At 60.0% G+C, this 56,812-nt stretch carries 54 protein-coding genes, 4 tRNA genes and 1 pseudogene; 36 read left to right on the top strand and 23 right to left on the bottom strand.

The annotated features are described in order from the left end of the window. Positions 1-355 precede the first annotated feature (355 nt). The 4 genes and pseudogenes from DCC25_RS10115 to DCC25_RS10100 form a co-directional block, all read left to right on the top strand. Positions 356-853: pseudogene (locus DCC25_RS10115) on the top strand (transposase); the annotation flags it as partial. 1 nt (position 854) lies between these two features. Further along, on the top strand, positions 855-2,207 hold the full coding sequence (locus DCC25_RS10110) for an IS256 family transposase (RefSeq protein WP_110101587.1): 1,353 nt from the start codon (positions 855-857) through the stop codon (positions 2,205-2,207). 194 nt (positions 2,208-2,401) lie between these two features. Further along, positions 2,402-2,656 carry a hypothetical protein gene (locus DCC25_RS10105; protein WP_146206454.1) on the top strand — a complete coding sequence of 85 codons (255 nt, stop codon included), beginning with the start codon at positions 2,402-2,404 and terminating at the stop codon, positions 2,654-2,656. Continuing rightward, complete coding sequence (locus DCC25_RS10100) at positions 2,653-3,117, top strand: hypothetical protein (RefSeq protein WP_110101579.1); 465 nt, start codon at positions 2,653-2,655, stop codon at positions 3,115-3,117. Before DCC25_RS10105 ends, DCC25_RS10100 begins: the two co-directional genes overlap by 4 nt. A 169-nt stretch (positions 3,118-3,286) precedes the next feature. Here DCC25_RS10100 and DCC25_RS10095 read toward each other — a convergent pair whose 3' ends face one another. After that, positions 3,287-4,735: a zinc-ribbon domain-containing protein gene (locus DCC25_RS10095; RefSeq protein ID WP_110101578.1), complete on the bottom strand. Its 1,449-nt coding sequence runs from the start codon at positions 4,733-4,735 to the stop codon at positions 3,287-3,289. 99 nt (positions 4,736-4,834) lie between these two features. Next, positions 4,835-5,398, bottom strand: coding sequence for a hypothetical protein (locus DCC25_RS10090; RefSeq protein WP_110099950.1), 564 nt, complete (start codon positions 5,396-5,398; stop codon positions 4,835-4,837). Positions 5,399-5,515: 117 nt separating this feature from the next. Here DCC25_RS10090 and DCC25_RS10085 point away from each other — a divergent pair, with 117 nt between their 5' ends. Continuing rightward, entirely contained in the window at positions 5,516-6,415 is a 900-nt protein-coding gene (locus DCC25_RS10085) for an IS982 family transposase (RefSeq protein ID WP_110101577.1), read from the top strand. Between the two features lie 20 nt (positions 6,416-6,435). Here the strand turns inward: DCC25_RS10085 and gabT are convergent, their stop codons facing one another. Continuing rightward, the gene (gabT, locus tag DCC25_RS10080) at positions 6,436-7,737 is read right to left on the bottom strand and encodes a 4-aminobutyrate--2-oxoglutarate transaminase (RefSeq protein WP_110101576.1); all 1,302 of its coding nucleotides are present in this window, start codon (positions 7,735-7,737) and stop codon (positions 6,436-6,438) included. A 104-nt stretch (positions 7,738-7,841) separates the two neighbouring features. On the opposite strand from gabT, the gene DCC25_RS10075 reads away from it, so the two are divergent. The 5 genes from DCC25_RS10075 to DCC25_RS10055 all read left to right on the top strand — a co-directional run bounded on the left by DCC25_RS10075 (position 7,842) and on the right by DCC25_RS10055 (position 13,499). After that, on the top strand, positions 7,842-8,732 hold the full coding sequence (locus DCC25_RS10075) for a LysR family transcriptional regulator (RefSeq protein ID WP_158278403.1): 891 nt from the start codon (positions 7,842-7,844) through the stop codon (positions 8,730-8,732). A 6-nt stretch (positions 8,733-8,738) separates the two neighbouring features. Continuing rightward, a complete protein-coding gene (gene lysS, locus DCC25_RS10070; protein ID WP_110101574.1) occupies positions 8,739-10,235 on the top strand; it encodes a lysine--tRNA ligase in 1,497 nt (498 codons plus the stop codon). 2 nt (positions 10,236-10,237) lie between these two features. Further along, positions 10,238-10,429, top strand: a complete 192-nt coding sequence (locus DCC25_RS10065; RefSeq protein WP_110099955.1) for a hypothetical protein — start codon at positions 10,238-10,240, stop codon at positions 10,427-10,429. 158 nt (positions 10,430-10,587) lie between these two features. Next, on the top strand, positions 10,588-10,890 hold the full coding sequence (locus DCC25_RS10060) for an Lsr2 family protein (protein ID WP_110099956.1): 303 nt from the start codon (positions 10,588-10,590) through the stop codon (positions 10,888-10,890). 83 nt (positions 10,891-10,973) lie between these two features. Continuing rightward, a complete protein-coding gene (locus DCC25_RS10055) occupies positions 10,974-13,499 on the top strand; it encodes an ATP-dependent Clp protease ATP-binding subunit (protein ID WP_110099957.1) in 2,526 nt (841 codons plus the stop codon). A 33-nt stretch (positions 13,500-13,532) separates the two neighbouring features. On the opposite strand, the gene DCC25_RS10050 is transcribed toward DCC25_RS10055, so the two are convergent. Then, complete coding sequence (locus tag DCC25_RS10050; RefSeq protein ID WP_110101573.1) at positions 13,533-15,293, bottom strand: HNH endonuclease signature motif containing protein; 1,761 nt, start codon at positions 15,291-15,293, stop codon at positions 13,533-13,535. Between the two features lie 205 nt (positions 15,294-15,498). Between DCC25_RS10050 and DCC25_RS10045 the strand changes: the two genes are divergently transcribed. Then, on the top strand, positions 15,499-15,990 hold the full coding sequence (locus DCC25_RS10045) for an SRPBCC family protein (RefSeq protein ID WP_110099959.1): 492 nt from the start codon (positions 15,499-15,501) through the stop codon (positions 15,988-15,990). A gap of 67 nt (positions 15,991-16,057) precedes the next feature. Here DCC25_RS10045 and DCC25_RS10040 read toward each other — a convergent pair whose 3' ends face one another. Continuing rightward, positions 16,058-17,242, bottom strand: coding sequence for a glycosyltransferase family 1 protein (locus tag DCC25_RS10040; RefSeq protein WP_110101572.1), 1,185 nt, complete (start codon positions 17,240-17,242; stop codon positions 16,058-16,060). Between the two features lie 229 nt (positions 17,243-17,471). On the opposite strand from DCC25_RS10040, the gene DCC25_RS10035 reads away from it, so the two are divergent. The 3 genes from DCC25_RS10035 to DCC25_RS11375 all read left to right on the top strand — a co-directional run bounded on the left by DCC25_RS10035 (position 17,472) and on the right by DCC25_RS11375 (position 19,980). Continuing rightward, entirely contained in the window at positions 17,472-18,797 is a 1,326-nt protein-coding gene (locus DCC25_RS10035) for a UDP-glucose/GDP-mannose dehydrogenase family protein (protein ID WP_110101571.1), read from the top strand. Beyond that, on the top strand, positions 18,794-19,744 hold the full coding sequence (locus DCC25_RS10030; protein WP_110101570.1) for a UTP--glucose-1-phosphate uridylyltransferase: 951 nt from the start codon (positions 18,794-18,796) through the stop codon (positions 19,742-19,744). The genes DCC25_RS10035 and DCC25_RS10030 overlap by 4 nt, the downstream gene beginning before the upstream one ends. A gap of 98 nt (positions 19,745-19,842) precedes the next feature. Then, positions 19,843-19,980: a hypothetical protein gene (locus DCC25_RS11375; protein ID WP_158278402.1), complete on the top strand. Its 138-nt coding sequence runs from the start codon at positions 19,843-19,845 to the stop codon at positions 19,978-19,980. A gap of 94 nt (positions 19,981-20,074) precedes the next feature. On the opposite strand, the gene DCC25_RS10025 is transcribed toward DCC25_RS11375, so the two are convergent. Then, positions 20,075-20,833 (bottom strand): fructosamine kinase family protein, encoded by a 759-nt coding sequence (locus DCC25_RS10025; RefSeq protein WP_110101569.1) that lies wholly within the window; start codon positions 20,831-20,833, stop codon positions 20,075-20,077. Then, positions 20,830-21,297 carry a low molecular weight protein-tyrosine-phosphatase gene (locus tag DCC25_RS10020; protein WP_233488066.1) on the bottom strand — a complete coding sequence of 156 codons (468 nt, stop codon included), beginning with the start codon at positions 21,295-21,297 and terminating at the stop codon, positions 20,830-20,832. Before DCC25_RS10020 ends, DCC25_RS10025 begins: the two co-directional genes overlap by 4 nt. Positions 21,298-21,365: 68 nt before the next feature. Here DCC25_RS10020 and DCC25_RS10015 point away from each other — a divergent pair, with 68 nt between their 5' ends. Both DCC25_RS10015 and DCC25_RS10010 read left to right on the top strand, forming a co-directional pair. Beyond that, the gene (locus tag DCC25_RS10015; RefSeq protein ID WP_110101567.1) at positions 21,366-21,902 is read left to right on the top strand and encodes an amino-acid N-acetyltransferase; all 537 of its coding nucleotides are present in this window, start codon (positions 21,366-21,368) and stop codon (positions 21,900-21,902) included. Between the two features lie 84 nt (positions 21,903-21,986). After that, complete coding sequence (locus tag DCC25_RS10010) at positions 21,987-22,202, top strand: CsbD family protein (RefSeq protein ID WP_110099966.1); 216 nt, start codon at positions 21,987-21,989, stop codon at positions 22,200-22,202. A 56-nt stretch (positions 22,203-22,258) separates the two neighbouring features. Here the strand turns inward: DCC25_RS10010 and DCC25_RS10005 are convergent, their stop codons facing one another. After that, a complete protein-coding gene (locus tag DCC25_RS10005; protein ID WP_110101566.1) occupies positions 22,259-23,155 on the bottom strand; it encodes an A/G-specific adenine glycosylase in 897 nt (298 codons plus the stop codon). Positions 23,156-23,187: 32 nt separating this feature from the next. On the opposite strand from DCC25_RS10005, the gene DCC25_RS10000 reads away from it, so the two are divergent. After that, positions 23,188-23,841, top strand: coding sequence for a hypothetical protein (locus DCC25_RS10000; RefSeq protein WP_146206453.1), 654 nt, complete (start codon positions 23,188-23,190; stop codon positions 23,839-23,841). Here the strand turns inward: DCC25_RS10000 and radA are convergent, their stop codons facing one another. Both radA and DCC25_RS09990 read right to left on the bottom strand, forming a co-directional pair. Beyond that, positions 23,842-25,323: a DNA repair protein RadA gene (radA, locus tag DCC25_RS09995; RefSeq protein ID WP_110101564.1), complete on the bottom strand. Its 1,482-nt coding sequence runs from the start codon at positions 25,321-25,323 to the stop codon at positions 23,842-23,844. It lies immediately after the preceding gene. 33 nt (positions 25,324-25,356) lie between these two features. Beyond that, positions 25,357-26,508, bottom strand: a complete 1,152-nt coding sequence (locus DCC25_RS09990; RefSeq protein ID WP_110101586.1) for an aromatic acid exporter family protein — start codon at positions 26,506-26,508, stop codon at positions 25,357-25,359. 275 nt (positions 26,509-26,783) lie between these two features. Between DCC25_RS09990 and DCC25_RS09985 the strand changes: the two genes are divergently transcribed. From DCC25_RS09985 to pstB, 4 genes are all read left to right on the top strand, one after another. Next, positions 26,784-27,896, top strand: coding sequence for a phosphate ABC transporter substrate-binding protein PstS (locus tag DCC25_RS09985; RefSeq protein WP_110101563.1), 1,113 nt, complete (start codon positions 26,784-26,786; stop codon positions 27,894-27,896). Positions 27,897-28,103: 207 nt separating this feature from the next. Then, positions 28,104-29,102 (top strand): phosphate ABC transporter permease subunit PstC, encoded by a 999-nt coding sequence (pstC, locus tag DCC25_RS09980; protein ID WP_110101562.1) that lies wholly within the window; start codon positions 28,104-28,106, stop codon positions 29,100-29,102. Continuing rightward, positions 29,102-30,265, top strand: a complete 1,164-nt coding sequence (gene pstA, locus DCC25_RS09975; RefSeq protein ID WP_110101561.1) for a phosphate ABC transporter permease PstA — start codon at positions 29,102-29,104, stop codon at positions 30,263-30,265. The genes pstC and pstA overlap by 1 nt, the downstream gene beginning before the upstream one ends. 44 nt (positions 30,266-30,309) lie before the next feature. Further along, positions 30,310-31,089: a phosphate ABC transporter ATP-binding protein PstB gene (gene pstB, locus DCC25_RS09970; protein ID WP_110101560.1), complete on the top strand. Its 780-nt coding sequence runs from the start codon at positions 30,310-30,312 to the stop codon at positions 31,087-31,089. A 28-nt stretch (positions 31,090-31,117) separates the two neighbouring features. On the opposite strand, the gene DCC25_RS09965 is transcribed toward pstB, so the two are convergent. The 4 genes from DCC25_RS09965 to DCC25_RS09950 form a co-directional block, all read right to left on the bottom strand. Continuing rightward, entirely contained in the window at positions 31,118-31,834 is a 717-nt protein-coding gene (locus tag DCC25_RS09965; protein ID WP_233488064.1) for a TVP38/TMEM64 family protein, read from the bottom strand. 198 nt (positions 31,835-32,032) lie between these two features. Further along, positions 32,033-33,055 (bottom strand): inorganic phosphate transporter, encoded by a 1,023-nt coding sequence (locus DCC25_RS09960; RefSeq protein WP_158524778.1) that lies wholly within the window; start codon positions 33,053-33,055, stop codon positions 32,033-32,035. Between the two features lie 4 nt (positions 33,056-33,059). After that, on the bottom strand, positions 33,060-33,686 hold the full coding sequence (locus tag DCC25_RS09955) for a hypothetical protein (RefSeq protein WP_110101558.1): 627 nt from the start codon (positions 33,684-33,686) through the stop codon (positions 33,060-33,062). A gap of 56 nt (positions 33,687-33,742) precedes the next feature. After that, the gene (locus DCC25_RS09950; protein ID WP_233242769.1) at positions 33,743-34,381 is read right to left on the bottom strand and encodes a hypothetical protein; all 639 of its coding nucleotides are present in this window, start codon (positions 34,379-34,381) and stop codon (positions 33,743-33,745) included. Between the two features lie 140 nt (positions 34,382-34,521). Here DCC25_RS09950 and DCC25_RS09945 point away from each other — a divergent pair. Continuing rightward, positions 34,522-34,597 (top strand) — tRNA-Lys (locus tag DCC25_RS09945). A gap of 126 nt (positions 34,598-34,723) precedes the next feature. Here DCC25_RS09945 and DCC25_RS09940 read toward each other — a convergent pair. Next, on the bottom strand, positions 34,724-35,059 hold the full coding sequence (locus DCC25_RS09940) for a CHY zinc finger protein (RefSeq protein ID WP_110099978.1): 336 nt from the start codon (positions 35,057-35,059) through the stop codon (positions 34,724-34,726). 62 nt (positions 35,060-35,121) lie between these two features. Between DCC25_RS09940 and DCC25_RS09935 the strand changes: the two genes are divergently transcribed. Then, positions 35,122-36,129, top strand: coding sequence for a siderophore-interacting protein (locus DCC25_RS09935; RefSeq protein ID WP_110101556.1), 1,008 nt, complete (start codon positions 35,122-35,124; stop codon positions 36,127-36,129). Between the two features lie 5 nt (positions 36,130-36,134). Here DCC25_RS09935 and DCC25_RS09930 read toward each other — a convergent pair whose 3' ends face one another. Both DCC25_RS09930 and DCC25_RS09925 read right to left on the bottom strand, forming a co-directional pair. Beyond that, positions 36,135-36,461 carry a branched-chain amino acid transporter permease gene (locus DCC25_RS09930; RefSeq protein WP_110101555.1) on the bottom strand — a complete coding sequence of 109 codons (327 nt, stop codon included), beginning with the start codon at positions 36,459-36,461 and terminating at the stop codon, positions 36,135-36,137. A 19-nt stretch (positions 36,462-36,480) separates the two neighbouring features. Further along, the gene (locus DCC25_RS09925) at positions 36,481-37,215 is read right to left on the bottom strand and encodes an AzlC family ABC transporter permease (protein ID WP_110101554.1); all 735 of its coding nucleotides are present in this window, start codon (positions 37,213-37,215) and stop codon (positions 36,481-36,483) included. Positions 37,216-37,380: 165 nt separating this feature from the next. Between DCC25_RS09925 and DCC25_RS09920 the strand changes: the two genes are divergently transcribed. From DCC25_RS09920 to DCC25_RS09900, 5 genes are all read left to right on the top strand, one after another. Continuing rightward, positions 37,381-38,310, top strand: a complete 930-nt coding sequence (locus DCC25_RS09920) for a DMT family transporter (RefSeq protein ID WP_233242767.1) — start codon at positions 37,381-37,383, stop codon at positions 38,308-38,310. Between the two features lie 45 nt (positions 38,311-38,355). Then, on the top strand, positions 38,356-40,248 hold the full coding sequence (locus DCC25_RS09915; protein ID WP_110101553.1) for a hypothetical protein: 1,893 nt from the start codon (positions 38,356-38,358) through the stop codon (positions 40,246-40,248). Then, positions 40,241-41,974, top strand: a complete 1,734-nt coding sequence (locus DCC25_RS09910) for an HAD-IC family P-type ATPase (protein WP_110101552.1) — start codon at positions 40,241-40,243, stop codon at positions 41,972-41,974. Before DCC25_RS09915 ends, DCC25_RS09910 begins: the two co-directional genes overlap by 8 nt. Positions 41,975-42,138: 164 nt before the next feature. Further along, entirely contained in the window at positions 42,139-43,455 is a 1,317-nt protein-coding gene (locus tag DCC25_RS09905; RefSeq protein ID WP_110101551.1) for an endonuclease/exonuclease/phosphatase family protein, read from the top strand. 35 nt (positions 43,456-43,490) lie between these two features. Then, positions 43,491-44,384: a hypothetical protein gene (locus DCC25_RS09900; protein ID WP_110101550.1), complete on the top strand. Its 894-nt coding sequence runs from the start codon at positions 43,491-43,493 to the stop codon at positions 44,382-44,384. Here DCC25_RS09900 and DCC25_RS09895 read toward each other — a convergent pair. Genes DCC25_RS09895 through pta form a run of 3 tightly spaced genes read right to left on the bottom strand, consistent with a single transcriptional unit; the run spans position 44,298 to position 48,826 of the window. Then, the gene (locus DCC25_RS09895; RefSeq protein WP_233242766.1) at positions 44,298-45,548 is read right to left on the bottom strand and encodes a DUF445 domain-containing protein; all 1,251 of its coding nucleotides are present in this window, start codon (positions 45,546-45,548) and stop codon (positions 44,298-44,300) included. The genes DCC25_RS09900 and DCC25_RS09895 overlap by 87 nt on opposite strands. After that, on the bottom strand, positions 45,548-46,729 hold the full coding sequence (locus DCC25_RS09890; protein WP_110101549.1) for an acetate/propionate family kinase: 1,182 nt from the start codon (positions 46,727-46,729) through the stop codon (positions 45,548-45,550). Before DCC25_RS09890 ends, DCC25_RS09895 begins: the two co-directional genes overlap by 1 nt. Before the next feature lie 33 nt (positions 46,730-46,762). After that, positions 46,763-48,826 carry a phosphate acetyltransferase gene (gene pta / locus DCC25_RS09885; protein WP_110101548.1) on the bottom strand — a complete coding sequence of 688 codons (2,064 nt, stop codon included), beginning with the start codon at positions 48,824-48,826 and terminating at the stop codon, positions 46,763-46,765. 156 nt (positions 48,827-48,982) lie between these two features. Here pta and DCC25_RS09880 point away from each other — a divergent pair, with 156 nt between their 5' ends. From DCC25_RS09880 to DCC25_RS09865, 4 genes are read left to right on the top strand one after another with little or no spacing between them, the layout of a single operon-like run. Then, positions 48,983-49,369, top strand: coding sequence for a thiamine-binding protein (locus DCC25_RS09880; RefSeq protein WP_110101582.1), 387 nt, complete (start codon positions 48,983-48,985; stop codon positions 49,367-49,369). Continuing rightward, on the top strand, positions 49,370-49,975 hold the full coding sequence (locus DCC25_RS09875) for a GNAT family N-acetyltransferase (protein WP_110101547.1): 606 nt from the start codon (positions 49,370-49,372) through the stop codon (positions 49,973-49,975). It begins immediately after the preceding gene. Then, positions 49,968-50,918 carry a spermidine synthase gene (locus tag DCC25_RS09870; RefSeq protein WP_199445916.1) on the top strand — a complete coding sequence of 317 codons (951 nt, stop codon included), beginning with the start codon at positions 49,968-49,970 and terminating at the stop codon, positions 50,916-50,918. The genes DCC25_RS09875 and DCC25_RS09870 overlap by 8 nt, the downstream gene beginning before the upstream one ends. Next, positions 50,911-51,891, top strand: coding sequence for a universal stress protein (locus DCC25_RS09865; protein WP_110101546.1), 981 nt, complete (start codon positions 50,911-50,913; stop codon positions 51,889-51,891). Before DCC25_RS09870 ends, DCC25_RS09865 begins: the two co-directional genes overlap by 8 nt. Positions 51,892-52,029: 138 nt before the next feature. Here the strand turns inward: DCC25_RS09865 and DCC25_RS09860 are convergent, their stop codons facing one another. Together DCC25_RS09860 and DCC25_RS09855 are read right to left on the bottom strand one after the other, a co-directional pair. Beyond that, positions 52,030-53,658 carry a C40 family peptidase gene (locus DCC25_RS09860; protein WP_122549497.1) on the bottom strand — a complete coding sequence of 543 codons (1,629 nt, stop codon included), beginning with the start codon at positions 53,656-53,658 and terminating at the stop codon, positions 52,030-52,032. Positions 53,659-53,956: 298 nt separating this feature from the next. Next, the gene (locus tag DCC25_RS09855) at positions 53,957-54,352 is read right to left on the bottom strand and encodes a metallopeptidase family protein (RefSeq protein WP_110101581.1); all 396 of its coding nucleotides are present in this window, start codon (positions 54,350-54,352) and stop codon (positions 53,957-53,959) included. 47 nt (positions 54,353-54,399) lie between these two features. Between DCC25_RS09855 and DCC25_RS09850 the strand changes: the two genes are divergently transcribed. The 4 genes from DCC25_RS09850 to DCC25_RS09835 all read left to right on the top strand — a co-directional run bounded on the left by DCC25_RS09850 (position 54,400) and on the right by DCC25_RS09835 (position 55,977). Then, positions 54,400-54,472, top strand: a tRNA-Glu gene (locus tag DCC25_RS09850). 72 nt (positions 54,473-54,544) lie between these two features. Further along, positions 54,545-54,618: transfer RNA gene (locus DCC25_RS09845), tRNA-Asp, on the top strand. 61 nt (positions 54,619-54,679) lie between these two features. After that, positions 54,680-54,755, top strand: a tRNA-Phe gene (locus tag DCC25_RS09840). Positions 54,756-54,984: 229 nt separating this feature from the next. Beyond that, the gene (locus tag DCC25_RS09835; protein ID WP_110099991.1) at positions 54,985-55,977 is read left to right on the top strand and encodes a M23 family metallopeptidase; all 993 of its coding nucleotides are present in this window, start codon (positions 54,985-54,987) and stop codon (positions 55,975-55,977) included. A 154-nt stretch (positions 55,978-56,131) separates the two neighbouring features. Here DCC25_RS09835 and DCC25_RS09830 read toward each other — a convergent pair whose 3' ends face one another. Further along, a complete protein-coding gene (locus DCC25_RS09830; protein WP_110099992.1) occupies positions 56,132-56,338 on the bottom strand; it encodes a hypothetical protein in 207 nt (68 codons plus the stop codon). Positions 56,339-56,812: the final 474 nt, after the last annotated feature.

Genomic DNA, 56,812 nt, shown 5'->3' with positions numbered 1-56,812 from the left:
AGCTAACCCAAGTTTTCGCGCTCAAACTAGCTGAGGCACGACACTGCAGCCACGCGACCTCTCGCGCTCACGATCTGTGAGGCACGACTTACCCTTCGCGCTCAGTTTGACATGAGGCACTACGCCCGCAACATATGCTTCCATCGGGCCGGACACCTGTACTCGGCTCGATTTTCCTATAACCACCATGATTGGCTCTCCTTGTCTCCAAAATGAATGGAGTACAAGTCCAACACGGTCCAATGATTATGCCGATAGTTTCTGCCCAACACCCGCATGAATCCGGCGATCTGTCACAGGTATCGGCATAACCCACACCTCGGCATAACACGAGATATGCGGATGTCGGCATATCACCTGGGACATCACGAAGTTGGCGGGCCCAGTCAAGGGCATCTACTACGACGCCTATGTGATGCTGGATATCTTCTCTCGGATGATTGTTGGCTGTGTCGTTCATGCCCGCGAATCTGCTGGTCTGGGGGAGGAATTTATGCAAACCGTGTTTGGCGTCTATGGGATTCCCAAGGTGGTGCACGCGGATCGGGGTTCGTCGATGACCTCAAAACCCGTGGCCGCGCTGTTATCGGATCTGCAGGTGGTCAAATCGCATTCTCGACCAAAGGTTTCCAACGATAATCCCTACTCAGAATCGGTTTTCAAGACACTGAAATACCTACCCGAGTTCCCGGAACGCTTCGGCTCACTGGAGCATGCCAGAGCGTTTATGGCCGACTTTGTCGAAGCCTATAACCATGAACACCGGCATTCCGGCCTCGGATTTCATACCCCAGCCGAGAGGGTGTCAGATTGTTTGTGTACAGAGTTATCGATGAGAGGACATGATGATGACCATGACAGATGATCGTGTTGATCAGCCTGGTGGGGCTGATGTTGTTGCGCAGTTGAAGGCCAGTGGCGCCTTGGACGAGCTTTTCGCTCGGATCGACGCCGGTGAGATCGAGCTGACCGGCAACGGTGGAGTGATTCCTGAACTGATCAAGGAAGCACTCGAACGGGGCCTGCAGGCTGAGATGACCTCGCATCTGGGTTACGGGCCTGGTGACCGGGAGGCTAAAGCCGTCACGGACCGGCCGGTCAATGCCCGTAATGGCTCGTATTCCAAGACGGTCGCCAGCGAGGTCGGCGATATCGAGCTGACGGTGCCTAGGGATCGTGACGGGTCGTTCACCCCGCGTCTGGTGCCTAAGGGCTCGCGCCGGCTGGGCGGGCTGGATGAGATGATCATCAGCTTGTATGCCGGTGGAATGACGATCCGCGATATCCAGCATCACCTGGCTGTCACGATCGGCACGGAGCTGTCTCACGAGACGATCGCCAATATCACCGACGCCGTGCTGGAAGCCGTTGTGGAATGGCAGAACCGGCCGTTAGAAGAGTTCTACCCCGTGATCTACCTCGATGCGATTCGGGTTAAGGTCCGCGATGGTGGGCATGTGCGGTCAAAAGCGGCACACATCGCTGTCGGCGTCGATATGGACGGCATCAAGCACGTCCTGGGTATCTGGGTCCAGGACACCGAAGGCGCCGCGTTTTGGGCCCATGTCTGTGCCGAGCTTGCCAACCGCGGGATCCGCGATGTGCTCATCGTCTGCTGTGACGGGCTGACCGGCTTGCCAGAGGCTATCGAAGCGACCTGGCCGGACTCGCTTGTCCAGACGTGCGTGGTGCACCTGATCCGGGCAGCGAACCGGTTCGTCACCTACGGCGATCGCAAGGCGGTTTCACAGGCTTTGAAGGCCATCTACACCGCAAGCAACGAGGATACTGCCAAGGCTGCCCTGGAGGATTTCGCAGCTTCTGAACTCGGTCAGAAATACCCGTCAGCGGTCGCGACCTGGACAAACGCCTGGGAGCGTTTCGTGCCGTTTTTGGCGTTCCCGCCAGCGCTGCGGCGGGTGATCTATACGACGAATGCGATCGAGTCATTGAACTATCAGCTGCGCAAGGTCACGAAGAACCGCACTCAGTTCCCCACCGACGACGCGGTGGTGAAACTCTTGTGGCTAGCGACCTGCACGATCGAGGACAAACGCGCACGCCAACGAGCCAAGGAACGCGGCAAACCCGCCAGCCAGCGCAAAGCCGCCGGCAGACTCGTCGAAGGACAAGTCACCACGAACTGGAAACAGGCACTAGCCCAACTCGCGGCAGCCTACCCCGACCGAATGAACCCATACCTGTAAACCCAACCCCCGTACACAACAGAATTGACAACCTCTGGCGAATCTTTATGGATCGCCACTGCCACCCCTCACGAGAAAGGCATATCAAGTTGAAAATGGAACTTACTCACGATACTCCGAATACCGGATCCGACACGAGATCCAAAACACTCTTCAAGATTCTCCTGATCGGCCTTCTCATAGCCGGTCTTGGCATGACATCCGCCCCCACAGCTTTAGCGCAATCTCAGACCAATACAGCACCTACTGCCACGGAGCAGCACTCGGATGATGCGCAAACCGACGAACTAGTAGCCGAACCCCAGATCGCGTGGGGTGCAGTCATTCGAATCTTTACTTCGAAACCAGCCTGTGAAGCAGCACGGGTGGCGTATAACGCCATGTTCCCTGATTTCCACACCTTGGAATGCCAACGAAGCGGTAGCGCTTGGTACTTGGTGCGCGCATGACTACCAACATCGGAGCCGACACCAGTTCTGTAAGAATCAAGGAATGGCAGACTCAGGCGCGCCAGTTTATCAACACCCAGAAGTACATCGAAGTGCTTCCTACGGCGCCGGAAGAGAACCCATGGGCACCAGCATCACTGAATCGAATGGAGGTTGCGTTTCTCGAAAGTTGGGGCAATCGTCCCAATGATCTGAGCAGCGAGATGCGCACTTACTATGAATGGTTTCTGGGTGAAGGTCTCGTCCGACTGTTTGGTGGCACCTGGGTATATCTGCCCGGGCATCTCATCAACGCGAAAGAGACAGAGGGTGGTTACGGCGTCCAATACGATGGCGCTGAGCACATCGACGTGGTAACCAGCTTGCTTCCTATGGCACTTGACGTGTCGCAGGGATCATGGTGGAGCGCGACCTTCCGCATCACCGCACAGCAACTCGAACGGGACTACCCGGACCCGTAGCATCTCCCGGTTCTGCAAAAAACGTGCCCCGCCGCCCGCCAGCAACTCGTGGACTTCTAATGCTAGGAGTCCACGAGTTACTGAGTGGTCGGTCCAGTAGCGCAGGACCAGCTATGCAGCCAAGGCGAATCGACCCTTCGCCCACTTCTCCACGATCTGTGCCATGTCATCAGCATGCGTGTCGTCGTAGCTCCAGGGTTGGTTGAACTGCAGCAAGTTGGGATGCTCCAACTCCAGGTGCGGAAGCTTCTCCTCCCGGATCCGGACGACAAGGTATCCCGCATCCAGCAACGCCTGGGTTTTTATCGGCGTCTCGCTCGAATGATCCCTTCTTGCTGTGCCAGTACTCGCCGTCATACTCGACCACAATTCGGGTGTCTGAGTTTCCTAGCTGGCCGAGGAAGTCGACCTCCATGTACGTTTTCTTACGCCAGAATAACCGCAGCTTTCGTTTGGCGTTGGGCAAGCCAAGCGGGCCGCTAGTGAGACGCTCGCGGAGATCAGCTTCGATGTTGGACGCGCGCCGGGAGGAACACTCTGGGCAGCCCTGCCCATAGTAGACGCCTGTTCGCTGGGCAGGTGTTGCCTTCCAGATGTGCTCCTTGTTGTCAGGGCATTCCCACCAGCGCTTCTTCTGGCTAGAACCGCGTGTCACGTCCGTCGGTTTGTCGTCACCGTTCAAGGTCGGATGCCACTGGGCTGCGATCACTGGGTCAGTGGTCTCCAGGTCATTAAAGCCAATCAAGATTCGCTTATTTGAGCAGTAAGGGCACCCAGTTCCCTTGCCGTTGGACCTGTTGCCAATTGTGCAATCGTAGGAATGCCCTTTACTGCACTTCCACCAAGCCTTTTTGTGGCTGTGCGGTGAGACGGTTGTCGGATGTAGCCCGATCTTGTTGTTCTTTTCGTAGTCCCACTCTGGAAGCAGGTCAGGTCGCTTTGTTTCCAGGTCGTTGAACCCTTTGAGGAGTTTCTGATTCGAGCAGTAGTAACAGCCTCCACCTCGGCTCCTGCGATAGACATGCATTTTGAAATCATGCCCCAGATCGCATGTCCACCAGAACTTTGTCTTGCTGCCCATAGTTACGGTGTCGGGAGTACGGCCGCCGTTCTTCTTGGTATTCCACTGCTTGGCCAAATCAGGGCGCAGGGTCTCCAGGTCATTAAACCCAGGCCACGCCTTGCTGCCCGTACAATATGGGCACTTAGTGCCCTTCCGAGTTCGATTCGAAGGGGTGGCTTTCCAGGTATGGCCGTGCTCTAGACAACGCCACCAATAGTTTTTCGTAGTCCCAGGGATGACATCACAGGCTCTTGTGTCACCATTCCATGTCGGGTGCCATTCTTTAGCAATCTCAGGGAACCTCAGCTCAAGGTCGTTGAATCCTGGCAACGCTTTTCGGCCAGCGCAATACGGGCACCCCGCGCCCTTGACCCGTGAAATCACATAGGCAGCCCACGCGTGTCCGTGCTCTGTGCACTTCCACCACGCTTTTAGTGCGGCACCTATATAGCATTCGCTAGCTGGAAAGCCATTTCTCTCCTCGTCCCACTCTGCGGCGACATCGGGGCAATGTCCCTCCAGATTGGGGTGCGTCCCCTTTTTGCCTCTTGGCACTGGTTTGCATTCCTCTCTATCCTGTAGAACTACACAGTGCCGGCGGCATGAGAAAACCCCCGACGCAGTATTGCTGCTTCGGGGGTTTAGTTTGGGGAGTTAAATCTCCTGGTCGATGTCAAGGTCGTATACCGTCATGCCGGCATTATCCATCCAGTCACCATCACCACCCGGGGTGATCAGGAAAACCCACTTTTCCGGGTCTTCCTTCGGCGGAACGGGATTGAAGTAACCGTCGGTGACGCAAACTACGGCGTCGTAGTCGTGGTTGAGTTCGTCCTCGAGGTATCGTTCCACGTCAACGATAGACGTGCCTCCGCCTCCACGGAAGGTATCGCCTGGCTGGAACGGGTAGCACTCACTGTCGAAGGCCACCCAGACAATTTCCAAGTCCTCCTCTTCTCCCACCAAGTCAGCGATGTAGTTCAGCACAGAGGTCTGCATGGAACCAGAGGTATCCACAGCAATCACAACCTTCTGTGTCTCTTCGTCTCCTACGCGTCCAAGACGAATATCCCACCAGATCGCAGTGCGAAGCTCGAGACGCTCTCCTGGGACAAGCCGCGTGTGCAGCGCCTCCTGGAGGTACTGCTTCCAGAACTCCACCTTCCGCGTCTCCGTGGCCTTACCACGAAGCTGGTTGGCACCGATGTCACCCCACATAGATGAGTAATTCCTAATTGCCGTTGCGGTGCGGTGGGATGTTCATGCTCGGATAGTTCGTCGTGCTTGAGGCGGTGGGGCCTGTTAAAGCGGGTTGGAGGGTGTTAAGCATATGTTGTGAACAAACAACTCAACACCCTCCTGATAACACTGTACGTTTTTATCACCGATAAAGTCATCCCGGCCTATGATCCACCGGTTCGGCGTGGCCGCAAACACCAGCTCACGGATGCCGAGCTGTTGTGTTTGGCAGTGGCCCAGCACCTGACTCGAGGAGAGTCCTCGGAAGCCAAATGGGTCCGCTACGCCCGAGAACATCTGCGCGATATGTTTCCGTATATCCCCTTGCAATCTGGATATAACAAACGGATCCGGGCCGCTTTTGGGCTCATCCAGACCACCCTGGTGGCCTTGGCCAAAGACACCGACACCTGGCACGAGGTGCTGCGTCTGTTGGATGCCACCCCGATCCCGTGTGGCCGGTCCAAACAAACCGTGCAACGCTCAGGATTAGCCGGCCATGCCGGTTACGGATTTAGTGCGGCACATAACGAATACTTCTGGGGCATGCGCCTGGTATTGATCAGCACCCCCGACGGGATGCCGGTCATCTGGGGGCTGGGCAATCCCAAACTGGGCGAACGCGCCATCACTCAAACCCTGCTGGATGGCAGCCGCCACTTACTGACCGAGGGCCAAGTGATCCTGGGCGATAAAGGCTTCTCCGGCAAGGCCTTTGAAACCTTCATCACCGACGACTTGCACGCCAGGCTGCTGTGGCCAGACCGCAAAGACGAAACCCCACGATTCGGTAATCTTGGTGGCATCCGCCAATGGATCGAATCCATCTCCGACACGCTCAAAGGCCAACTGGGCTTAGAACACCACGGTGCCCGCACCATCCAGGGACTCTTAGCCAAAATCGGGGCCAAACTGCTGGCCATGGCCGCCGGCATCTGGCACAACTGGAAAATCGGAGCACCCAACAAACGATCCCTGATCGCTTATGACCACTAAAATCAATAGGAATTAATCATCTAGGCGTTCTTCAGCGCGTCGGCGACCACGCCCAGGCCTTCACGCAATAGGTCTTCATCAATCACCAGTGGAGGCAGGAACCGCAGGACATTACCGTAAGTCCCGCAGGTCAGGGTTACCACACCCTGCTTGCCGGCCTCGGCGGCCACCTTCTTGGCCAGGGGTGCATCCGGCTGCTTGGTCTGCGGGTGCACCAGCTCAAGAGCCATCATCGCCCCGCGACCACGGATCTCACCGATCCGCGGATTATCGAAGAACGCGGTGATGATCTCCTCGATCCGTTGTGCCTTGGCGGCCAGCTGTTCCTCGTCGTACACCTCGATCGCGGCCAGCGCTGCTGCCACGGCCGGTGGGTTCCCACCGTATGTGCCGCCCAGACCACCGGCGTGGACCGAATCCATGATCTCCGCCCGACCGGTCACCGCCGACAGCGGCATGCCCCCGGCAATACCCTTGGCCATGGTGATCAGGTCCGGCTCAATCCCTTCGATCTCCGAGGCAAACATCGCCCCGGTGCGGGCAAAACCGGTCTGCACCTCATCGGCAATAAACACAATGCCGTGGTCCCGACACCACTGCACGATCCGAGGCAAAAAGCCCTCGGCCGGCACAATGAATCCGCCCTCACCCTGGACCGGTTCCATTATCACCGCGGCCAGATTCTTCGCGCCCACTTGGGTCTCCAGACGTGCGATAGCCTGCTCGGCCGCCTGGGCGCCATCGAGTCCATCCCGATACGGATAAGACCCGGCCACACGGTAGACCTCCGGGGCGAACGGGCCGAACGAATCCTTATAGGGCATATTCTTCGCCGTCAGCGCCATGGTCAGCGTGGTGCGACCGTGATAGGCGTGATCAAACGCCGCCACCGCCTGACGGCCGGTGTGCGCCCGGGCAATCTTGACCGCGTTCTCCACCGCCTCAGCACCGGAATTGAGCAACACCGTCCGAGTCTGTCCCGCAATCGGCACCAGCTGGTCCAGTTTCTCCGCCAGCTGCACATACCCCTCATACGGAGTCACCATAAAACAGGTGTGGGTGAAGTGGGCGACCTGATCTTGCACGGCGCGAACCACTTTCGGATGCGCAGCACCCACCGAGGTCACCGCAATACCGGCGCCCAAGTCGATCAAGCGGTTGCCGTCAACGTCTTCAATGATTCCGCCAAAGGCTTGCGCAGCGAACGTCGGGGTCGATGAGGCCACAGCAGGTGAGACGTACTGAGCCTGACGGGCAGCTAATTCTTTCGCCTTCGGACCGGGCAACTCGGTCACCAGATGACGGGACTGTTCAACAGACATAACACTTCCTTTCCGTGATGTGGTACTGGTTTTGTGTCTATTGTCACCCCGGGTAGCTATGCATGTCTAATAGATCCCGAACATATCAATTATGCTTAGCGTGCATGACTGGTCTTGATCTGTCCCATGTCCACGCATTTGTCGCCGTGGCCGATGCCGGCTCGGTCTCCGAGGCCGCCGACCAGCTATCGATCACCCAGCCGGCTCTGACGCGCCGGTTGCAGAAATTACAACGCGACCATGAGATTCAGCTGTTGGAACGCCGTGGCCCAGGCTTGGCGCTCACCTCAGCGGGTCGGGCTTTCCTGCCCACCGCCCGTCACCTGTTAAGAGAACACGATCAGGCCGGACATCATCTGGCCTATCTGCGTGACGGCACTCTTCGCGAGTTGTCCGTGGTCGCCCCGGGCACCACACTGATCGACATCATCATTCCGTTTGTGGCCACCCTCGGCCCGGATCGCCCGCGCACCTCGGTCACCGAAGCCGCCCTGGATTTACGCATCCGTGAGGCGGTGGAAACCCACGACGTGGTGATCTTCCCGGCCGAACCCGATGACACTGTCACCAGTACCGAGTTGCTGAACCTGCCGGTCTGGGCCCATGTGGCAAGCACCCATCGGTGGGCCTCGCGCACCGAGATTGAGCTGGCCGAACTGACCGAAGAATCCCTGTCGGTCCCCACCCGGAATTTCGCCGCTCGCCGGAAACTCGACGCCGCCTTGGAACTGGAGAACCTCGTGCTCCACCAGGTACAAGAGACCAACTCGGGACAGGTCGCCCAAGCCCTGGTCGCCACCGGCGGTGGTGTCGCGGTCGTCACCGATGACCCAGCCTTCGGGCTGAAACCGTTGCGGATCATCCACCGGGGCCAACCGTTGTCGATGGAATTGTGTGCCATGGTGAAACCCGATCATTATGCCCGCCGAGAGATCGCAGAATTCGTTCACCAATTAGCCGTGTTCTGCACACAGAAATACCCTTCGCTAGACTGAACACCTGTGAGCACCCCTTCAGATACCCGTGACCAGCGCCAGGTGCGTCGCAATAAGCGCGCAGAACTTCTGCAGGCCGGGGTTCCGGCCTATCCGCACCAGGTGCCTCGCACGCATACCCTGGAATACATTCGCGACCACTACAGCGACTTGGAAGCCGGTGCCGAAACCGGCCAGATCGTCTCGGTCGCCGGTCGCGTCGTCTTCCAGCGCAACTCCGGCAAGCTGTGCTTTGCGGCGTTGCAGGAAGGCGGATCTGACGGATCCGGTGTGCGCCTGCAAGTGATGCTCTCCCAAGCTAGAGTCGGCGCAGAAGCGCTGGCTGATTATAAGCACCTGGTCGATCTGGGCGATCACCTCGCGGTCACCGGTGAGATCATCTCCTCTCGCCGCGGGGAACTGTCGATTATGGTTGACACCTGGCAGATGGCCTCGAAGGCACTGAACCCTCTGCCGGTACTCTTCGCCGACCTGAACGAAGAGACCCGAGTCCGCCAGCGTTACGCGGATCTGATCGTGCGCCCCGAAGCCCGCGAAATGGTGCACAAACGGGCGGCGATTACCCGCGCGGTGCGCCGGACGCTTGAAGATGCCGACTACACCGAGATCGAAACGCCCATCTTGCAACTGGTCCACGGTGGCGCCCAGGCTCGCCCCTTCGAAACCCATCTGAACGCTTTTGATCAAAACATGACCCTGCGCATCGCCACCGAGCTCTACCTCAAGCGTGCTGTGGTCGGTGGTATCGATCGGGTTTTTGAGATCGGAAAGGTCTTCCGCAACGAAGGTGTCGACTCGACCCACTCCCCGGAATTCACCACCGTCGAGGCCTATGAGGCCTACTCCGATATGTATGGAATGGCCGAACGGATTAAGACCATCATCCTGCGTGCCGTGGACGCCGTCGGTCTGGGCCACCACATCGAGACCCCACGTGGTACTGCCGATCTGTCAGGCGACTGGAACTGGATCGAGGTCTACCCCGGCCTGTCTGAGGCCGTCGGTCAGCAGATCACCCCCGATACCGATGTGGCGACCTTGCGTGAGATCGCCGAAAAACACCAGGTCTCCATCGATGAGAAGTGGGACGCGGAGAAGCTGGTGATTGAACTCTTCGGTGAGATCGTCGAACCCACACTGATCAATCCCACCTTCGTCTATCACTACCCGCCCTCGGCCCAGCCACTGGCCTCCCCCCACCCGGAAGAGCCCCGCGTTATCGAAGCATGGGACCTGATTATCGGCGGGACCGAGATCGGCACGGCCTTTTCGGAGCTGATCGACCCGGTGATTCAGCGCGAACGCTTGACCGCCCAATCCTTGGCAGCTGCAGCCGGTGATGAAGAAGCCATGCAACTCGACGAGGATTTCCTGCGCGCCTTGGAATATGGTGCGCCCCCCATGGGTGGCTTGGGTATGGGCATTGATCGATTGGTCATGTTACTGACCGGTGCGGGAATTCGAGAGACAATTTTGTTCCCTCTGCTGAAACCTGAGGCCTAAAAATGGAAACTTTCTGGGAGTATTTCTCAGTTCTGGCCCCGTCGATCGGGGTGGGGCTGATTTTTTGGCTCGTCATGCATTCATTATTTCGTGGCGACGCCAAGGAACGCTCTGCCAAAGCGCGCGCTGAAGAAGAAGAGGCCCAGGAGTGGGCACGTGCTAAGGCTGAGAAATCCGATACCGGGCAGAACTGAGCCAGTCTTCGTCACGCCTGTCCTGGGAACGATATTCCATGTGAATGCGGTGAAATATTAGACATAAATTACTTTTCAAGGTTTATCCAGAGCAATAACTGCTCTAGACTTATTCTCAACAGCTGTCAAACACCATTTACGGCGAATTGAGGATACAAATGGCACGCAAAACCGAAGTTGTTTTGATCGATGATTTAGATGGTTCACCGGCCGATGAGACCTTAATCTTCGGATTTGACGGTCGCCATTATCAAATTGATCTGTCGAAAGAGAATGCCGACGCTTTCCGAAAATTGCTGAAGCCCTATATCCGCAAAGCGGAATCGATTGCGCCACCGGCTCCTGGAAATGAAGCAGCAAAAATTCGGGAATGGGCCAGAAAGAACGGTTATAACGTCTCCCGTCGTGGTCGCCTCCATCGGGATATTGAAGAGGCCTACCGGAACGCGCATAAACGTTAGGTTCCCCCACACGCGAACAGCCATCAACGAACTGGTTATTGGACAGTAGGATCGAGAGCAATAGTCAGCAAGGAGATGTGCACATGTTTGAGAGATTCACCGACCGCGCTCGGCGCGTGGTTGTGCTCGCACAAGAAGAAGCGCGGATGCTCAACCACAGCTACATCGGCACCGAGCATATTTTGCTGGGTCTGATCCATGAGGGCGACGGCGTCGCCGCCAAGGCCCTGGAATCGATGAGCATTTCCCTGGGCGCAGTGCGCGAACAAGTTCAAGAAATCATCGGCCAGGGGCAGCAAGCCCCTCCGGGACATATTCCCTTTACTCCCCGTGCCAAGAAAGTCCTGGAACTGTCTTTGCGTGAGGCCTTGCAGCTGGGGCACAACTACATCGGCACCGAGCACATTCTGCTGGGTCTGATCCGCGAGGGTGAAGGCGTGGCAGCCCAGGTACTGGTCAAGCTCGGTGCAGATCTGAACCGCGTACGCCAAACGGTGATCCAGTTGCTGTCCGGTTACCAGGAAGGTGGCCAAGGAAAAGAAGCCCAAGGCGTTGGTGTTGCCGGCCCCGGTGGCGGATCCGACGGATCCCCGTCCGGCTCGGTGGTGCTGGACCAGTTTGGTCGGAACCTGACCGCTGCTGCTCGCGAATCTCAGTTGGATCCGGTCATCGGTCGTGCCCACGAGATGGAGCGCGTCATGCAGGTCCTTTCACGGCGCACCAAGAATAACCCGGTCCTGATCGGTGAGCCCGGCGTTGGTAAGACCGCCGTGGTTGAGGGACTGGCCCAAGCCATTGTGCGTGGCGATGTACCTGAGAGTCTGACCGACAAGCAGCTCTACACCCTGGACTTGGGCTCACTGGTTGCCGGCTCCCGCTACCGTGGTGATTTCGAAGAGCGGCTGAAGAAGGTCCTGAAAGAAATTCGCACTCGCGGTGACATCATCCTGTTTATCGATGAGATCCACACGCTGGTCGGCGCCGGTGCCGCTGAAGGTGCCATTGACGCAGCTTCCATCTTGAAGCCCATGTTGGCTCGTGGTGAGTTGCAGACGATCGGTGCGACCACCTTGGATGAGTACCGCAAGCACATTGAAAAAGACGCTGCTCTGGAACGTCGTTTCCAGCCGATCCAGGTGGACGAGCCATCGGTCGCAGATTCCGTAGAGATCCTGCGTGGTCTGCGCGACCGCTACGAGGCACACCACAAGGTCTCCATCACCGAAGATGCGTTGCAAGCAGCTGCTACTTTGGCCGATCGCTATATTTCCGATCGCTTCCTGCCGGATAAGGCGATCGATCTGATCGATGAAGCCGGTGCCCGGTTGCGCATTCAACGGATGTCGACTCCTGACGAGATTAAAGAATTCGACGCCAAGATTGCAGAAGTCCGCAAGGAGAAAGAAGCCGCCATTGACGGCCAGGACTTCGAAGGTGCTGCCAGCCTGCGCGATAAAGAACAGAAATTGCAACAGGAGCGCAATGAGCGCGAGGATCAGTGGCGCAAGGAAGCAACCGACGGTATTGCCGAAGTCGATGAAGATCTGATCGCCGAGGTTCTGGCGAAATCCACCGGTATCCCGGTCTTCAAGCTCACCGAGTCCGAAACCGACCGGTTGCGCAATATGGAAGCCGAATTGCACAAGCGCGTCATTGGCCAAGACGAAGCGGTCAAGTCGCTATCTCGGGCGATCCGTCGCACCCGTGCCGGCCTGAAGGACCCCAACCGTCCGTCCGGTTCGTTTATCTTCGCCGGACCTACCGGGGTGGGTAAGACCGAGCTGGCCAAGGCCCTGGCCGAATTCCTTTTCGGTGACCAGGACTCGCTGGTTACTCTGGATATGTCGGAGTTCCAAGAAAAGCACACCGTGTCTCGCTTGTTCGGCGCCCCTCCGGGATATGTCGGTTACGAAGAAGGTGGCCAACTCACCGAAAAGGTTCGTCGCAAGCCGTTCTCCGTGGTGCTGTTTGACGAGGTGGAAAAGGCCCACGCCGACCTATTCAACTCGTTGTTGCAGATTCTGGAAGATGGTCGTCTGACCGACTCCCAGGGCCGGGTCGTGGACTTCAAGAACACCGTGATTATCATGACCACCAACTTGGGTACTCGCGATATCTCCAAGGGTGTGATGACCGGTTTCCAATCCGCCTCCGATACCACTACCGGTTACGAACGGATGAAGGGCAAAGTCCAGGAAGAACTGCGTCAGCAATTCCGTCCCGAGTTCCTCAACCGCGTTGACGACGTCATCGTCTTCCCACAGCTGTCCAAGGACGAGATCGTGCAGATCGTGGACCTGTTTGTAGACCGGCTCCAGGCCCGTTTGCTCGAGCAGAACCTTTCGGTCGAGCTCGATCAAGCAGCCAAGAACCTGTTGGCCGATCGTGGCTACGATCCCGCGATGGGTGCTCGTCCATTGCGTCGTACCGTGCAACAGTTGGTGGAAGATCAACTCTCCGAAAAGATCTTGTTCGGTGATATTCCGGCCGGATCCAAGATCATGATCTCTACCACCGGCGAAGGAGATGACGCAGAATTGACCTTCACCCCGGTGGAGGGAGATTCGGAGTTGGACGCCGCTCCCGAGCGGGAAGCTCTCGAAGCCTAAGCACTAAGGCCGTCACCGCACTCGGTGGCGGCCTTAGTGCTTCCGGTAGGCATTGCGTCGAGGGGATGGATCGGGATCCAGCCACGGCGCTGGAACAAACCACACTCCGTGCTCGTCGATGCGGTCGATCGTCCACTTCTTGGTATGTACATCCACGTGGTGGGCGCTACACAGTAGCACCGCATTATTGATGTCTGTCTGCCCGCCGTTCTCCCACTCGACAATATGGTGAATCTGGCACCAGGCCGCAGGCATAGTGCACCCCGGGGCGGCGCAACCTTGGTCTCGGGCGATGAGAGCGCGATGCTGTGCCCCAGAGAATTCTCGTTTCTCGCGTCCTAAGTCCAACACTTCATTTTCTGCTCCCTGAACATGCGGGATGATTCCGGCATCACACACAGCCGCCCTGAGTCTTTGTGGGTGGACGGTGCCGATGAATTGTCCTTCGGAGCGGAATTTGTGGCCCTTCGGGGTGGTTGGAGTTCCTCGGTGGGTGGTGTAGAAGGCGTCTAAAGAAGATCGTCGCTGGTCGTCATCGAGCTGATATCGATGCGCCAGTTGGTGAGAGAACGTCTCGTAGTCCATCGTGATGTGGACCTTGGTGGCTTGGCCTCGCGTGTGGGGAAGTCCGGTCTTGTTTTTGCCCAGCGCAATTCCCGCCAGCAAGACGCCGAAGAGAGCATCAAAGCTACGCTGAGCCCGCGCTCGAGTATCGAAAAGAGCCTGTTCGGAATAGAGCCGCTCACGGTGTTGCTCGTCAATGCTGACGATGGTCGAAGGGTCCAACTCCGGGAAGTTTGCCTTGAGCGCTGTCAGAATAGGGTTCTCAGGTGCCTCAGTACCGGTGGTACCGACCTTAGTTTTCATCACCGCGAAGTTATTCGCCGCATGGTCGATGGTGGCCAGCAGCTCGGCATAGTGCCCGTAAGCAGTGCCACCGAAATCGACACCGCCATCATGACGAGGTTTAACCCAGAACTGATCGGTGCCTCGTTGGGGCTCCAGCACTTCTTCCGGTGCCGGTCCATCTTGGTCGAGAAAGAAGCACAGCTTGGGTTTCCAATCCTTACAGGTTTTGGCGAAGTCATTGACCGACATCTGACTCGCCTGATCAGTCAAAATCGGAATCGCTTCTTCGAGAACCTTCTCCACCAGCGTGGTTGGAGTTGACGTTTGGGCGCCGTAGCGACGAATCTCTTTGATCAGGCGAATGAGTCGATCCATGCTAGCGGTGGGGAGTTTTCCGGAGCGAAAAGCGTCACCAAGGGCGGGGAACTCCACTTTTGGAGCCGGGCCCCCGGAAATAGGTGGGGCTGGTGGGCTCAGATACTTGGAACGCTCGATATGTTGCTGAGCATCGGCGGACCCAACCCCGGTGCGATCGGTGAGGTATTTTTTCTCATTCTTAAACCCGCGAGCAGTGCGGGGAATCCCTAAAACAGCCTGTTGTTCCTCCGCCGTGGCCGTCGCGCGGGTGGTGAATCCAGTCAAGAGCGCATGAACATGATCCAGGCTTCTGGCGACCTGCTGTGTGGTGTGGTGCAAGGTCGGCAAGGAATCATGCATATTGGCCGGTGGAATGAGCGTGGTCGGTGTTTTCTCAGCAGCCAGATGGGAATTCCATTCCGCATAGCCATGATCTTCGCGCCATCTGGCCAACTGGTCATAGGCGTCAGGAGCTTGGAAATCTGTTGCCAATTCAGTCATGACGAGTTTGACCAGCTCAGCCTTCTGTCCAAAGGTGGCAGCGCGCAACTGATCGAGATCGACGAAGCTCAGATCCGGTGTCGGCATGGCCACCTCCTCGGTTCGTTCGACGATGGATCTGCGGGTGTCATCCGCAGCGCTGATCGATTGCTTTCTAGACTATCGAAACTGTGTTCTATTATGTGGTGCAGATGCCAACTGTGGATGAGAAGATGACATCGAGCTGGTGATCCGCTGTGAATCCACAGTCCACGTCTCGACATTGACCGATGAGCTCGTTAACGTGAGAGATATGACGACAAATCAAACCGCACATGGTGAAACTCAAATCCAGGTCAGCCGTATTATTGATGCACCGAATAAGGAAATTTTCCAGGTGCTGACTCTGCCGGATAATCACGCTCGTATTGATGGCACCAGCACCGTCGTCTCCGAAGATAAGACCGACCGAATTCAGCAGGTCGGCGATGTGTTCCGCATGAACATGACTGGCGATCACATGGGTGGTGACTATAAAACTGATAACCACGTGGTGGCCTACGACGAAAACCAGCTACTAGGCTGGAAGACCGCTCCGGCAGGAACCGAGCCTCCAGGTTGGCAGTGGATCTACGAGCTCGAGCCACTCGACTCAGATCAGACCCGCGTGACGCTAACCTACGACTGGTCGCAGGTCACCGACCAGGACCTGCTGGCCAAGAACTTGTTCCCGCTGTTCACTGAGGAACAGCTCGAGGGCTCGCTGAATAATCTGGCCGCGATCGTCGGGCCAGAATCCGAGTAAAGAAACTCCTTGATACACGACGGCGCCCGGTGCCTGCTGGCCTGGGTGCCGTGCTGTGTGTTGCGGGCTAGAACTCCGAGGTGATCGAGTGGCCTTTGGTGGCGGAGTCTGAGCCCCGATATGATCGGTGTTCAATGGCCTGGTGGTAGTAGCTCATGAGCTGTTCGGCCAACACCGGCCAGGACCGCTTGCGGACGGAATCCTGGGCGGCATGGCCGAAGTAGGCGCGCTTCGTGTCGTCGAACAGCAGATCGTAGGCGTAATCGCGCAGCTGGTTCAGATCGCCCGGGGTGTACAGCCACCCGGTGTGGCCCGGTGTGATCAGATCGACCGGTCCGCCAGCGCGGGGAGCGATGGCTGGTAGCCCCGAGGCCATGGCTTCCTGGATGGTCTGGCAGAAGGTCTCCAGCTCGCCGGGGTGAATGAATAGATCGGCGGTGGCCAGCAGTTCACCCAGTTCCTTTCCGGATTTGAATCCCGGGAAGTAGGCGTTGGGCATCAGCTTCCGCAACGTGGACTTTTCCGGACCATCGCCGACGACAATCAGCTTCACGTTTGGCATATCGTGGATGATCTTCAGATCTTCGACCTGCTTTTCCGGGGCCAGACGACCGATGTAGATCACGATGCGCTGGTCGGGATCGTCTCCGGTGAGCTTGGCTCGCAACTTCGGATTGGCCAGATCGGGGGAGAAATTGGAGAAATCCACACCGCGACGCCAGAGGTTCAAGCGCTGGAAGCCGTGGTCGTCGAGCTGCTTCAGCGTGGCAGTGGAGGGGGCCAGGGTCAGATCAGCGCGGTTGTGCAGATCGCGCAACACCTGCCAGGCGGTATGTTCCAGCAGGGCCATCCCGTACTTGGCCGTGTAGCCGGGCACGTCGGTCTGGTAGACGGCCACGGTGGGGATATCGAGCTTGTGGGCGGCGATGCCGGCGGTGCGTCCCAGCACGGCGGGGGAGGCCAGGTGGATGACATCTGGGTCGAAGTCCAGGATCCGGCGTTTGAGTTGAGCGACGTTGGTGGTGGCAATGCGTACGCTGGTGTATCCGGCCAGCGGGATCGAGGAGACGTGGCGAATCCGGATCTTTCGGCCGTTGGAGGCCTTCCAAAACTTCTGCGCCCCGCGTTGTTTGGGGGCGATGATCGACAGATCATGGCCGGTGGCCGCGTAGTGATCGGCGACCCTGAGAATTGAATTGGTGACCCCGTTCATCAGGGGCAGAAAGGACTCGGCAACGAACTGAATTCTCATACCTCCCAGGATGACGGGCGCGAACGACCGCGTAGTCACGATGAGGTAGCCCAAGGCTGACGGGTATGTAAATACTCGATGAACCCGGCCGGTCGTTAACCCGATGGACACCTGACAGTTGCTTTGAGATCAACCGGGACTTGATCGTTGGTGACCGACAGGGGCTTTAATCGTGTGGCACGGCGTGACCGCGCCGGCTGATGAATCGTGAAGAGAGGTCGTCAAACCCGTGAAAATTTCGGTGATTGGCTGTGGCTACCTGGGGGCGGTGCACGCTGCGTGCATGGCCGAGCTGGGCCACGAGGTCGTCGGTATTGATGTGGACGAGCGCCGTATTAATGGCTTTGTCAGTGGGAAGCTTCCGTTCTACGAGCCCGGGCTGAGTGAGCTGATCGCCCGCCAGCTAGGCGACCGTCTGAGCTTTTCGACCGATCCCGCTGAGATCAAGCAGACCGAGGTGCACTTTATTTGCGTGGGCACCCCGCAACTCAGTGCGGGACGGGGCGCGGATTTAAGCTACGTCAATCAGGCGGTGGACACTGTGCTGGAACAAGCCCAGCCCGGTAGCTTGATCGCCGGTAAGTCCACGGTGCCGGTCGGGACCGCCGAGTCGCTGGCCGAGCGGGTAGTGCCGGCTGGATTCGGTCTGGTGTGGAACCCGGAGTTTTTGCGGGAAGGATTCGCCATCCAGGACACGTTGCACCCGGATCGGCTGGTGTACGGGACGATGACGCCCGGGGCCGAAGACACCCTGGATCAGGTGTATGCACAGCTTTTGGAAGACGGCGTGCCGCGGATGATCACCGACGCTGCCACCGCGGAGCTAGTGAAAGTCGCCGCCAACTCGTTTTTGGCCACCAAAATCTCCTTTATTAACGCCATGGCCGAGATTTGCGACGCCACCGGGGCCAATGTGACCACCCTGGCCGAAGCGCTGGGCCACGATGACCGGATCGGTCGGAAGTTCTTGCGCGCCGGGATTGGGTTTGGTGGAGGCTGTTTGCCCAAGGATATTCGGGCTTTCCAGGATCGGGCCGAACAGCTCGGATTGGAGGAGGCGCTGGGCACCCTGTCGGAAGTGGATGCGGTCAATCAGCGTGCTCGCACCCGGGCGGTGGAGAAACTGGCCGGGGTGCTCAAGCTCAACGGCGCTCGCATCGCGGTGCTGGGTGGGGCCTTCAAGCCTGATAGCGATGATGTGCGGGATTCGCCGGCCGTGGCGGTGGCTCAGCAGCTGATCGATGCCGGGGCGCGGGTGAGTATGTATGACCCCCAGGCCGGGGAGAATTTACGCGTTGCACTACCACAGGCTCGAGTCCTCGATGATCTGGCCTCGTGCCTGGTGGAGGCCGACGCGGTGGCGGTGCTGACCGAATGGAAAGAATTCACCGAGGTGGATCCACGCACGATCGCACGGTCGATGACCGGCCGGATCGTGCTGGACGGCCGCAATGCGCTGGATATGGACGCGTGGACGGCTGCAGGATTCCACTACCTGGGGATGGGCCGCAGCGCTCAGACCCGCGAAAAGACAGCGAAGGAGGTTACCTCGTGACCAAGCCCGTGATTACCGCGGTGATTCCCGCGGCAGGATTGGGAACGCGATTCCTACCGGCCACGAAGGCCTTGCCCAAAGAGATGTTGCCGGTGGTGGATCGTCCCGCGATCCAGCACGTGGTCGAAGAGGCCGTGGATGCTGAACTGACCGACGTGTTGTTTGTGGTGGGTCGCAATAAGGACCCCCTGGTCAATCACTTCGATCGCGTGGCGGAACTCGAGGACACGCTGGAGCGCAAGGGGAAAACCGAGATGCTCGCACAGGTGCAGGCCATTACCGATCTGGCCACCTTCCACTATGTGCGACAGCGTGAACCGGCCGGGCTCGGGGATGCGGTCGCTCAGGCCGCTCACCACGTGCGTGGTGCGTCCTTTGCAGTGTTGCTCGGCGATGACCTGATCGATCAGGGCGGGGCGCTGTTGACCGAAATGTTGCAGGTCCACGAGCAGACCGGCGCCTCGGTGGTGGCGGTCCAGCCGGTTCCGGCCGAGCAGGTCAGCTCCTACGGTGTGATTGCTCCGGCCACGGAGGCTGATCCGTTGCTCACCCGTTATGGGCGGGAAGCACTGTGGGTGGACACCATGGTCGAAAAACCCGCCCCGGAGCAGGCGCCGTCTCAGTTGGCGGTGATTGGTCGGTATGTGCTCTCGCCGAAGGTCTTCGAGGTGCTCAAAGAGACCGGCACCGGTACCGGTGGCGAGATTCAGCTGACCGATGCGCTGGTGACCATGGCCGAGAATCCCGCCGCATACGGAGGAGTGGTCGCCGTGGTGCACCACGGTCGGCGCTATGACACCGGTAATAAGGTGGAATATGCCAAGGCGAACGTGGAATTATCGCTGAAACACCCCCAGTTGGGGCCCGAGTTGCGCGAGTGGTTGGTGGACTACGTGCACCACTTGCAGACACCGGAGGCAGACAGCAACGGTTCAGGAAACTCATAGGACGTTGTGGCGCGAGCCAAGGTGTCAGCGGTAGACAGTGCCGGCAACGGCATGTTTAGCATGGCACTATCCTTGATAACCAATCTTGAGGAGTGATCATGGGACTTGGAGATAAATTGAACGACCTGAAGAACCAACACGGCGATAAGATCAACGACGCTGTCGACAAGGCTCAGGACAAGTTCTTGGGTGACGACAACAACAACGACGACAAGAAGGACGCCAAGAAGAAATAAGTGATCGCGTGTTTCGGAAGCCGGCGAGAGATCTTCTCGTCGGCTTCTTGTTTTAAGCGGTGTTGCGTTGACCACGGCGGTGGCCACGAGCGGGTTAGTGGCTAGCTTCGAGCGCTCGCAGGGTCGAGGGCGCATAACCGGAGCCAAACAGCACCGTGTGAACCAGTAGCGGAACCAGCTGGAAGACCGGGATGAGGTCCTCATCGACCGGAAGATAGTCGTAGGACTCCCAGCACTCGGGGCCGAACCCTCCGAATAGCGCCATCATCGCCAGATCTTCCATCGGGTGACCCCAGTGCGCGGACGGATCGATCAACCAGGAATAGCCACGGCTATCCACTACCCGATTTCCAGCCCAGAGATCACCGTGCACTAATACCGGGATGGTGGCCGGGCCCAGACAGTCCTCGGTGATGCTGGTGGCCAACTCGAGTGCTCGATCTGGAAGTAGCCCCGCGGTGACGGCTTTCTGGGTCAGCGGAATCACCCGGCGGGTGATCAACGAGTCATACAGCGTATCGCAGGCGGTAAAATCCACTGGTTGGTCCCCCAAGAATCCTTGGGGCTGACGGTCCAGACCGCCGAAGTATCCCGGAGCGTCGGCCGCCGAGGTGCGGTGCAGGGTGGCCAGTTCGCGACCGAACTGCTTTTCTGGCTCGCCCACCGGTGACCCGGCCACGGTCGCATCGGCAATGCGGGTGATGGTCAATGAGGTATCGGTCAGCTCGAGGACCTCTGGCACCCGCGCACCGTAGGAGGCGAGTGCGGTGAGTCCGGCAGCTTCACGGGCGAAGAAACCTGCCGGGGCATCCGGACGGGATTTGGTGAAGACCTCGGGGTCTGATGTGCTCATTCGGCACCCTCCCAGATCTCGTCGATGCGGTCCTCGGCTAACAGTGCGACGAGATGATCGCAGGCATCTTCAATGACGTCATACATGTGCTCGAAGGCATCGCGCCCCTGACCGTAGGGGTCATCGATATCTCCGGGCTGGCGTCGGGCCAGTGTGCCGAGCCGAACCACGCGGTCAGTGTCGGCCAGGGCGTGAATATCGGCGACGTTCATACCGTCCATGGTGAGAACGAGATCGGCACTGGCAACCATCTCGGGATTCAGCTGAGTTGCGGTGGTCGCAAACTTGTAGCCACGCTCGGTGCCGACGTCCTGGGTGAGCACGTGTGGTGGCTCGCCGATGTGATAGCCAGCGGTGCCGGCAGACGAGACGGTGACGCCAGTGAGCCCCGCCTTGTCAATCTTGTCGTTCAATACGGCTTCGGCGGCCGGTGAGCGACAAATATTTCCGAGGCAAACGGTCATGATGTGCATGGCACCATCCTAAGACTTGAGGTCTGCCGGGTGGTGAGAGCGATCTTTATACTGGTGTGATGACTGCTGAACTGCGCATTCGCCCGGCCCGGACCTCTGATGTGTCGGCTATTCGTGCCATGGTGACTCCCTTGGCACACCAAAAAATCCTGTTGGATAAAGAGGCGGTGGCCTTCTACGAGGCGATTCAAGAATTCGTGGTCGCCGAAGATGCGAGCGGCACCCTGCTAGGTTTCGGCGCCTTGCACGTGATGTGGGAGGATTTGGCCGAAGTCCGGACTCTGGCCACGGCCCCGGAGGCTCGCGGTCGCGGGGTGGGATCACAGATCCTGGGGCAGCTAATTGAACGCGCCACCCGACTGGGTGTGGACCGGATCTTCTGTTTGACCTTTGAGACGACGTTTTTTGCCTCCCACGGGTTCGAGGTGATGGCGGATCAGAGCACGTTGGATCCGGAGATCTTTGCCGAATTGTTGCGCTCAACTGATGAGGGCGTGGCCGAGTTTCTGGATTTGGCGCGGGTGAAACCCAATACGTTAGGCAATACGCGCATGATACTGCACCTGGACCGCACAAATGATCACGCTCAAGGCTAAAACTGCCGGTGAATACCCGGTAAAAGCTTGTGAGCGTGGAATTAACTTGTTCTACTAAAAAATAAGCGATCGAAAGGAGAGATCATGAGCGCATCAGATAAGTTTGAAAACGCTGCCGAAGACCTGAAGGGTCAGGCTAAAGAAGGCATCGGTAAGGCCACTGGCGACTCCAAGACCCAGAACGAGGGTACTGCCGAGCAGCTGAAGGCCAACGCCAAGGACACCTTCGACAACGCCAAGGATAAGGTGGCCGACGGCTTCTCCTCGGCCAAGGACAAGCTCACCGGTAAGGACAAGTAAGCTGCGGATGCCTGACTTAGTGGCCGTTTCCTCATCGGGGAGACGGCCACAGGTATTTAAGGGAGTGTGAGGTACTGTTTGGTGGCGACGATCAGACCGTCGTGGAGCAGACCGGAGACACAGCGTTCCCACTGGCTGTCATCGGGGCAGTGGGTTCCCAGCTTGCCGGTTGCCGTCACCGCTGACCGTAGCTCGGCGCGGTCAACACTGTCGCGGGCGCGCAACAGACCCATAATGGCGCCACGCACCTGTCGGTCGGTGCCGTGCCAGGTCTGGCCGGTGGGCTGGTAGTCGGGATCGGGTTTTCCCGCTGCGATCCAGGCACATTCGGACAAGACCGGACAGGCTGCGCAGGAGGGCGAACGAGCGGTGCAGACCAGGGCGCCAAGTTCCATCACCGCTTTATTCCACTGATTCGCGGTAATGGTGTCGTCGGGCATTAGCTGTTGTGCGAGCCGTTTTTCCGCGGCCGTCAATGAGGTGTGGGGTAGCCCTTTACCGTTGACCAGTCGGGCATGGACGCGACGGATATTGGTATCGATCACGGTTTCAGGGATGCCGAAGGCGAAACTGGAGACTGCGGCGGCAGTGTAGTCACCGATGCCGGGCAGGCTACGTAGCTGTGCTGGGTCGGCCGGTACGGTGCCATGGAAACGTTCCACGAGAGCGGTGGCGGTGGATTGTAAACGTAGCGCCCGTCGTGGATAGCCGAGATTTCCCCAAGCGCGTAGCACCTCGGCGGTGGGTGCTTGAGCAAGGTCGGCGGGGGTGGGCCACCGGTGCATCCACTCGGTCCAGACCGGTAGCACGCGGACTACGGGGGTCTGTTGGAGCATCACCTCGGAGACCAGCACGCCCCAGGGGGAGCAGTCGGGTCGTCGCCAGGGCAGATCACGACCGTGGTGATCAAACCAGCGGGTGATCTTGTGGTGGAGAGCCGTGGTGTTCATCATCTTCTTTTTCTTGCCTCACTACAGTGGGTGCTATGGCTGAATCCTCCCGTCCGCATCCTCCCCAAGTGTATCGGCGTCGTCGCATCGTGGTGGGAACTATTGTGCTGCTCATCTTGCTGGGACTGGTGGCTTTGGGCGTCTGGATTGGCAGCCTGGTGTTTGGTGGGGATGATGAGCCGCAACAAAGTGCTCCACCCCCTCCGGGCGCGTCTGCATCGGTTAGTGGTTCACCGAGCGGATCGGCGAGTGCTTCGGCCAGTGCCTCCGGGGATACTCGCGAGTGTCGTTCCGGAGATGTGGCCGTGGAAGCGGTGACCGATCAGGACAGTTACGCTGCTGATGAGGATCCGGTTTTTGAGTTGCGAGTCACCAATACCTCGGACTCGGCGTGTCAGACCAATGTGGGATCCAGTCAGCAGGACTATGTGGTGTCCGAGGTGGCTGATGACGAGACCTCACCGGTGTTTGCGACCTCGTACTGTCAGGTCGAGCCCGATGACCAGGTGGAAACTCTTCAGGCTGGTCAGGCGGTGTCGTCGACGTTTACCTGGGAACGGATTGCCGCGGATTCGGAGTGCTCTGAGGTGGAGGACGATGTGCCCGATGGCACATACCAGCTGGTGGTCTCTCTCGGTGAGACGAGCTCTTCCCCCGCGACGTTCACCTTGACAGCCGAGGATGACTGATCATCCGGTGGGTGAGGTGCTCATCCCGTTGTCAGAGAGTTGCTGCGGGGTCACCTGCTGACAGGTGGGCATGGCCTGTTCGAATTCGGCGCGGGTCGCGAAAATCATGCCCAGGGCCTCTGGGAGCGTGGAGGCCTGGTAGACCAGGAATCCGGGTTCGGGTTGGAAAACGGTGTTTCGGCTGGCTGGGATGACCGCGCGGTTGAAGCCTAACCGGGTCGCTTCGTTAATGCGACGCTGGATCCCGGGCACGGGGCGGAGTTCGCCGGTGAGCCCGACTTCGCCAAAGGTCACGAGCCCGGGGTCCACAGCCCGGTCGGTCGCCGAGCCGGTCAGCGACGCGGCAACGGCCAAGTCCGAGGCCGGTTCGCTAATGCGGATCCCGCCCACGGTGGAGACATAGACATCCCGTTTGGCAGCGGTGATGCCCATCCGGCGTTCGAGTACCGCGAGCAACATGTTGATCCGAGACGTCTCCATACCTGAGACGGTGCGTCGGCCGGAAGAGGTTTCCGTCTGTGCCAGAAGCGCCTGGATCTCGGTGAGCAGGGGACGATGACCTTCCAGGCTAACGCTCATGGTGGTGCCTGCGATGGTGGAGTGCCAGGAATTGGTAAATAACCCCGAGGGATCGGTCACGGAGGTGATCCCGTGGTCATCGAGCTCGAAGCACCCGACTTCGTCGGTGGAACCATACCGGTTTTTGACCGCCCGGATCATGCGCAACCGGGAGTGCCGGTCCCCTTCAAAAGTGCACACCACATCCACGAGATGCTCCAAGACCCGGGGGCCGGCGATCGAGCCCTCTTTGGTGACATGGCCGATCAGGATGGTGGCGATGTTGCGGGTCTTGGCCATATTAATCATCGCAGATGCGACCTCACGGATCTGGTTGACCCCTCCGGCGGTGCCGTCAACGTCGGCCGATTCCAATGTTTGCACCGAATCGAGAATGACCACGTCTGGGTCGACCGTTTCAACTTGTCCCAGCGCGTGGCCCAAATCTGTTTCCGCGGTGAGATACAGGGTCTCGGAGACCGCAGTAATTCGATCGGCACGCATTCTGACCTGGGCGGTGGATTCTTCGCCCGTAATATAAAGGACTCTGGCCGGGTGGCCATCCGGCCGGGTCATCTGGGTGAGCTGGTGGCCGAGAGTTAGCACCAGCGTAGATTTGCCGATACCGGGTTCACCGGCCAGGAGCACCACACCACCGGCAATCAGGCCACCGCCGAGCACCCGATCCATTTCAGGCAAGCCAGTGGGTTGGTGACGGGCCAGCGTTGCGTCGATATCCGAAATTTTTCGGGCTCGTTGTGCGGTGGAGATCGTACTGACCTGAGTGCGCGGGGTGCTGGTCTCCGCTCCAGATTCCACCACGGTGCCCCAGGCCTGGCACTCACCACAGCGGCCCACCCATTTGGCGGTCATCCACCCGCACTCGGTGCAACGATACGCGGGTTTACGTGTCTTGGAGCTCATAGGGGCAAGCCTACTGGGCCCGAGGGGACAAGATTAGAGCTTGGGCAAAAACTCCGAGGCTTCCCGTTCGGGCACTCCGGTGGCTTGAATGAAATCGACCATCATGGGCCGAGCCAACATCACGAGCGCTTCGGCTTGGAGATCACCGCCGGCTAGGTGGGAAGGCACGAGTCGCTGGGTGGCGGAGACAAAGGCCTCACGGGCGACCGCTAAGGAGCGACGCCTGCCGGGTAGTGCCGGTTCGGAGAGACAACGTCCCATGATCGCGACGGCTTCTGCGGCTTCATCAAACCAGTCGGCTAGTTCCGTGAACTGTTCATCGGTGAGCGAGGATTCATCGATGACGGTGATCAGTCGTCGGGTCACCAATCGCAACGAGCCCAGAGCCAAGTCGGTCTTGGCGGCGGTGTCTTGGGTGCCAGCTAAGAGTTCACGGGAGGTTTTCGCGGTCGGAGAGTAGGTTGCCAACTCTTGGGATGCCCGCAACGATTGGTAGACGGCATTCATCTGGGTTTGGGTATTGCGGGCGGCCACCAGCGTCATCCACGCTTCGCGAGAATCCTGGGCCCTCAGGGCCTTGGAACAATTCTGGAAAATTTCCGTGACCGTAGAGTACAGCGTATTGAAGTCCTTCACCGTGGCTCCGCGAAGATTCTTGGGCATGATCATGGTGACGACCAAGGCAAATACGCCACCGACCACCGCGTCGAGACTACGGGTAAATGGCCCACCCTCTGGTAGCGGTAAGAGCACCACCAACACCGCTTGCAGGGACATCTGGGTGGTGAAAATGACCCCGTTATCCAGAAAGCGGGCAATAATGATTGACACGAAGACCACCAACAGTGCCTGCAGATATCCCTGCCCCAGGAAAATCTGCATCAGATCGCCAATCAAAATGCCCAGGGTGCACCCGATGGCGATCTCCAAGACTTTGCGCAGTCGGGTATCGCCTCCAAAACCGAGCGCGATCAAAGTCGCAGTGGAGGCAAATAACGGGTTGGTGTGACCCAAAACCACGCTCGCGAACGCATAGGCGGCCACCGCAGCAATCGCTGAGGTGGCTGCCGGCATCACGGCGGCCCGGGACCGGGCGAATCCGGCTACCGCGCGACGGCGTAAAAAACGCCCCAGCGACCGCAGAGATTCGGAGAACCGTTCGGGAAGCTGGGACACAGACATCATGGACTCTAGGGTATCGGTATTTCGTGGCCCGGCGATATCACCCACAGCACCCCGTCGGGTGGCCTATCACTAGGGACTATGAGATTAAGACCACATCCGAAAGCCCATATCTCCGGAATAGTTTACCTATTGTTCACTCAGTTAGATTTCGCATGTAACTTCCGGGCGGTAGCTTGATCGATGGTTCGAGGGTCGCACTCTAACTCTTGTGACCTATGCGTCGCATAGACGCGAATCATCTCGAAACATGTCATCGACTCGAAAGAGGCATAGAAGTGAAGCTTCGTCGTTTTGGCCGCGCAATGGCCGCACTGTCCATTTCCGCCCTCGCTCTGACCGCTTGCGGTGCTGACAACGAAGGCGATAATGAGAACGCTGACAACGGTTCGTCTGAAGAAGGCGACCTGCTGACCATCGGCTCGGGTGAGCTGATCGGTGGTGGCGCTTCCTCGCAGGACTCCGCTATGACCGCTTGGGCAACCGGCATCAACGAGACCAATCCTGACCTGACCGTCAACTACGACCCAGTGGGCTCCGGCTCCGGTCGTGAAGGTTTCCTGAACGGTCAGTACTCGTTCGCTGGCTCCGATGCTGCTATGGATACTGATGAGCAGGAACAGGCAGCTGAGATCTGCGGTGACGCTGGCGTGTTCCACGTTCCGGCCTACATCTCCCCGGTTGCCCTGGCCTTCAACCTGGAGGGCATCGACACCATCAACATGGATGCTGACACCATCGCCAAGGTCTTCACCGGCGAGATCTCCAAATGGGACGACCAGGAGATCGCTGACCAGAACGAAGGCGTTGACCTTCCGGACATCCCGATCACTGTGGTGCACCGTTCCGATGATTCCGGTACCACCGAGAACTTCACCGAATACCTGGCTGAAGCTTCCGACAGCTGGGACCAGGAGCCCTCCGATGCATGGCCTTCGGACTACACCGGTGAATCCGCTCAGAAGACCTCCGGTGTTGTTGACCTGACCTCCGGCACCGAAGGTGCTATCACCTACGCCGACGCTTCTCAGGTCGGTGACCTGGGTACCGTTGCTGTCGGTGTTGGTGAGGAGTATGTCGAGTACTCCCCGGAAGCTGCTGCTAACGCTGCGGAAACCGCTGAGGAAGATCCCGATGCTGAAGGTGCACTCGAACTGGACCGCGAGACCGAAGAGTCCGGTGTGTACCCGATCGTGCTGATCTCCTACCACATCTTCTGCCACGAATACGACAACGAAGACACTGCTAACCAGGCTAAGAACTTCGCTGCCTACGTGGTCTCCGAAGATGGTCAGAACACCGCTGCTGACTCGGCCGGTTCCGCTCCGATCTCCGACGCCACCCGTGATGACGCCATGTCGCGCATCGAAGGCATCGGTGTTCAGGGCTAAGTTCCTGCCTCTCTGAGCGGGTACCGCTGAGAGACATATCTTGAAGTGTGCAGTCGTTGGTGGTTGTCTCAGCCGATGTGTGCCTGGGAAACCAGGGCGCATTGATACGACAACCGCCGACGACTGCATCATTGTGTGCACCGGAAGCTTGTGATTCTCGTCTCCGCAGCCACATATCACTAACCACCACAATTCAGGAGAGGTATCGTGTCCAGCACTGCACCTGAGAAAAACCAGGATGGACCGGGCCCAGAGAAGCAGAATGAACCACGAGCCACGAATTCGGGCTCAGTCGCCGGGGATAAGGTCTTCTTTGGGCTTGCTATTGCCGCCGGTATCATCATTCTTCTCGTTCTGGCCTTCGTGACAACCTTTCTGGTCATTGAAGCCCTGCCGGCTCTGTGGCCTGAAGTTTTCTCTGACCAAGATTCCATTCAAAGCGCTGATAACTTCTGGGAATATGTCTGGCCGTTGATGGCCGGTACCCTGATGGCATCGGCTCTCGCTCTGCTCATCGCCACCCCGATCGGCGTTGGCGTTGCGCTCTACATCTCCCACTACGCACCGCGTCGTATCGCTACCACCGTCGGTTACGTCATCGACCTGCTGGCCGCTATTCCCTCGGTTGTCTACGGTGCCTGGGGTATGACCTTCTTGGCACCGTTGTTGGTTCCCATTTACCAGTGGCTCGATGAGTATCTGGGATTCATTCCGCTGTTCGCCGGTGATGACAATGTGACAACCACTGGTCGTACACTGGCGACCTCCGGTGTTGTGTTGGCGGTGATGATTCTTCCCATCATCTGCTCGCTGTGTCGTGAAATTTTCGTGCAAACCCCGACCTTGCACGAAGAAGCCGCACTGGCTCTCGGTGCGACCCGCTGGGAAATGATCAAGATGACCGTGTTTCCCTTCGCCCGTGCCGGTATCGTCTCCTCGGTCATGCTGGCGTTGGGTCGTGCCCTTGGTGAAACCATGGCCGTGACCATGGTGCTGTCTGCTGGTGGGTTCTCGTGGTCGATGGTCACCTCGGGCAAGAACGCCACCATCCCCTCGGAGATTGCGCTGAACTTCCCCGAGGCCTTCGGAATGCGCCAGAACGAGCTGATCGCCGCCGGTTTGATGCTGTTCATCATCACCCTGATCGTGAACATGACAGCTCGCTGGATCGTCAACCGTCACAAGGAATTCTCGGGAGCTAACTAATGAGTACTACACAATCCCCAGATACCCGAAAGAGAAAGTCCTCGAAAAACGCACTGACGAAGGGTCAGAAGCCGTCGTGGACCTGGATGGTTGTTGCGGCGGCCGCCCTGGTTGTTGGTGCGGCACTGTCTGCGCTGCTCTTCGAGAGCTTCAGCGTAGTCGCGTGGATCATTTTCGCAGCGATCGTGTACGTGATCGCCATGTTTATCACCACCTACTCGTTGGAGAATCGCCGAAAGGCAACCGACGGGTTGTGGACCAACTTGGTGTGGTTGGCCTTCCTCATCGCGCTGGTGCCGCTCATCTCTGTGATTGTCACAGTACTGGGCAACGGTCTGCCAACACTGATCAACAATCCGGAAATCCTGACCAATGACATGAAGGGTGTCGCCGGGGCCGACGATATTTCCACTGTTGAAGAAGGCACCTCACTCGCCGGTGGTATTCTCCACGGTCTGGTCGGTACCTTAATGATCACGCTGGCCTCGACGATCATTTCGGTGCCGATCGGTTTGCTGGCTTCGATCTACCTGGTGGAGTACTCCAACGACAACTGGTTCGCATCGTTGATCCGGTTCTTCGTAGACGTGATGACCGGTATCCCCTCGATTGTTGCCGGTCTATTCGCCTTCGCTGGTGTGACGCTGTTTATTCAGACCTTCATCTCCGAGTCGCCTTCGGCGTTGCAGCAGGCCAAGACCGGTTTCACCGCGGCCATCGCGCTATCGGTGCTGATGATCCCGGTTGTGGTCCGTTCGACCGAAGAGATGCTACGTGTGGTTCCCAACGAGCTACGCGAAGCCTCCTACGCGCTGGGTGTGCGTAAATGGCGCACCATTGTCAAGGTGGTGATCCCCACCGCGATCTCGGGTATTGCTTCGGGTGTCACGCTGGCAATCGCTCGCGTGACCGGTGAGACCGCACCGATCCTGGTGAACGCAGGTTTCGCGACAAATGTCAACTGGAACCTGTTCGATGGCTGGATGACCGCACTGCCGGTGTACATCTACCGGCAGCTGACGGAGCCGACAGCTCCGTCCCACTCCGACCCCTCGCACGCTCGTGCGTGGGCCGGCGCGCTGGTGCTGATCGTGATCGTGATGCTGTTGAACCTCATTGCCCGCATTGTTGCCAAGGCCTTCGCCCCGAAGACCGGCAAGTAATACTGACCTTTAGACTCGTAAGTCTTCAAGAGAGGACCACAAACATGGCAAAGCGTCTAGACGCTATCGATGTGAACGTCTACTACGGCGACTTCTTGGCCGTGGAGGGCGTGAACATCAACATTGAACCCCGCTCGGTAACTGCGTTCATCGGCCCTTCCGGTTGCGGTAAGACCACCTTCCTGCGCACCATCAACCGGATGCACGAGGTGCTACCTGGTGCTCGTGTTGAGGGTGAGATTCTGCTCGATGGCGACAATATCTACGGCAACGGTGTTGACCCGGTGACCGTGCGCACCATGGTTGGTATGGTGTTCCAGCGCCCGAACCCGTTCCCGACCATGTCGATTCGGGAGAATGTGCTGGCCGGTTACAAGCTCAACGGTTCGCGACTGTCCAAGTCTCGCTCCGATGAAATCGTGGAGCGCTCGTTGACCGGTGCGAACCTGTGGAACGAAGTCAAGGACCGTCTTGACCGCCCCGGTTCCGGTCTGTCCGGTGGTCAGCAGCAGCGTCTGTGCATCGCCCGCACCATTGCGGTCGAGCCCGACGTGATCCTGATGGACGAGCCCTGTTCAGCTCTGGACCCGATCTCCACCCTGGCTGTGGAGGATCTGATCAACGAGCTGAAGAGCGACTTCACCGTGGTAATTGTGACCCACAACATGCAGCAGGCTGCTCGTGTGGCTGATAGGACCGCGTTCTTCAACATCCAGGGCACCGGCAAGCCCGGTAAGCTCATCGAATACGATGAGGCGAACGTGATCTTCAACAACCCGTCTAATAAGCAGACGGAAGACTACGTCTCTGGTCGCTTCGGCTAGAACGCACTGTGGTTAGTGAGCATCGGCGTCAGGAGGTTTCCTCCTGGCGCCGATGTGCATCCCGCTCCTTTTTCCAGCGACGCAACGCCACAATGGTCAGCACGATGACCACGATCCACGCCACGACCACCAAAGCGCCGTGGAGGAAATCCGGGGTGGCAATAAAGCCCCCGATGGCCGCCAAAGAAACTTGGCCGGGAATCAGCGCGAGCCCGGAGGCCGTGACAAACACGCGCTGACTAATGCCGAAGACCCCGGCTCCATAGTTCACCGGCCAATAGGGGAAGCCGGGCAGCAGGCGTAACGTAAACACCGCTTCAAAACCGGCACCATCGAGATGACGTTGAATCGATTCCGCCCGGGACCCCAGCAGTTTCAGCACGGTGGAGCGTCCTAAACCGCGGGCAATCCAGTAGGCGCCCCAACATCCGAGCATCGCGCCAATGATGGACAGGATACTGCCGAGAATTCCGCCGAAGAGTAGCCCTCCGGCCACCGCCATAATGGTGACCGGGATCGGGGTCAGTGCCACGAGGGCGTAGGCGCCGATAAAGATCACGATGGCCGCCCAGCCAAAGGAGGAGATCTGGGCTTGGAGTTCTTCCAGGTCTGGGAGCCGAACGTTGAAGGCCAGCCAGGTCATCACCAGGATGACAACGACCAGGGCGCCGTTTTGGAGCCAGCTTTCCCAGGGCGGACGGTCCGATTGACCGCTGGATTGCTGTGAGGTGTCGTCAGATGCCACAGAGAGTACTCTACGGAATTTCTGGATAGTGCGAGTGGATTCACCCAGAAGAGTTGGAGGATGCCGGGTCGGGAACGCCTCACGGCGCGTGGCCGCTCGAAGCGGCAAAATGTTTGGAGCCCGGGGGTTACCGCGACCCGACACCTAGTTAACATTCTGCCCCTTCGGCCCAAGGGTTGTCCAATACTGCTGTGGTTCTTAGTCCCACAGTGGGGAGAAACCTGCGGTGACCAGTAAGGCGGTGGCGCCACAGAGCACGACCGTCAGGACGTAGTAGATCCCGATGCGACCGGCTTGAGGCCAACGGACCGAATGGTGGCGTTGGTTGTGGCCGGCACCGACAACGGCACCGGCGGTGGTGAGTGAGGATGACAGTGGTAGTTGCAGGCCGAAGGCACCACCGATCAGCAGTGCCGCGGAGGTTAGTGAGGCGATCGAGGAACGCAACGGGTCAATGGTGACTAAACGCTCGGTGAGCGTATGGGCGATACGCCAACCGCCCAGGAAGGTGCCAGCGACCATGCAGACCGCGGTGGCAACGGGAATCCACCACGTGGCGCCCACCTGTAGCCCAGCCAGGGGGAGAGCCACCACTGTGATGGCGTAGATCCGGGCTCCGTATTGGATCCCGTGACCCAGTGCGTTGGCCGCGCCGGTGACCGCCAGAGTCATCCGTGCTCGGGGATTGACGGTGGACGGATTCGAGTCCCGGGCTAGCCAGAGTGCGGGGAAGGTTAGCAACCAAGCGAATAGTCCACCGGCCAGTGGTGAGGCGATCAGAGAGATTAGCAACGCCCAGGTGGCCGGGCTCATCGTTGACCAGTGGATGTCGTGGCTTCCGGTGAGCACCATGGCGAGTCCGGCGCCGAGGAGTCCTGCGGTGAGTGCGTGGGATGAGGAGGATGGGACGCCACGAGACCAGGTCAAAATGCCCCACGCTAAAGCGGTCGCCAGTGCAGCGGCAATGCCGAGCAACCCCAGCGGGCCTTCGGGGAAGTGGACACAGAATTCTTCCACCGCGAAGTCGATCAGTAAGGCCCCGAGAATCACGCCGATGACACGCATCGCTGCGGTGAGTAGTAGCGCACGGAAGGGGGTTAGGGCCCCGGAGCGTACCGGCAGGGCAATGGCATTGGAATTGTCGTGGCCGGAGAGCATGACCAGGAAACTCGCACCCAGTAGGGACACGAGGATGAGAAAGAAAACGGTATCGGGACTCAAGGGTTTAGGACTCCCGAACCAAAACTTGGCCGAGTGCGACGATGACCTGACGCACTGCTTCGAAGGCATCGCCCAGTCCCAGGGCTACTTCGCGTTGACGGTAGTAATGCCGCGCCAGCAATTCGGAGGCATCTTGGAGTCGCCAGCTCAGTAGCACTCGTTCGGCACGGTGGCCGAGGCGCTCCAGTTGAATCCAGGTGACCTCGAGCTGATCAAAATCCGTCAGTTGTGCCATGGCTGCTTTGAGCAAGTCGGATTGGCGGTCCAAGATTTCGAGGACATCCATGGCGGCGGTCGGCAGACGGTAGGACCGCGACTGATGAATGATCGATCCAACCAGGCAGGTGCGTTCGATGGCTCTGTTGAGGCCGTTAGAGATCAGGTACAGGTCTTGGCGGGGCAACGGTGTGACGAACGCGGAGCGCAAGCTGGTCAACAGGGCCATATGAAGGGAGGTGGCCCGTGAGTCGAGGGCTCCGAGCTGGGTATCGAGCTCTTCGGCGGCGTCGTGGCTGGCCCCGAAGAGCTGAGCTAATACATCCACCGACTGTTCAAAGGCGTCGGCCATGGACTCGAGATGGTCCAGTGCCGCGGATTGAGAAGAGAGCAGTCGAGTGAGAGAAGGCTTCATGTCGGCTGAGGATACCCTGTGAAGGTAAACAAGCTTATTGTGAGGCGGTCATGACGCTACGAGCGGTCATCATCGTCGAAGGCGCCGGCTCGATACAGTGAGGCCGAGGCGTCGAGTTGTTCGGCGGTGGTGAGCATTCTGCGTGAGCGTTGCACCATGGCTCGGGCCTGGGCCGGGTGACCGGCGTCCAGATGCTCGGCGTGGTGTGCCATGCCCAAACTAATAATGCGCGCGTAGGCGGCCGCACGGTTGAGAGCGACGGCAAAGTCGCCGGAATACACCCCGGTCAAAATCTGGGAGGTCAGCGTCGACAGATCCTGGGCGGTGGGTGGTTCCACGGCACCGGCAATCACCCGGGAGACCTGGGCCTGATAGCCCGCGCGGTACCAGGCGGCCCATTGTTCCCCGTGTTGCTGGGTGCCTTGCTGCAGAGCATAGAGTCGCCACAGTGTGCCACCCAGGGTATGAGCCGGAGCATCCGACCAGAGCTGGGCCAGGGTATCCATGCCCACCTCATCGACGAGATCCACCAGTTTCTCCACTGACTGGTCGTCGTCGGCGTCCGTGTCTTGCCCGCCGGTCACCAGCGCGTGGGCGAGGGACTCGGCGGCTTCAGCCACCTGTTCGGCATCCGGGCCACTGTGAATCTGGTCAAATATCTCTGGCGAATACAACACGGGTTTATGGAATGACACCGTAGCGATCCATCCTTTCGATCAGATTGACGAAACTATCGGAGGGCAGTCAGGGGCCTTGCCGAGAGTGCAACGCCGAAACCAGTTTAAAACTTCCAGACACTTTGCGTTAGACTATTCTTCGGTCTTATCCAAGACCCGGGCCTTTAGCTCAGTTGGTAGAGCATCGGACTTTTAATCCGCAGGTCGAGGGTTCGATCCCCTCAGGGCCCACCAACCTCGGCACCGAATGCCACAACAAGAGGGGTGGCTCCCCGGAACCGCATGTCCTCAGCAAACTCAGGCACCGTAACCGGCATGCTTGGGAGTGAAGTGGCCCGCCAGTGACGAATGATGGGTACCCTAAAACCCGTCAAAATACACCGCATAGTGGGAGGCGCACCCCGGGTTGAACAGCGACCCACAGTCCGGACACCGGCTGGCTTCGGTATATTGCGCGACGGTCATCAGCTTCGCGCAGACACCGCACAGTACGGCAGGTTCGTCGAAACGGTTGCGCGGCCACGGTTGCCGGGCGTGATCAACGGTGTCGTCGTGGCACTGGAAGCACGGCCAGAAGGCCTCGTCGCAGCACCCGAAGCGTAGTGCGATGATGTCGAGGTCGGTGTGATAGTGCACGCACCGGGTTTGTTCGTCGACCATCGGACCGCGGACGTGCTCACGGGGATCACAGGTCATGTTCTGACCCTAGGGGCGAGACTCTTGCAGGGTCAACGTGCCAGCGGGTAAATCTTGTGAGCATGACCAACTCGCCCCAGTCTGTGACGGTGTTCTTTCCGGTGGTCGTCTCCGGTGTCGCTCGACTCAGTCCGTCGTTTGTGCGCGTTAGTTTCAGCGCTGATACGGATCCGAGGGCACTGGCCGGGGGGTATCGGCTAGCCGAGTATGGCGACCCCGGTTTTGACCAGCGGATCAAGATTTTCTTCCCGCAAGAAGGGGTGGCAGATCCCCGGGAGTCCTTGGCAACGATTCCCACCGGCGAGGGGTGGTTTGCCGCCTGGCGCCACCTTGACCCGGACCATCGTCCGACGATGCGCACCTACACCACCCGTGCGGTCCACCGCGATGCCACCACGGGTGAGGTCGTGGTGGATGTGGACATGGTCTATCACGATCCGCTCGGGCCAGCCGCCCGCTGGGTCCGTGACGTGGCGGTGGGGGACCCGGTGGTATTGCTGGGGCCGAATACCGATCACCCGGGGCCATTGACCGGCATGGATTTTGTGCCGCCGGCCCAAACCGACCGGTATCTGATCGCCGGGGATGAGACCGCGGTTCCGGCCATTGCTCGCATTCTGGAGGACCTGCCGTCTTACGCGCGCGGTACTGTCGTGGTGCAGGTCCCGCATCCCGAGGATGCGGGTTGTGTAACCTGTCACCCCGGATTTCAGGTGCACCTCGTCACTGTGGCGGAAGAGCAACCGGCTGGGTCTTCGCTGTCTGATAAGACGGTGGCGGTAGCTCGCGAGCTGGTAGAGCAGATCGGGGACCGGACGGCGGTGGAACTGACCACTTCAGACCTCGTTGACGACGCGGACGAGCTCACTGGTGATGAGCCGGTGGTATGGGTGGTACCGCGTACCGCCAGGGGTGGGGCGGCGCTGAAATATACCCCACTCTACGTCTGGTTGGCCGGTGAAGCCGGCACCATCACCACGATCAGACGTCAGCTGGTCACTGAGCTGGGCATTGACCGACGTTCGGTGGCCTTTATGGGCTATTGGCGTCGCGGACGAGCGGAGAGTTGAGCCTGCTAGACAAAGTTGACCAACAGCACGTAGCTGATGGTCCCGCACGCGATCGAGATCAGGGTCTTACGCCCAAAAAGCAGGTGGGAGGCCACCGTTACCCCAGCTGCGATGGTGGGTTTCCACCAGCGCGCCGGGTCATCGGTGATGGTTCCGGTGAAGATGGACAAGGCCAGAATCAGCAAGATGCCGGCCGGCATCCACAGGGCCATGATCGCCACGAGTTGGGAATTGCGCAGTGGCCTCAGCAATGCGAAAGGCAGCGCTCGCAGGGTGAACGTGATCGCCAAGATCACCACGAGGAGCCCGATGAGGTATCCGGTCGGTGGCATCGCCTCGCCGGTAAGGAGGTTACTGGCTAACAAAGCGGTCACCTCGTCGGGTTTTTGCGACTAGGTAGCGGATGATCAGTAGCATCATGAACGTGATCAGAGCCGTGAACAGCATCTGGTCGGGGGTGATCAGCATCGCGACGGCGAAGGAGGTCCCGGCCAGTAACAGTGAGGGCACCTGGGCGGTTGAGCGCACCGCATCCAAGGTGAGCGTAATGAACAGCGCACACAGCGCGAAGTCGAGCCCGGCGATTTGGCCGGGAATCAGAGCACCCAACAGGGCTCCGGTGAGCCCACCGACAACCCAATAGATCTGCAGGCATACTTCCAGAGCGATCAGTCGTGGCCCGGTCCATCCGGTGGGATGGGCGACGGTGATGGCGTAGGCCTCATCGGTCATCGCATACATGGCATAGATCTTGGCCACCGGATTTTTCACCACGTGCAGTGGGAAGGAAAAGGCGTAGAACACGTGCCGAAAGTTGACGAACAGGGTGGTCAGCCCCACGGTGAGCAGTGCGGTGGTGTTGACCAGCATCTCGATCATGAGAAATTCCAGCGACCCGGCGTATCCGGTCAGCGACAGCGCGGGGGCGACCCAGGCAGCCAGACCGGATTGGGTCACGAGTAACCCGAAGGCCATGCCCAGCGGAAACAGGCCGAAGCCAACCGCCACCGAGAGTCGGGCACCCTGGATGATCTCGGCCCCGGTGCTCGGGTTCGAGTCAGTGGATTCGTGGCCGGTGGTGCTCATTCCAATATCGTGTCACATTGACCACATCCGATACCACCGTTCCCGGGTAGGCAAGGGGACATAATAGGTCATCTAGCGGGGTGGTTTCGCGCTCGTGCGAGGGCTTCGATAGATTCGAGACGCACCTATGACGCCGCAGGCTCACACCGAAGGAGGAAATCGACCGTGCCCGTCTCCCCACGCAATGACGCTGTTCGTCCCTCGGGGATCCTCATGGTGTTGGGGTCGTGCTCCTCCCTGCAGTTCGGTGCCACCGTGGCGATGCAACTGTTCCCTGCGATCGGCTCCTGGGGCACGACCACATTGCGTTTGGCGCTGGCCTGTGTCATTCTGTTGCTGGTCTTGCGCCCTCGGTTCTGGGGGTGGACGAAGACGCAGTGGACCTCGGTGATCTGGTTTGGGCTCGCCCTAGGCGGGATGAACGGCTTCTTTTACTCCGCGATCGATAAAATCCCGCTGGGTGTGGCCGTGGCCTTGGAATTCACCGGCCCCCTGGTGCTGTCAGCCATCATGTCGCGGGCCCGTCGCGACTTGATCTTTGTTGGTGCCGCAGCCTTGGGCATGGTGCTGCTCGGGGTGGAGTCCAGTTTTGGTGCGGCAAGCTTCGACCCGCTCGGGGTGGCCTTCGCGTTGATCGCCGGTGGATTCTGGGCGTTTTACATTATTTTCTCGGCCCGCACCGGCCAACTGGTGCCCGGTGGCGGAGGCCTGGCCGTGGCGATGGGGATCGGTGCGCTGGTGGTGTTGATTCCGGGTGCGCCCGGAGTCGCCGAAACCGCGGTTCGCCCGGAGCTGTGGCTGTTGGTGCTCGGTACGGCACTGTTGTCCTCGGTGGTGCCCTATTCGCTGGAATTGGCCGCCCTGCGGCGGATTCCGACGCCGGTGTTCTCGATCTTGCTGAGCCTGGAGCCGGTGGTGGCTGCGGTGATCGGTTGGTTCATGCTGGACCAAACCTTCGGCTGGTTGCGCGCGGCTGCCTTTGGTCTGGTGATTGTGGCTAGTGCAGGCATTACGCGCAGTCAGGCCCGGCCCCGCCCGGAGTCCTTCGATGAGGAGAAACCGGTATCGCGCCATCGCGGTGGTGAAACAGCCTAGACTAGTGCTGGAGTATGCCGTGACTGTGCCCATCGAAAGATCGTTATGACTGCCACTTTGCCACCTGCCCGCTACCGTCGCGGCGCTGTGTGGGTACTGGTGGCCGTGATGACGCTGTTCACGGTGGTGCTTTCTGCCTGCGGGGTCAGTGTTGAATCCCAGCTGGAGTATCGTCAGGACGGGAGCGGTCAGCGCATCCTCCAGGTCGAGATTCCGGACGAGGTGTTTGACGAGACCGACCCGAATCAACGACAGGTCATCGAAGATAGTATTGAGACCCATCGCCCCGACCCGCTGATCTTTGACGGGATTGCCCACAACCCTGGCACGAGCGCGGTGGCAGAATTCCGCCTGGATTTCGCTTCCCTGGATGACTATCAAGGCCAGGTCAATCAGCTCCTGCACGCCTCTGACTACGCCGGTAGCACCGAGATCGAGGCCGAGATCTCTCACGGCACGCTCACCGACACCTGGGACATCAACGAGCCCTTTACGGTTGCGGATCTGCTTGGCTGGCTACCGGCTGGGCTGGAAGCCGATGGCGTGGTGACCGGCTCGCAACGCCAACAACTCGCCGACGGGTTGCAAAATGGGGCCACCAATGAGCTGGTGATCGACGGGGAGCAGTACGCTTCCGAGGATGACCAACGCCTGCAGGTCAGCGGGGAAGAGTCCTTCGGCTATGACCGGGTCGAGGTGGATCTGACGGTGACCGAATCCGGACCCATCGTCGGTGAGATCCGGCTACACGGTGGCTCCGGGGGAGAAACCGGCGACCAGCGACGCGCTGAGTTCCTCGACCAAGCGCCCGAGCGGCTCGCCATGGACGGGGTCTCTGATGTGCATCTCGAACACGGCCACGACCAGCTACGTTTCACCGCCGCGGACTTGTCGACCGCCGGTGAACTCGTGGCAGAGTTCGTGGGTAACGCCGAACTGGGTCTGCAGGTCAGCGACCAGGCAGTGGATGACAACCATTCCGAATTCACCGTGACCGGCCAGAATATCCAGTGCGGTAGTACGTGTCAGGCCTCCGAGAACGCGGTGACGTTCTCGCTACGGCTACCGGCCGACTACCGGCTACAGTCCGATACCTCCACCTCAGCCAGCAGCACCGAGCTGTCGGGAGACTTTAGCCAGGTCTATCTGCGGGAACGCATCGTGGAATCCCTCCACGTGGAGACCTCACTGGGCATGACCGGGTCGGTGGACCAACGCTACGAGCTCACCTTGGTCGAGGACCCCAGCGACTCCGGGGTCCAACACCTGAAAGACGCCCTGGAAGCCGTGGCGCTGGACGAAGAACACCGAGACGGCCAGACCCTGCTGAGCTTTAGCCTCGCCGGATCCGACGCCGCACAGCTGTCGGAACGGCTCGAAGAGATTGCCCCGGGTGCCCACCTGTCCCGCCAGAACGACGCCGGGCTGATATGGCCCAACTACACGCTGCGCGCAGACCTCTGCCCACTACTGGGCAGCATTCCGGCCGGGGTTGAGCAACCAGTGACCCACACGGTGCGCCTGCCGTGGATGCACCGTAGCGTGACCGTTGATGACCAGGGGTCCGAACAGGGGGCCGAGATCGAGCTGACCGGTGACCAGGCGCTGACCTTCACCGCCGGACTGACCGGCCCCACGGTTCTGGGGGCGACGTTACTGGTGGTCATCGCGGTGTTGGTCCTGGTTGCGGTGATTCTGCCACTGATCATTACCACCATCCGGTCACGTCGCGCCCGCCGAGCGGCCGAAACCCGCCCCATGGTGGATCCTGGTCCACCGCTGATGGCAACAGCGAATACGACCGGGCCGACCAATGCAGGCATCACCACACCGTTGGTGCAACGGCCCTATCCGGACGAACAATATCCCGACACTTCACTACCCGACCCCGCGCGGCTCGAGCAGTTCGACGATGAGAAGGGCGACGATCGTGGCTAAGTCTCCGCAGTTGGTGCCGGAAGCACTCGAAACTCCCGGCGAGCTCACCTCCCGCCGGCCACTGAAGGACCCCGCAGTGATCATCGCGATCATCACCGTCGCACTTGCGGTGCTGGCCGGCGTGAGCCAGCTGATGGCCGAAGTCACCGCAGCGTCCGGGTGGAACGTGGCCAGCATCGTGGCCTCGGTGGCCGGCATCTTGCTGGCCGCGACCCGTTTTGCGGTCTCAGCTGCCGCCCATGGTGTGGTGGGGCGACTTACCGACGATGTGCTGGCAGCCCTGGCGGTCATCCTCTGCGCTGCCGCCGGTGAGCCGGTGGGTGCGGTCTGGCTGACTGCCGGCTATTTGGTGGTCCGGACCTTTCTCTTACGTCGGTGGGACCACGTGCTGGTGCACTTCCAACGCCTTGCGGACCTTGAATCCCCGGGTCCGGATCACACGGTGGTCACTCGGGCACAGCTTAAACGTTCCCGCGTGGTGCGACGAGTCGACCGATGGGCCGAACGCGCCCGTCGGGTGGCCGTGATGTTGGCAGTCGTCATCGTGCTGTGGGGATTCTGGATTGAACACCCCACCTTTTGGGCTCCGGTGGCCAGCGTCGTGCTCCTGGTGCTGTCCCCGGCGGCGATCACCGCTGCCAGCTGGCTTCCCGCCCTGACCTTCATGGCCCGGGCCGCCGAAGCCGAGGTCCTGGTTCGCTATCAGGCGGCCGTGACCTCGCTGGCCACCATCCGTAACCTGGGGTTGGATAAAACCGGTGCGCTGACCTCACTGGAACCCACCGTGGTGGAGGTCGTCGGCTCCGACCGGGCCGAGGCGGACCGAGTGCTGGCGCTGGCTGCCGCGGTGGAACAACACTCCGTGCACCCCCGCGGTGCCAGCATTGTGACCCACTTCCGTCAGACCAGCTCTGCTCTACCCAGCACCGCCCAGCCCGAGCTCTGGCCGGCTACAGAGGTGGTCGAGCACCCCGGCCGCAGTATTGCCGGGAGCGTGACCACCCCGGAGGGCTCCTCAGTCTTCGTTCAGATCTCCTCACCACGCTGGGTGCGCGCCGGCGCGCTCGGGACCGAGATCGACCGACTGCAACACGCCAATTACACCGTCGCGGTGGTCTCGGCCGACCAACGCCCGATCGGGGTGATCGCCCTGACCGACACGTTGCGCGAGGACGTACCGGAAACTGTGGCCGAACTGCACGAGCTGGGCTGTCAGCTTACGGTGCTCACCGCCGATAACCAACGGGCGGCCCAACAACTGGCCAGTGCCGCCGGAATCACCGACGTTCGTGCCCAGCAACGCCCCGAAGAAAAAGCCGTCACGATTGCGGCCCTGCGCGAACACGCCCGCACCGGGATGATCGCAGCGTCGGTGACCGATGCGCCGGCCCTGCGGGCAGCCGAAGTAGGACTCGATGTCGCCACCGACCCGATTCGCCCCGATCCCCACGCCCCGGTGTCTGAGGGCATTGATATTCACCTGGGGCCCAGCAACCTGCGATTGGTCCCCACCCTGATCCGCATGGCGCGCGCCATCCACCAACGGACCCTGCGGAATCTCACGGCGACGATCGTGGGTGTGGCGCTGTGTCTGCTGGGGGCCGTGAGCGGGTTGGTGCCACTTCCGGTGATCACGGTGGTCTATGTGGCATATTCCGTCTGGGTCTCGCGTCGTAGCTTAAAGATCACAAATTGGTCACAATATTCCGGAACCACAAGACGCTAAAGAAGTGTTGTGGATCATAATAGGTGTATCGAGGGTCAGTGCATCGGCGTGACAGTGCCCCAGGTATCTCGTACTGCCAAATTACCTGAATTGTCACAGGATTAACGGCAGGTCACAACTTCATCACTGCCCCTTGCACGCTCCTGGTGGGTCCGTAGACTGAAATGGTGCCTACCCATCACGCCACCAAACTCGGCAGAGTCATCAGCGCCGCTGTCGTAGCGGCTGGGCTGACTCTGTCTGTTGGCGTGCCCGCGTCCGCGTACTATCAGACGCTCGAGGCCGAAGATCTAGGTACCGGATATGTTCCGGCCCAGGATTCCTCCGATGTGCGGGTGGCAACCTTTGATGTGAATCTGGTGGGCTCCTCCTCGGGTGAGCTCACCGAACGGCTGTCCACGCCCGGGGATCGGGATGCCTCCCAGGTGGCTCAGATTATTCAGCGAGTCCGCCCCGAAGTCATAGTCGTGACCGGTTTTGATACCGATGCCGATCAGGCCAATGCGGAGGCCTTTAGTACCAATTATCTCGCAGTGGGCTCCGGCGAGTACGATGGCATCGACTACCCCTATAGCTATGCCGGGCCGGTGAACTCCGGCGTAGACTCGGGCGCAGATTTGGATCAGGACGGCACTATTGGTGGCCCCGGCGACGCGTTGGGCCATGGTGAGTACCCCGGCCAGGGCGGGATGGTCATCTACTCCCAGTACCCGATCGACACCGACAATATTCGCACGTTTAATAACTTGTCCTGGACTGAGGTTCCCGACTCGAAAATTGCTCAGACCGGTTACAGCGAGAACGAAAAAGATCTCGTGCCCTTAACATCGGTGGGCGCCTGGGATGTACCGATCAGTGTGCACGGGCGTCCGCTACACGTGCTAGCCTCTGCTAGCGCCGAGGCCAGTCGCTCCGAGACGCATGCCTACCGTCAGGACGATCAGGTCGGCTTCTGGGCTGATTACGTCGGTGACGAACAGCCCGATGAGCAAGCTGATGGTGCCAACGACGGTGCTGGTGCAGACGATCAGGACTACATCACCGACGATGAGGGAACCTCCGGTGGGCTCGATGACGGCGCGCGCTTCGTGGTGGCCGGTCAGCTGACCCCCGGAACTGCAGAGTCTCGAGCCGAAGATTCTGAGACGATGTCCCAGTTGCTGGACGTCGACCGTGTGACGGACCCGGAACCCACCTCCTCCCGGGATTCCCAACAGGCCACCGAAGATGTCGCCACGCACACGTGGTTGAATCCGGACCCTGCGCCGGGCGATCCCCGATCGGCACGCACCGATTACATTCTGCCTTCGGAAGAACTCCCCGTGACAAATTCCGGCGTCTACTGGCCGGCCTCCGGGCAGGACGGGGCTGAACTGGTCGGTGGTACCGCCTCGTTGTCCGGTCTGCTCTCGAAACTGTCCCGTCAGCCGGCAGCCACCGATCATCGCCTCGTCTGGGCCGATATCAACCCCCAGCCCTAGTTTTCACCGTTACCGACAGTCGGTAAGCTACAAGAATGATCAAGTCCCGCACCGCGCGCACCGTCGGCACTACATTCCTCTCCGAGAAGGCTCTCACTTCCGCGGTCCATCGCGCCGTGGACCGTCAGGGCAATCCCACCCCGGGTTTTCAGCGCGCTGTGCTGGCAGCCCTGACCGTCCAACGTCCGGTGGTGCTAGCCAATCTGCGCCGATTGCGTCGCCGGTACCCCGGGGCCACCCCGGCCGAACTGGCCGATAAAATCACCGTGTTGTACCTGCGGTCACTGACCACTACCGGAGCAGCTGCCGGGGGAGCCGGGGTGATCCCCGGTATCGGGACCCTGGCCACGTTGGGGGTCTCGGCTGCCGGTGCCTTAGGTTTCATCGAGCTCACCGGGCTATACGCCCAATCCATTGCCGAGCTCAACGGTGTGCCGACCGGCGATGATCAGCGCGGTCAAGCACTGGTGATGGCGATCATGCTCGGCGACGACGGCCGCCGCATTTTGGCCGCCTCCCTGCACCAGCAATCTCCGGAGATCGACGCCGGACTGAGCGGGATGGCCTCGGCCTCCTGGATCGTCACCAGCCTGTCAGGGCTCACCGAGGGACTCTTCAACCGGTTGCAGAAATCCTTCTTCTCCTGGACGGTGAAATCCCAGTCCTCACACCTGTTGGGGCGGCTGGTGCCCTTCGGCATTGGCGCCGTGATCGGCGGGCTGGGCAACCGCAAGCTGGCTATCCGCGTCGCCCGTCATGCCCAGCTACTCTTCGGGCCCATGCCGAGCTGGCATCAGCTGCAGGCCTGGGAACACCCGCTGGCGTTGCCGGTCGACAAGAAGCTAGCCAAAAAGCGCGGTGGCCAGGGTAAAGATGACCAATCCGGCCAGCGCGCCGATGATCGAGCCGTTAATGCGGATGAACTGTAGGTCCTTGCCCGCATAGAGCTCCATGGTGTCGGCGGCTTGGCGCCCATCCCAGCGGCGGATGGTCTCCTGAATGACATCCACCAGCTGGGGTCCATACCGCTCGGCCGCGGTCTGGGCGGCCTGTACCGCCCACTGATCCAGCGTGGTGGCCAGATGCTCATCGGTTTCCATCCGGTGCCCAAAATCGGCCACCGCTTGCACCAGTGCCCGATGCAGATCCGAGTCGGGATCGGCCAGCTGATCCAGGAGCGCCTGTTTGGCGGTCACCCAGGTGTGCGAGGCCAGTTGGGCGACATTCGGGTCCGCGAACACTCCGGCTTTCAGGTTCTCGACCTTGGCCCGCACCTGGTCATCGTGTTGCATGTCCTGGGCGAGCTGTTCCAGCCAGCCGGTGACCTGCTGGCGAAGCTGGTGGTTCTGAGAGGCCACCACCGAGCGGAGATACCCCAACAGTTCACGGTGAATGCGCTCGCCGAGTAGCCGGTCGACCACGCGTGGTACCCAGCCGGGGGAACGGTCCGCGACGGCATCAATAAAGAACTGCGGATTCTCTGCCACCCAGTCGGCGGCCCGAGAGGCCACCAGTTCCACGGCGGGCTGGTGGTGGTTTGCAGAGACGACTTCCTCGAGCACCGATCCCAAGGTCGGCGACCACTGAGGAGCAATCATGTGATCGCGCACCAGATCCGCGATCAGTTCTCGCACCTTGGTGTCATCGGTGGCCCGCAGCGTGCCCACCGCGATCTCAGCCAGCTGGGTGCCCACATCGCGGGCGTGATCGGGCTCGGCCAGCCAGGCGCCGACCTTGCGGGCCGGGCGCAGGTTGGCCAGCTTTTCGGTCATCACCTCGGATTCCAGAAAGTTCTGCTGAAAGAAAGTACCCAGCGAAACGGCCAGCTGGTCCTTTTTGCGCGGAATGATCGCGGTATGGGGGATCGGTAGCCCCATCGGACGCCGAAAGAGCGCGGTGACCGCAAACCAGTCGGCCAACGCGCCCACCATGCCTCCCTCAGCCGCAGCGCGCACATAGCTGAAGGCCGGGTGGCGTTCTTGCAGGATGAAGGCGATCACGAACACGATCGCTAACACGACCAGCACACTGGTGGCCACCAGTTTCATCCGGCGCAATCCGGCCCGACGGTCGGCTTCGGTGACTCCCGCCACTAGAACCCGGGACCCTGACCCCAGGCCTGTGCTGCGTCGACGACCTGGTAGGTCTTTTGGGCGATCGCCATTTCCTCATTGGTGGGGATCACCGCGACCTTGATTGCCGAATCCTCGGCCGAGATCAGCCGCGGTTCGGAACCGGTGACCAGATTCAGCTCGTGATCGTAGGTAATGCCCAACACTTCCAGCCGGTCCAGCACGCGGGCCCGGAACGGGGCGGAGTTTTCACCAATGCCGGCGGTGAAGGTGATCGCCTGGGCGCCACCGACGGCGATGTGATAGCCACCGATGTACTTGGCCAACCGATAGCTGGCCACATCCAGGGCGGCCTGGGAGCCACGGTGACCGGCATCGGCGGCGTGGAGCACTTCGCGCATATCGGTGTGGCCGCTGATCCCGTACAGTCCGGATTCGTTATTGAGTACCCGGTCGACTTCCTGGGCGGTAAAGCCATGGGAGGTCATCAGGTGAGTCACGATCGAGGGGTCGAGATCGCCGGAGCGGGTTCCCATCACCAGACCGGCCAGGGGCGTGTAGCCCATGGAGGTATCCACTGATCGGCCCCCACGGATCGCGGTGGCCGAGGCACCATTGCCCAGGTGCAGAATAATGCCGTTGAAGTTGTGGCGGGGCACCCCGATCAGCTCGGCGGTCAGGCCGGTGACCAGATCGTGACTGGTGCCGTGGAACCCGTAGCGACGAATACCGTAATCGGTGTACCAGGATTCCGGGACCGCATACCGCCAGGCCTCGGCTGGCATCGAGGTGTGGAAGGAGGTGTCGAAGACCACGACCTGCGGGATATCCGGCCACTTTTCCCGCATTGCGCGCAGTCCGGCTGCCGAGGGCGGATTGTGCAGCGGAGCCAGCGGGGCGAGGGCATCAATGGCGCGGATGACCTCGTTGGTGACCAGAGCCGGGGCCTGGAAACGCTCACCACCGTGGACCACACGGTGACCGGCGGCATCGATGGTGCGACCGTCGAGGACGTCCTCGAGCTGTCCCGAGACGATATCCAACGCCTGAGCATGATCGGAAATTTCGGAATCGGGCTGGCCGATCCGTTCAATAATGCCCTCGGCCAGCACCGGCTTCTCGGTATCCGCGCCGGACTCATCGAGTTCACGGACCTGGTATTTCAGGGAGGATGAGCCAGAGTTAATAACCAAAATCAGCATGGTGGGGTCTTCTCCTATCGGGCGCGGGATGAGTTAGTCGCGAGCCTGTGCTTGCACGGCGGTGATAGCGACGGTGTTGACAATGTCCTCCACGGTGGTGCCGCGGGAGAGGTCGTTGACCGGCTTATTCAGGCCTTGCAGTACCGGGCCGACCGCCACGGCACCGGAGGACTGTTGGACGGCCTTATAGGTGTTATTCCCGGTGTTCAGATCCGGGAAGATGAACACCGTGGCCTGACCGGCCACATCCGAATCCGGCATCTTGGAGGCCGCCACCGAGGCCGAGACCGCAGCATCGTACTGCAGCGGGCCGTCGACCTTCAGGTGGGGAGCATGGGCGTGGACCAGATCAGTGGCCTCACGGACTTTATCCACGGCCTCACCGGATCCGGAGGTGCCGGTGGAGTAGGACAGCATCGCCACCCGGGGCTGAACCGAGAATTGCTCGGCGGTGGTCGCCGAAGCGATGGCAATATCGGCCAGCTGTTCGGCGTTCGGAGTGGGATTGACCGCGCAGTCGCCGTAAACTAGCGCCCGGTCGGGCAACAACATGAAGAATACCGAGGAGACGATTGAGACCTCGGGGCGGGTCTTGATGAATTCCAAGGCCGGACGGATGGTGTGGGCGGTGGTGTTGGCCGCACCGGAGACCATGCCGTCGACCTCGTCGAGGTGAACCATCATGGTGCCGAAATAGGCGCCATCGAGCATAACTTCCTGGGCACGGTCGAGATCTACGCCCTTGTGGGCCCGCAGGCGCGCGTATTCTTCGGCATAGCGTTGCCGGTCCGGGGATTCGGTCGGGTCGATCAGCGTAATCTCATGCAGGTCCACGCCCTCGGTGGCGGCCAATTCCTGGATCTGGTCGACATCGCCGAGGATCACCAGATCACACACATTGCGACGGTGCAGGATCTCAGCGGCACGCAGAATGCGGGGATCGTGTCCTTCCGGCAACACGATGCGTTTGCGGTCGGCCACGGCCCGTGAGATCAGCTGGTGCAAGAACCGCACCGGGGTCATTGCCGAGGAGTTGGTCAATTCCAGTCGCTCCAGCAACTCGTCACCATCGACGCGTTCGTGCCACGCCCCCAGGGCGGCAGCGATTTTGCGCGGCTGGGCGCTGGAAAGCTCGGCGCGGACCCGGGAGACCGCGGTGGTGGTGCTGAATGTGTCGCCGAAGGAGGCAAAGATCGGGAAGGGCGCGTTGGCGTACATCTTCTGGATCTCAGCCCGTGGCAACATCGAGTTGGTCAGGATCATGCCCGAGGGGACCGGGAATTCGGGTACCAGCGCGGAGGCCATGGTCGCCAGAATGGCATCGGAGCGGTCCCCGGAAACGATCACCAAAGCGCCCTCGTTGAGAATGCTCAAGAAGTTGCCGCCTTCCATCGAGACGGCTTTGACCTCGGAAACATCGCGCTGGAACTGATCAGACCCGCTAATGTGCTCGAGGTTTAACGCCTGGGCGATCTCAGCGATCGAGGGCAACGTGAGTTCGGGAAGCTCCGGGACGAGGTAGACCTTGGCCTGGGACTTCCCCGGACGGAGCGAGGACTCGATGGCTTCCAGTTGGTCGGGGTTGGCGCGGTTGACGATCACCGCCATGGGCTCGGCGCCAGACTCGTTGATGGTGGTCCGGGTGAGCTCCACCGCACTGGAGACGCCCTCCGGGCTCAAGTCGGCGCCAGAGACCACGGCCAGCACCGGGATGTTGAGGTTCAGTGCCAGCCGGGAGTTCAGTTCGAGTTCGAGGGCGGAGTCGGCCTCCACGAAATCGGTGCCTTCGACCACGACCACGTCGGCGGAGATTTGCTCGAAAATATCGACGCACCGAGCGAAGATCTCGTCTTCTTCTCCGGTGGCGACCAGCTCACGGACTTCAGCCGAGCTCAAACCGGCCCGGGCTTGTTCTTCACTGAGATCAAAATTCTCGCGCATCAGGTGCACCATGGGGTCCCGCTGTGGGTCTGGGGAGATGGGGCGGAAGTAGCCTAGTGAGCCGGTGCGCTTATAGATGGAGTCGGCCACCCCGAGGCTGACCAGAGATTTTCCGGTGCCGGCGGTGGTGGTGGAAATGAACAAGCCTTGGGACATACGCATCCTCTCGACCGGTGAAACGGAGATTGGTGTGGGTCACTTCTAACTATATCGACAACACCGCCCACGCCTAAGGGGCTGGTACACAGTGCTCACGTGAGGCTTCTAACGTTAGAGATGAGAAAACCTGGGGTTGTGGGGCAGACTGGAACCATGATTATTGCATTTTCGATCACAACCTCCGGCACCGGATCGCTGGGTGCCGATGCTGCCTCCGGGTCTCCGGAAGCCACCGCTGCCGGGTCGGTCTCGCATGCTGTGGCTGAGGCCATCGCCGTGGTGCGCGCCTCCGGATTGCCCTACCGCACCTCCTCGATGTTCACCGAGATCGAAGGTGAATGGGATGAGGTCATGGGGGTTATTAAAGACTGCGTGACCGCCCTGGAACCCTACGGCTCTCGGATCTCCTTGGTGATGAAGGCCGATATCCGCCCCGGATTCACCGGTGAGCTCGATGGCAAACTGAACCGGCTGGAACACCTCCTGCAGTCGCGGGGTGAGAGTGCGCACCACTCGAGTGCACAGGGCACTACCGAGTAGATGAAACGGTTCTTCCACCGATCAGCACGCACCGAGACCGGGGCACGCTACTACGTGCGCTCGGCGGCTGAGGCCGACGTTGAGCGGGTCATTCCGGTCAAACTTGCGGTGTGGGACGAGATATATACCCCGGTATTGGGCGCTACATTCAGTGCCAAGGCCTATGCCAGCGCTGAGGGCCAGGTGGCTTTCTGGCGACGTCGCGCTCGAGCAACAGCCGATGACCCGCGGTTGTTTTTGGCCGAAGACCTCCGCGACCGGGTGCAGGGTGTCGCCACCGTGGACGAGCTGGCTGACACCACTCGCACGTGGTGCCAACGCCTGGCAGATCAGGGTGAACTACCGGAACTGGACGAAAACCCGGGCGCCTGGCCGGTGCGAGAAGTTCGGGGCGTTTATGTGCTGGCCGAATCCCGGCGTCGCGGGTTGGGCACCGCGCTGGTACAAACCGCGCTCGGCCCGCGACCCAGCGTGGCCAGGGTGTGGCGTGACCACGAGTTCTTTAGGGCTCTGGGGTATCGTCCGGTGGGGGAGCCGGTAACGGTCACCGAGGGAGACTGGGCCGGAATGACCGAACAACTCATGGTCAGGGGTGCTGATGGCTAAACGAGGCGGGCGCTCGCAGAAAACATCACCGGCCGATATCACCCCCGGCCACTACCAGATCGACAGCGGAGTCGCGGTGATCACCGAGGACCCCTTCACGGCTGGCGCCTGGCTGTTAATGATTAATGGTGCTGAATCCTCGCAGATCAATGTGGACCATCCCACCGAGCTGGGCTTTGAGTACATGCGGTGGGCGGCCGCGGTGATCACCCACCGGTTTTCGACTGACACCCGGTTACGGTTTCTGCACTTGGGCGCTGGCGGTTGCACCATGGCCCGGTGGGCGGCCGCGGTTTATCCGGACTCGCGCCAAACAGCGGTGGATGATGATGCGACCCTGGTAAACCTGGTCCGAGAACACTGTGGCCTGCCGCGAGCACCGCGGTTGACGATCCGGGCCGCTGAGGCGGGCGAGGTGTTAGCCACCGGTGCTACGGGGTCGCGGGACGTGATCTTCCGCGATGTGTTTGCCCAGGATCAGGACACCGGTCACCAGGTCACGCCCGAACATCTCACCGGGCTGGAAGCCACCGAAGAAGCAGCACGCATTCTCGGTCCCGACGGCGTGTACCTCATTAACTACGCAGGCCCAACCGGACTAGCCGATGCCCGGAGTGAAGTGGCGACACTCCGAGAGGTGTTCTCGGAGGTGATCCTGATATCCGATCCGAGTATGTTCAAATCTCGCCGGCGCGGGAACATGATCTTTGCTGCCAGCAACGCCGAGATCCCGCAAGAGGAACTCGGCGGGCTGTCTGGACTCCAGCGCGCGGTATTGGCAGATCCACTGCCGGCCCACCTGCGCTGGAAGGCCCGAGAACTGGATGACTTTTGCGCCGGTGCGGCACCGCGTACGGCCCCGTTGCGGACCAAAGTCAGTAAGCTGGAGTTAACCACAGGCAGACGCTGTGGGGATCAAGAGAAGGGTGACAATCATGAGTGACCAGAACACTGCATATCAGGGAAAAACTCATGGCGTGGTGGTCGGAGTTGACGGCTCGAAGCGGTCACTGGCCGCTGCCACCTGGGCGTTGCGGGAAGCAGAACGCACTCACCGCCCACTGACGCTCATCTCCGTCTATAGCTTGCCAATGTTTCCGTCGATGGTGATGGATTCCGCAGGCGGATCCGAACACGATAACGCGCTGGCCGATTCCGCGCGCAAGATTTTAGAAGCAACCGCCGAAAAGCTCGGACCCACCGATGTGGAGATCCGAGCAGCCACTGAGCTCGGCGATCCCGCCACGGTGCTGGTCGATTACTCCGAACACGCCGACCTGCTGGTTGCCGGCCCCCGCGGTCGAGGCGGTTTCCTCGGTCTGCTGGTGGGATCGGTGTCGCGTGGGCTCCCGGCACGCGCTAAGTGCCCGGTCGCGTTGGTGCCGAAAGGTGCTGAAGAATCCCGCGCCGGAACTGATGCACCGGTGGTGGTTGGTGCCGACGGGTCGAGGCAGGCACGACTGGCCATGCTCCGCGCCGGCGAGGAAGCCATGAATCGTGGAACCTGGGTGCGGTTAGTCACCGCCATGGCCCCGGTTTCTCCGGCCGTGGAATGGTTGCCTGCTCCCGTGGATGAAAACGCTCTCCTCGAAGAGCTTCGCGAAAAAATGGAGTACGGTCGCAACTGGTTGCAACACCATTTCCCGCAGTTACGGATTGAAGCGGAAGTCGTCGACGGCGTTCCGGTTGATGTGATGGTCAAAGAATCAGAAACCGCCCGCCTGGTCGTCGTCGGAACTCGTGGACTGGGTGGCTTCACCGGGGCACTGCTGGGTTCGACCTCTCAAGGCATCGTCTCTCACGCCAAGGGGCCGGTGCTGGTGGTGCCGGCCTACGACGATCCTCGGTTGGAAGACCGCACCGACTTTGGCCCCACCCTGGATGAGCACAAAGACAAGCGTCCGGATCATTCCTAAGATATTGTCGTTACCAGTCCTTTAACGTCTGACAGGGCGGTTGCCACATGACTGGCAACCGCCCTGCGGTGTGTGAGATGAGGTAGTAACCCCCAAGGATCCGGAGAACTTCCCCGGACTCCGGACCCCCGAGGGAATCTAGTAGCGTCCCGCTTGAGGCAGGATGTTGTGCATACCGCCGTAGTTCAAGGCAGTCACTGAAATACCCATCTGCGGGTTGCGGGCGTGGACAATCTGGTTATTACCCATGTAGATCGCCACGTGGTACACACCGGACCCAGATCCATTATTGGACCAGAACACCAGGTCACCGGGCTGCATCTGGCTCAGTGGCACGTACTGCTTGGCGGCAGCGTACTGTGCCTTCGAGCTACGGGGCAACGACTTTCCGGCGGCATTGAACGCAGCCACAGTCAGACCCGAGCAGTCATAGCCTTGGGGGCCGTTGCCGCCCCAGGAGTAATAGGTGTTGGGGTCATTGGCCTTACCCACGGCAAACTGGATTGCAGTGCTGGCCCAACCGGAGGACGAGGAGGACCCTGCCGTGCCGGTGGACGGGGATTTCGACGGAGCCTTAGACGGAGACTTCTTCGGGGCAGACTTCGTCGGCGACGGCGAGCTTGACGCGCGACCGTTTGAGGAGGAAGCTGAGCCCGACCGAGACGGTGCCGAGGAGCTCTGGGTGGGAGACGGGCTAGCCGGTGCGGAAGAGCTCTGGGTGGGAGACGGGCTAGCCGGTGCGGAAGAGCTCTGGGTGGGCGACGGGCTGGCCGGTGCCGAAGAGGTCTGCGTGGGAGACGGGCTAGCCGGAGCCGAGCTAGGGGTCTCGGACGGGGTTGCCGACGGCGTCGGTTCTTCCGTGGTCTCTGACGGGGTGGGTTCTTCGGTGACCGGAGTAGGTTCGGCCTCAACGGCCGGCTGTGTCGATGCGGGGGAACTCTGCTCGGTCTCCCGCGCGTCGATTTGCCCCAGAACACGGTCTAGCTCGGCGGCCCATTGTTCTTCCTCGATCTCGTCAATTCTTTCGGCAGCCTCTTCTTCTGGGATGCCCTCTAGCTCTGCCCACGCCTTGATGAGATCAGAGCGAAGTTTGTCGAGCTCTTGGCGCTCTTCTTCGTAGCGACGGGCTTCCTCTTCACGTTCTGCCTGAGCACGAGCTTCCTCTTCGGCCTTTTGTTCGGCGTCTGCTTCCTTGGCTTCGGCGTTTGCCAGCAGACTATCGGCTTCGTTGGCTTGGCGGACAGCTTCTTGTCCTTCACGAGCCTGACGATTAGCGAGGTTTTCGGCGGTCGAACGCTGGCTGAGGCTATCTTCATCGCCCAGCATCAGGTCGCTCGCCGAACCGTTACCGTTGCGGTACATCTCACCGGCGGCTGCGCCGACAGCTTCTTCGGAGTCTGAGGCTTGCTCAGCTGCATTTTCCGCAGCCTTTCGGGCATCTTCAGCGTCACGACGTGCAGCTGCCGCCGCTTCTGACATCGAGCGGGCGTTCTCATTAGCTTCCAGAGCGGCTGCCTCGATATCGGCGAATCGCTCGGAGGTCTTCAAGATGGAATCGATGAGTCGCTGGCGCATCTGATCCCGATTGGCATCTGACGTTTTGGCTTGGTCGATCTCTTGCGAGCTCGGAACTTTCGGTAGATCAGCGGCGTCATGCTGGCGAGAGGCGTCAGCATCCAACATATTTGGTACTGCGGCCGCGGCGACTGCGGTTGCGGTGACAATGGCCACCGAGGCGGTAACCCCAATTAGACGGCGAGATTTCACGACAACGTCCTCATTCTCTGGCAAGTGATTCGGGCAGTGAGGTCGAGATCATTTCTTCACCGTTGCGTCACGAGATCATTACGATTCGGATCTGTCACTACGACACGCCGAAGAAATGCCAACTTCTTGGTCCAGAATAGTTGCACAATTGTCACAAATGCAACAAGAACCCCAGGAATAACATAAATAACAACGGTGTAATTTAGGATTGAATGACCGTGGAATTCGCGAGTTTCTGCGGTTTTGGCATCGTTTCGTGACCTTTTGCACGCCAGGCAGAAACGGGTAGAGCAGTGGTCTATCCCCAGCCCCAGGCGTGCAGTTGTTCGTCGCTAATACCGAAGTAGTGGGCGATTTCGTGCATCACGGTGATGCGGATTTGCCGAGCGAGCTCTTCGTAAGATGAGACCATGCGCTCGAGCGGATTCTTGAAGATCGTCAGATGGTCAGGCATGCCCAGTGGGTCGTCGCCACGCTCATCGAGCGGTACCCCTTCATAGAGTCCGAGGAGTTCGGGCTGTGGCTCTTCGTCGGGGAGTGGCTCGTATTCGTCGGCGACAAAGATCACGATGTTATCCAAAAGATTGCGCACTTGCTCAGGGAGCTCCTCGAGGGCAGCTTCAACGATCGCGTCGAATTCGGCGTTAGATAATGGCTCGATTTGCACACTGTAGAGTTTTCGTCGTAAACTCATGGAGGTCAAGTTCACGGGACATCTGTGGAGTCTCACGAATTTGCCAGGCCCCCATCGTCTAGCGGCCTAGGACACCGCCCTTTCACGGCGGCGGCACGGGTTCGAATCCCGTTGGGGGTACGACTGAAAGACTGTTGATTGACACGATTTCAGTGAGTGGGAAATCTCTGATACTGTAGGTTCCTGTTCAATGGCCCTGTAGCGCAGTTGGTTAGCGCGCCGCCCTGTCACGGCGGAGGTCGCGGGTTCAAGTCCCGTCAGGGTCGCGGATGCGAGAGCCTGTCCAATCGGACAGGCTCTTTGTCCAAGAGTGAATACCACTCAACAGGCTCTGTAGCTCAGTTGGTAGAGCGTTCGACTGAAAATCGAAAGGTCACCGGATCGACGCCGGTCGGAGCCACCAAAACCCTCGCCTAGCGCGGGGGTTTTGCTTTTACCCCGTATCTCGGATCGATCATCGCGCCCTCACAGCATTGGAACTGGTGGAACACATACGGTGCGTTTCGACCGTTTCTGGCTGATCGCTGTCACTCGGGCCCGGGGCAACGTGACTGATGTCGCCAGGTGGACCCTGATGGTAGGCTTCGTCGAAGAGTGGCGCGCATCACGACAGAGAATGAGGGCTGGTCGAGATGAAACGGGGTAAGGCCGTCAGCACAGACGGTACCGAGGCGGACCACCATTCTAGGGGCGCCAGTGCCCCAGCAGTGCACCGGCTGCGTCGGATACTGTCCACCCTGCGTCCGTTGTGGCGGATGCTGATACTAGCGGGGCTACTACTGATCGTGGCTGACCTGACTGGCTTGTTTAATCCACCGGGCGGTTTCGGCTGGGTTCTCGCTGTCATGATGCTGGTTCTTACCGGGTGCCTGCTGGCCGGAATTGCCCCGGTGACGCCGGCTCGTGCACCCGTTGTGGTTCAGCCTCCAGTGCGCGGACGGTGGCTGGCAGTCAATAGCCCCGGTCAGCAACTGCCCAGTCACGGTACGGCGACACGTGGACAATTCAGCGCCGTGGATCTGGTCCATCCCTCCGTTGCCGAAGACATGACCACAACGATCAACCCGGCCGATGTACGTTTGGTCGGACGTGGAACGCGCCCCGAGGAGTTCACCTGTTTCGGTGAGCCCGTGTACGCGATCGCGGATGGAACAGTGCTTCAGGCGGCTGATCGGCAACGCGACAAGCGGGCGCGCGACACCTGGCTCGGGCGGACCTTGATGCTCCTTCTTGAGGGCCCGGCCAGCGAATTTTTTGGCGGATATCGAGCCATATTCGGCAATCGCGTGGTGGTTCAACACGATGACGGAACCTTCGCAGCGTACGCGCACTTGCGCCGTGACTCCGTGGTGGTGGTTCCGGGACAGCGAGTGAGAGCCGGGGAACAGCTGGCCGAGGTGGGCAATACCGGAAACACCACCGAGCCGCACCTGCATGTACAACTAATGGATCGGGGGTCAGTGGATGCGGCTGCGGGGTTACCCTTCGTTTGGTCGAGTGTTGAGCTGGGCGATCTGGATCCAGCATGGAAGCCCTTTGCTAAAGACCGCGCGGCAAATGCCGTGACCGAGATGCCTCGAAACGGGCAGATTTTTCAGGTCGTCGAATTCGGCTCGGTCGGGTAGGGTGGCCTCCACGACCCATCGCCGATCGAGCATTCCCGCAAAATACGCAAAATCAACGGTTGATCATCGATCACGACCGCCGCAGTAGCGGTCTCGTTGTACGGGGGGTCGCCTCGTGGTCAGTTCCGGGGCCGTGGTGTCGGCCTCGGAAAACTCAGCGTTCTGTGCTACTCAGCAACGGTATGACTGCTTTGAGCACGCACCATGTGGCCACCATCATCCCAACGAACCAGGCAATAGCGCTCACCATCATATCGCTGAGAGCACCAGATAGCTGGAGCCCGATCAGAACCACCATGTGGATGCCTGCCAGGATGAACAGACCGATGCTTTGCTGAGTTGATTCGCTCTTTTCTTCCAAGCGTTTCTCCCGTTGTTTCTCATGGACGCATCTCGCCCTGCCATCTTGTTAATCGATCGTAAGTTGCGCGAGGACACCGAGGCAACGGTCAGAGCAGGGAAACGCTCGAATACCTCCAGAAGCTCTCGGGTGGCGTTCTCGCGTTGAGCGGTGAGCACATCCAGTTCATAGGGGCCTAGCTCATCTGGCTGTTCCAGGTCGATGGACTGCACGCGTTTCAAGAGGAACGAGTGGTGACCGGATCGTGCAACGATTTAGAGATCCTTCCAATGCATGTCCCTCTAGTCAGCGCTCGCCACCGGTCCCGTGCCCACGGTTCGCTTGTTAAACGGCGAAGCGAGGGCGGGGGGCGTAGTGCCTCATGTCAAACTGAGCGCGAAGGGTAAGTCGTGCCTCACAGATCGTGAGCGCGAGAGGTCGCGTGGCTGCAGTGTCGTGCCTCAGCTAGTTTGAGCGCGAAAACTTGGGTTAGCT

This window comes from Auritidibacter sp. NML120636 (assembly GCF_003185945.1).
In the GTDB taxonomy this organism is placed as follows: Bacteria; Actinomycetota; Actinomycetes; order Actinomycetales; family Micrococcaceae; genus Auritidibacter; species Auritidibacter ignavus.
This window is presented reverse-complemented; position numbering and strand designations above follow the sequence as displayed.

What these genes read in the sequence shown, in the direction of transcription:
- DCC25_RS10110 (WP_110101587.1), top strand. Translation starts at nt 855, where the DNA reads ATGACAGATGATCGTGTTGATCAGCCTGGTGGGGCTGATGTTGTTGCG.
- DCC25_RS10105 (WP_146206454.1), top strand. Translation starts at nt 2,402, where the DNA reads ATGACATCCGCCCCCACAGCTTTAGCGCAATCTCAGACCAATACAGCA.
- DCC25_RS10100 (WP_110101579.1), top strand. Translation starts at nt 2,653, where the DNA reads ATGACTACCAACATCGGAGCCGACACCAGTTCTGTAAGAATCAAGGAA.
- DCC25_RS10090 (WP_110099950.1), bottom strand. Translation starts at nt 5,398, where the DNA reads ATGTGGGGTGACATCGGTGCCAACCAGCTTCGTGGTAAGGCCACGGAG.
- gabT (WP_110101576.1), bottom strand. Translation starts at nt 7,737, where the DNA reads ATGTCTGTTGAACAGTCCCGTCATCTGGTGACCGAGTTGCCCGGTCCG.
- DCC25_RS10075 (WP_158278403.1), top strand. Translation starts at nt 7,842, where the DNA reads ATGACTGGTCTTGATCTGTCCCATGTCCACGCATTTGTCGCCGTGGCC.
- DCC25_RS10065 (WP_110099955.1), top strand. Translation starts at nt 10,238, where the DNA reads ATGGAAACTTTCTGGGAGTATTTCTCAGTTCTGGCCCCGTCGATCGGG.
- DCC25_RS10060 (WP_110099956.1), top strand. Translation starts at nt 10,588, where the DNA reads ATGGCACGCAAAACCGAAGTTGTTTTGATCGATGATTTAGATGGTTCA.
- DCC25_RS10055 (WP_110099957.1), top strand. Translation starts at nt 10,974, where the DNA reads ATGTTTGAGAGATTCACCGACCGCGCTCGGCGCGTGGTTGTGCTCGCA.
- DCC25_RS10050 (WP_110101573.1), bottom strand. Translation starts at nt 15,293, where the DNA reads ATGCCGACACCGGATCTGAGCTTCGTCGATCTCGATCAGTTGCGCGCT.
- DCC25_RS10045 (WP_110099959.1), top strand. Translation starts at nt 15,499, where the DNA reads ATGACGACAAATCAAACCGCACATGGTGAAACTCAAATCCAGGTCAGC.
- DCC25_RS10040 (WP_110101572.1), bottom strand. Translation starts at nt 17,242, where the DNA reads ATGAGAATTCAGTTCGTTGCCGAGTCCTTTCTGCCCCTGATGAACGGG.
- DCC25_RS11375 (WP_158278402.1), top strand. Translation starts at nt 19,843, where the DNA reads ATGGGACTTGGAGATAAATTGAACGACCTGAAGAACCAACACGGCGAT.
- DCC25_RS10025 (WP_110101569.1), bottom strand. Translation starts at nt 20,833, where the DNA reads ATGAGCACATCAGACCCCGAGGTCTTCACCAAATCCCGTCCGGATGCC.
- DCC25_RS10020 (WP_233488066.1), bottom strand. Translation starts at nt 21,297, where the DNA reads ATGACCGTTTGCCTCGGAAATATTTGTCGCTCACCGGCCGCCGAAGCC.
- DCC25_RS10015 (WP_110101567.1), top strand. Translation starts at nt 21,366, where the DNA reads ATGACTGCTGAACTGCGCATTCGCCCGGCCCGGACCTCTGATGTGTCG.
- DCC25_RS10010 (WP_110099966.1), top strand. Translation starts at nt 21,987, where the DNA reads ATGAGCGCATCAGATAAGTTTGAAAACGCTGCCGAAGACCTGAAGGGT.
- DCC25_RS10005 (WP_110101566.1), bottom strand. Translation starts at nt 23,155, where the DNA reads ATGATGAACACCACGGCTCTCCACCACAAGATCACCCGCTGGTTTGAT.
- DCC25_RS10000 (WP_146206453.1), top strand. Translation starts at nt 23,188, where the DNA reads ATGGCTGAATCCTCCCGTCCGCATCCTCCCCAAGTGTATCGGCGTCGT.
- radA (WP_110101564.1), bottom strand. Translation starts at nt 25,323, where the DNA reads ATGAGCTCCAAGACACGTAAACCCGCGTATCGTTGCACCGAGTGCGGG.
- DCC25_RS09990 (WP_110101586.1), bottom strand. Translation starts at nt 26,508, where the DNA reads ATGATGTCTGTGTCCCAGCTTCCCGAACGGTTCTCCGAATCTCTGCGG.
- pstA (WP_110101561.1), top strand. Translation starts at nt 29,102, where the DNA reads ATGAGTACTACACAATCCCCAGATACCCGAAAGAGAAAGTCCTCGAAA.
- pstB (WP_110101560.1), top strand. Translation starts at nt 30,310, where the DNA reads ATGGCAAAGCGTCTAGACGCTATCGATGTGAACGTCTACTACGGCGAC.
- DCC25_RS09955 (WP_110101558.1), bottom strand. Translation starts at nt 33,686, where the DNA reads ATGAAGCCTTCTCTCACTCGACTGCTCTCTTCTCAATCCGCGGCACTG.
- DCC25_RS09940 (WP_110099978.1), bottom strand. Translation starts at nt 35,059, where the DNA reads ATGACCTGTGATCCCCGTGAGCACGTCCGCGGTCCGATGGTCGACGAA.
- DCC25_RS09935 (WP_110101556.1), top strand. Translation starts at nt 35,122, where the DNA reads ATGACCAACTCGCCCCAGTCTGTGACGGTGTTCTTTCCGGTGGTCGTC.
- DCC25_RS09930 (WP_110101555.1), bottom strand. Translation starts at nt 36,461, where the DNA reads ATGCCACCGACCGGATACCTCATCGGGCTCCTCGTGGTGATCTTGGCG.
- DCC25_RS09925 (WP_110101554.1), bottom strand. Translation starts at nt 37,215, where the DNA reads ATGAGCACCACCGGCCACGAATCCACTGACTCGAACCCGAGCACCGGG.
- DCC25_RS09915 (WP_110101553.1), top strand. Translation starts at nt 38,356, where the DNA reads ATGACTGCCACTTTGCCACCTGCCCGCTACCGTCGCGGCGCTGTGTGG.
- DCC25_RS09905 (WP_110101551.1), top strand. Translation starts at nt 42,139, where the DNA reads ATGGTGCCTACCCATCACGCCACCAAACTCGGCAGAGTCATCAGCGCC.
- DCC25_RS09900 (WP_110101550.1), top strand. Translation starts at nt 43,491, where the DNA reads ATGATCAAGTCCCGCACCGCGCGCACCGTCGGCACTACATTCCTCTCC.
- DCC25_RS09890 (WP_110101549.1), bottom strand. Translation starts at nt 46,729, where the DNA reads ATGCTGATTTTGGTTATTAACTCTGGCTCATCCTCCCTGAAATACCAG.
- pta (WP_110101548.1), bottom strand. Translation starts at nt 48,826, where the DNA reads ATGTCCCAAGGCTTGTTCATTTCCACCACCACCGCCGGCACCGGAAAA.
- DCC25_RS09880 (WP_110101582.1), top strand. Translation starts at nt 48,983, where the DNA reads ATGATTATTGCATTTTCGATCACAACCTCCGGCACCGGATCGCTGGGT.
- DCC25_RS09875 (WP_110101547.1), top strand. Translation starts at nt 49,370, where the DNA reads ATGAAACGGTTCTTCCACCGATCAGCACGCACCGAGACCGGGGCACGC.
- DCC25_RS09870 (WP_199445916.1), top strand. Translation starts at nt 49,968, where the DNA reads ATGGCTAAACGAGGCGGGCGCTCGCAGAAAACATCACCGGCCGATATC.
- DCC25_RS09865 (WP_110101546.1), top strand. Translation starts at nt 50,911, where the DNA reads ATGAGTGACCAGAACACTGCATATCAGGGAAAAACTCATGGCGTGGTG.
- DCC25_RS09855 (WP_110101581.1), bottom strand. Translation starts at nt 54,352, where the DNA reads ATGAGTTTACGACGAAAACTCTACAGTGTGCAAATCGAGCCATTATCT.
- DCC25_RS09835 (WP_110099991.1), top strand. Translation starts at nt 54,985, where the DNA reads ATGAAACGGGGTAAGGCCGTCAGCACAGACGGTACCGAGGCGGACCAC.